General features: G+C 41.4%; 55 protein-coding genes, 6 tRNA genes, 1 other RNA gene, 1 pseudogene and 1 riboswitch (1 of these 64 running past the window's edge). Of the genes and pseudogenes, 39 read left to right on the top strand and 24 right to left on the bottom strand.

What is annotated here, in order from left to right:
- A protein-coding gene (gltA, locus tag HLH14_RS06165) for a citrate synthase (protein ID WP_067724016.1) crosses the window boundary here: on the top strand, positions 1–760 show its 3' portion. The gene continues 518 nt to the left of window position 1, outside the view; the window shows 760 of its 1,278 coding nt (coding positions 519–1,278); its start codon lies off the left edge, out of view; its stop codon occupies positions 758–760.
- Positions 761–882: 122 nt separating this feature from the next.
- Here gltA and HLH14_RS06160 read toward each other — a convergent pair whose 3' ends face one another.
- On the bottom strand, positions 883–1,368 hold the full coding sequence (locus HLH14_RS06160; RefSeq protein ID WP_067724015.1) for a type IV secretion protein Rhs: 486 nt from the start codon (positions 1,366–1,368) through the stop codon (positions 883–885).
- Between the two features lie 246 nt (positions 1,369–1,614).
- Between HLH14_RS06160 and HLH14_RS06155 the strand changes: the two genes are divergently transcribed.
- Complete coding sequence (locus tag HLH14_RS06155) at positions 1,615–3,240, top strand: NAD+ synthase (RefSeq protein ID WP_067724014.1); 1,626 nt, start codon at positions 1,615–1,617, stop codon at positions 3,238–3,240.
- On the top strand, positions 3,233–4,258 hold the full coding sequence (locus HLH14_RS06150) for a hypothetical protein (protein WP_228139725.1): 1,026 nt from the start codon (positions 3,233–3,235) through the stop codon (positions 4,256–4,258). The genes HLH14_RS06155 and HLH14_RS06150 overlap by 8 nt, the downstream gene beginning before the upstream one ends.
- An 84-nt stretch (positions 4,259–4,342) precedes the next feature.
- Here the strand turns inward: HLH14_RS06150 and HLH14_RS06145 are convergent.
- Positions 4,343–4,419, bottom strand: a tRNA-Met gene (locus tag HLH14_RS06145).
- A gap of 180 nt (positions 4,420–4,599) precedes the next feature.
- On the opposite strand from HLH14_RS06145, the gene HLH14_RS06140 reads away from it, so the two are divergent.
- Positions 4,600–5,007 (top strand): hypothetical protein, encoded by a 408-nt coding sequence (locus HLH14_RS06140; RefSeq protein ID WP_067724012.1) that lies wholly within the window; start codon positions 4,600–4,602, stop codon positions 5,005–5,007.
- A 68-nt stretch (positions 5,008–5,075) separates the two neighbouring features.
- Here HLH14_RS06140 and HLH14_RS06135 read toward each other — a convergent pair.
- From HLH14_RS06135 to coaD, 4 genes are all read right to left on the bottom strand, one after another.
- Positions 5,076–5,152 (bottom strand) — tRNA-Met (locus tag HLH14_RS06135).
- 72 nt (positions 5,153–5,224) lie between these two features.
- Positions 5,225–5,607: RNase P RNA component class A (gene rnpB, locus HLH14_RS06130), an RNA gene on the bottom strand.
- A gap of 26 nt (positions 5,608–5,633) precedes the next feature.
- On the bottom strand, positions 5,634–5,897 hold the full coding sequence (locus HLH14_RS06125; protein WP_067724011.1) for a YfhL family 4Fe-4S dicluster ferredoxin: 264 nt from the start codon (positions 5,895–5,897) through the stop codon (positions 5,634–5,636).
- 1 nt (position 5,898) lies between these two features.
- Positions 5,899–6,390: a pantetheine-phosphate adenylyltransferase gene (gene coaD, locus HLH14_RS06120; RefSeq protein WP_067724010.1), complete on the bottom strand. Its 492-nt coding sequence runs from the start codon at positions 6,388–6,390 to the stop codon at positions 5,899–5,901.
- 140 nt (positions 6,391–6,530) lie between these two features.
- On the opposite strand from coaD, the gene smpB reads away from it, so the two are divergent.
- Positions 6,531–7,010, top strand: a complete 480-nt coding sequence (gene smpB, locus HLH14_RS06115; RefSeq protein WP_067724009.1) for an SsrA-binding protein SmpB — start codon at positions 6,531–6,533, stop codon at positions 7,008–7,010.
- A gap of 64 nt (positions 7,011–7,074) precedes the next feature.
- On the opposite strand, the gene HLH14_RS06110 is transcribed toward smpB, so the two are convergent.
- The 3 genes from HLH14_RS06110 to rluD are packed head-to-tail and all read right to left on the bottom strand — an operon-like array spanning position 7,075 to position 9,498.
- The gene (locus HLH14_RS06110) at positions 7,075–7,626 is read right to left on the bottom strand and encodes a flavodoxin family protein (protein WP_067724008.1); all 552 of its coding nucleotides are present in this window, start codon (positions 7,624–7,626) and stop codon (positions 7,075–7,077) included.
- A 39-nt stretch (positions 7,627–7,665) separates the two neighbouring features.
- Entirely contained in the window at positions 7,666–8,406 is a 741-nt protein-coding gene (gene pgeF, locus HLH14_RS06105; RefSeq protein ID WP_067724007.1) for a peptidoglycan editing factor PgeF, read from the bottom strand.
- 39 nt (positions 8,407–8,445) lie between these two features.
- The gene (gene rluD, locus HLH14_RS06100) at positions 8,446–9,498 is read right to left on the bottom strand and encodes a 23S rRNA pseudouridine(1911/1915/1917) synthase RluD (RefSeq protein ID WP_067724006.1); all 1,053 of its coding nucleotides are present in this window, start codon (positions 9,496–9,498) and stop codon (positions 8,446–8,448) included.
- A 71-nt stretch (positions 9,499–9,569) separates the two neighbouring features.
- On the opposite strand from rluD, the gene HLH14_RS06095 reads away from it, so the two are divergent.
- Both HLH14_RS06095 and HLH14_RS06090 read left to right on the top strand, forming a co-directional pair.
- Positions 9,570–10,601, top strand: coding sequence for an outer membrane protein assembly factor BamD (locus HLH14_RS06095; protein WP_067724005.1), 1,032 nt, complete (start codon positions 9,570–9,572; stop codon positions 10,599–10,601).
- 203 nt (positions 10,602–10,804) lie between these two features.
- Positions 10,805–12,739, top strand: coding sequence for a DNA primase (locus HLH14_RS06090; RefSeq protein ID WP_067724004.1), 1,935 nt, complete (start codon positions 10,805–10,807; stop codon positions 12,737–12,739).
- A 33-nt stretch (positions 12,740–12,772) separates the two neighbouring features.
- On the opposite strand, the gene hemA is transcribed toward HLH14_RS06090, so the two are convergent.
- Entirely contained in the window at positions 12,773–14,056 is a 1,284-nt protein-coding gene (gene hemA / locus HLH14_RS06085; protein ID WP_067724003.1) for a glutamyl-tRNA reductase, read from the bottom strand.
- Positions 14,057–14,134: 78 nt separating this feature from the next.
- On the opposite strand from hemA, the gene HLH14_RS06080 reads away from it, so the two are divergent.
- The 12 genes from HLH14_RS06080 (at position 14,135) to ribB (ending at position 21,329) form a co-directional block, all read left to right on the top strand.
- Positions 14,135–15,847 carry a tetratricopeptide repeat protein gene (locus HLH14_RS06080; RefSeq protein WP_081406221.1) on the top strand — a complete coding sequence of 571 codons (1,713 nt, stop codon included), beginning with the start codon at positions 14,135–14,137 and terminating at the stop codon, positions 15,845–15,847.
- Between the two features lie 8 nt (positions 15,848–15,855).
- The gene (gene lolB / locus HLH14_RS06075; protein WP_067724199.1) at positions 15,856–16,437 is read left to right on the top strand and encodes a lipoprotein insertase outer membrane protein LolB; all 582 of its coding nucleotides are present in this window, start codon (positions 15,856–15,858) and stop codon (positions 16,435–16,437) included.
- Positions 16,438–16,459: 22 nt separating this feature from the next.
- Positions 16,460–17,290 (top strand): 4-(cytidine 5'-diphospho)-2-C-methyl-D-erythritol kinase, encoded by an 831-nt coding sequence (gene ispE / locus HLH14_RS06070; protein ID WP_171532778.1) that lies wholly within the window; start codon positions 16,460–16,462, stop codon positions 17,288–17,290.
- Position 17,291: 1 nt separating this feature from the next.
- A tRNA-Gln gene (locus HLH14_RS06065) sits at positions 17,292–17,366 on the top strand.
- 27 nt (positions 17,367–17,393) lie between these two features.
- Positions 17,394–17,468, top strand: a tRNA-Gln gene (locus HLH14_RS06060).
- 42 nt (positions 17,469–17,510) lie between these two features.
- Positions 17,511–17,585 (top strand) — tRNA-Gln (locus HLH14_RS06055).
- Positions 17,586–17,676: 91 nt separating this feature from the next.
- Positions 17,677–17,751, top strand: a tRNA-Gln gene (locus HLH14_RS06050).
- 36 nt (positions 17,752–17,787) lie between these two features.
- On the top strand, positions 17,788–18,741 hold the full coding sequence (locus HLH14_RS06045; RefSeq protein WP_067724000.1) for a ribose-phosphate pyrophosphokinase: 954 nt from the start codon (positions 17,788–17,790) through the stop codon (positions 18,739–18,741).
- A 99-nt stretch (positions 18,742–18,840) separates the two neighbouring features.
- Positions 18,841–19,137 carry a 50S ribosomal protein L25 gene (gene rplY, locus HLH14_RS06040; RefSeq protein WP_067723999.1) on the top strand — a complete coding sequence of 99 codons (297 nt, stop codon included), beginning with the start codon at positions 18,841–18,843 and terminating at the stop codon, positions 19,135–19,137.
- Between the two features lie 18 nt (positions 19,138–19,155).
- Positions 19,156–19,737, top strand: a complete 582-nt coding sequence (gene pth, locus HLH14_RS06035) for an aminoacyl-tRNA hydrolase (RefSeq protein WP_067723998.1) — start codon at positions 19,156–19,158, stop codon at positions 19,735–19,737.
- Positions 19,738–19,882: 145 nt separating this feature from the next.
- Positions 19,883–20,263 (top strand): aspartate 1-decarboxylase, encoded by a 381-nt coding sequence (panD, locus tag HLH14_RS06030; RefSeq protein WP_067723997.1) that lies wholly within the window; start codon positions 19,883–19,885, stop codon positions 20,261–20,263.
- Positions 20,264–20,411: 148 nt separating this feature from the next.
- A riboswitch (FMN riboswitch) is annotated at positions 20,412–20,575 on the top strand.
- A 94-nt stretch (positions 20,576–20,669) separates the two neighbouring features.
- On the top strand, positions 20,670–21,329 hold the full coding sequence (ribB, locus tag HLH14_RS06025) for a 3,4-dihydroxy-2-butanone-4-phosphate synthase (protein ID WP_067723996.1): 660 nt from the start codon (positions 20,670–20,672) through the stop codon (positions 21,327–21,329).
- 54 nt (positions 21,330–21,383) lie between these two features.
- Here ribB and HLH14_RS06020 read toward each other — a convergent pair.
- Both HLH14_RS06020 and HLH14_RS06015 read right to left on the bottom strand, forming a co-directional pair.
- A pseudogene (locus HLH14_RS06020) lies at positions 21,384–21,994 on the bottom strand (LysE family translocator).
- A gap of 59 nt (positions 21,995–22,053) precedes the next feature.
- Entirely contained in the window at positions 22,054–22,539 is a 486-nt protein-coding gene (locus tag HLH14_RS06015) for a DUF1289 domain-containing protein (RefSeq protein WP_067723995.1), read from the bottom strand.
- 204 nt (positions 22,540–22,743) lie between these two features.
- Between HLH14_RS06015 and trhO the strand changes: the two genes are divergently transcribed.
- The 4 genes from trhO (at position 22,744) to HLH14_RS05995 (ending at position 25,326) form a co-directional block, all read left to right on the top strand.
- Positions 22,744–23,676 (top strand): oxygen-dependent tRNA uridine(34) hydroxylase TrhO, encoded by a 933-nt coding sequence (trhO, locus tag HLH14_RS06010; RefSeq protein WP_067723994.1) that lies wholly within the window; start codon positions 22,744–22,746, stop codon positions 23,674–23,676.
- Between the two features lie 219 nt (positions 23,677–23,895).
- Complete coding sequence (locus HLH14_RS06005) at positions 23,896–24,180, top strand: hypothetical protein (protein ID WP_067723993.1); 285 nt, start codon at positions 23,896–23,898, stop codon at positions 24,178–24,180.
- Between the two features lie 85 nt (positions 24,181–24,265).
- Positions 24,266–24,883 (top strand): DedA family protein, encoded by a 618-nt coding sequence (locus HLH14_RS06000; RefSeq protein WP_067723992.1) that lies wholly within the window; start codon positions 24,266–24,268, stop codon positions 24,881–24,883.
- Between the two features lie 29 nt (positions 24,884–24,912).
- The gene (locus tag HLH14_RS05995) at positions 24,913–25,326 is read left to right on the top strand and encodes an ABZJ_00895 family protein (protein WP_067723991.1); all 414 of its coding nucleotides are present in this window, start codon (positions 24,913–24,915) and stop codon (positions 25,324–25,326) included.
- Between the two features lie 86 nt (positions 25,327–25,412).
- On the opposite strand, the gene HLH14_RS05990 is transcribed toward HLH14_RS05995, so the two are convergent.
- Together HLH14_RS05990 and HLH14_RS05985 are read right to left on the bottom strand one after the other, a co-directional pair.
- Entirely contained in the window at positions 25,413–25,937 is a 525-nt protein-coding gene (locus tag HLH14_RS05990) for a YecA/YgfB family protein (RefSeq protein ID WP_067723990.1), read from the bottom strand.
- A gap of 69 nt (positions 25,938–26,006) precedes the next feature.
- Positions 26,007–26,216: a PA3496 family putative envelope integrity protein gene (locus tag HLH14_RS05985; RefSeq protein ID WP_067723989.1), complete on the bottom strand. Its 210-nt coding sequence runs from the start codon at positions 26,214–26,216 to the stop codon at positions 26,007–26,009.
- A 373-nt stretch (positions 26,217–26,589) separates the two neighbouring features.
- Here HLH14_RS05985 and rpoD point away from each other — a divergent pair, with 373 nt between their 5' ends.
- From rpoD to HLH14_RS05955, 6 genes are all read left to right on the top strand, one after another.
- A complete protein-coding gene (rpoD, locus tag HLH14_RS05980; protein WP_067723988.1) occupies positions 26,590–28,473 on the top strand; it encodes an RNA polymerase sigma factor RpoD in 1,884 nt (627 codons plus the stop codon).
- Between the two features lie 116 nt (positions 28,474–28,589).
- On the top strand, positions 28,590–28,877 hold the full coding sequence (locus tag HLH14_RS05975; RefSeq protein WP_067724198.1) for a YbeD family protein: 288 nt from the start codon (positions 28,590–28,592) through the stop codon (positions 28,875–28,877).
- Between the two features lie 166 nt (positions 28,878–29,043).
- The gene (gene lipB / locus HLH14_RS05970) at positions 29,044–29,703 is read left to right on the top strand and encodes a lipoyl(octanoyl) transferase LipB (protein ID WP_067723987.1); all 660 of its coding nucleotides are present in this window, start codon (positions 29,044–29,046) and stop codon (positions 29,701–29,703) included.
- A gap of 77 nt (positions 29,704–29,780) precedes the next feature.
- Positions 29,781–30,314 (top strand): hypothetical protein, encoded by a 534-nt coding sequence (locus HLH14_RS05965; RefSeq protein ID WP_067723986.1) that lies wholly within the window; start codon positions 29,781–29,783, stop codon positions 30,312–30,314.
- A 1-nt stretch (position 30,315) separates the two neighbouring features.
- On the top strand, positions 30,316–31,500 hold the full coding sequence (locus tag HLH14_RS05960) for an iron-containing alcohol dehydrogenase (RefSeq protein ID WP_067723985.1): 1,185 nt from the start codon (positions 30,316–30,318) through the stop codon (positions 31,498–31,500).
- Positions 31,501–31,765: 265 nt separating this feature from the next.
- Entirely contained in the window at positions 31,766–33,163 is a 1,398-nt protein-coding gene (locus HLH14_RS05955; protein WP_067723984.1) for an APC family permease, read from the top strand.
- Positions 33,164–33,403: 240 nt separating this feature from the next.
- Here HLH14_RS05955 and HLH14_RS05950 read toward each other — a convergent pair whose 3' ends face one another.
- The 8 genes from HLH14_RS05950 to rplU all read right to left on the bottom strand — a co-directional run bounded on the left by HLH14_RS05950 (position 33,404) and on the right by rplU (position 40,989).
- Positions 33,404–33,883 carry a tRNA (cytidine(34)-2'-O)-methyltransferase gene (locus tag HLH14_RS05950; RefSeq protein WP_067723983.1) on the bottom strand — a complete coding sequence of 160 codons (480 nt, stop codon included), beginning with the start codon at positions 33,881–33,883 and terminating at the stop codon, positions 33,404–33,406.
- 36 nt (positions 33,884–33,919) lie between these two features.
- On the bottom strand, positions 33,920–35,296 hold the full coding sequence (cysG, locus tag HLH14_RS05945; RefSeq protein ID WP_067723982.1) for a siroheme synthase CysG: 1,377 nt from the start codon (positions 35,294–35,296) through the stop codon (positions 33,920–33,922).
- 90 nt (positions 35,297–35,386) lie between these two features.
- On the bottom strand, positions 35,387–36,658 hold the full coding sequence (gene serS, locus HLH14_RS05940; RefSeq protein WP_067723981.1) for a serine--tRNA ligase: 1,272 nt from the start codon (positions 36,656–36,658) through the stop codon (positions 35,387–35,389).
- Between the two features lie 119 nt (positions 36,659–36,777).
- The gene (locus HLH14_RS05935) at positions 36,778–37,566 is read right to left on the bottom strand and encodes a DUF3298 domain-containing protein (RefSeq protein WP_171532777.1); all 789 of its coding nucleotides are present in this window, start codon (positions 37,564–37,566) and stop codon (positions 36,778–36,780) included.
- Between the two features lie 130 nt (positions 37,567–37,696).
- Positions 37,697–38,989 carry a carotenoid oxygenase family protein gene (locus HLH14_RS05930; RefSeq protein WP_265733069.1) on the bottom strand — a complete coding sequence of 431 codons (1,293 nt, stop codon included), beginning with the start codon at positions 38,987–38,989 and terminating at the stop codon, positions 37,697–37,699.
- Between the two features lie 501 nt (positions 38,990–39,490).
- Positions 39,491–40,189, bottom strand: a complete 699-nt coding sequence (gene lolA / locus HLH14_RS05925) for an outer membrane lipoprotein chaperone LolA (protein WP_067723978.1) — start codon at positions 40,187–40,189, stop codon at positions 39,491–39,493.
- Between the two features lie 215 nt (positions 40,190–40,404).
- On the bottom strand, positions 40,405–40,659 hold the full coding sequence (gene rpmA, locus HLH14_RS05920) for a 50S ribosomal protein L27 (RefSeq protein WP_067723977.1): 255 nt from the start codon (positions 40,657–40,659) through the stop codon (positions 40,405–40,407).
- 18 nt (positions 40,660–40,677) lie between these two features.
- Positions 40,678–40,989, bottom strand: coding sequence for a 50S ribosomal protein L21 (gene rplU / locus HLH14_RS05915; RefSeq protein ID WP_067723976.1), 312 nt, complete (start codon positions 40,987–40,989; stop codon positions 40,678–40,680).
- A gap of 431 nt (positions 40,990–41,420) precedes the next feature.
- On the opposite strand from rplU, the gene sdsA reads away from it, so the two are divergent.
- The 8 genes from sdsA (at position 41,421) to HLH14_RS05875 (ending at position 52,124) form a co-directional block, all read left to right on the top strand.
- On the top strand, positions 41,421–42,398 hold the full coding sequence (sdsA, locus tag HLH14_RS05910; protein ID WP_067723975.1) for an All-trans-nonaprenyl-diphosphate synthase: 978 nt from the start codon (positions 41,421–41,423) through the stop codon (positions 42,396–42,398).
- A 32-nt stretch (positions 42,399–42,430) separates the two neighbouring features.
- The gene (locus HLH14_RS05905) at positions 42,431–44,485 is read left to right on the top strand and encodes a site-specific recombinase (protein ID WP_067723974.1); all 2,055 of its coding nucleotides are present in this window, start codon (positions 42,431–42,433) and stop codon (positions 44,483–44,485) included.
- Between the two features lie 151 nt (positions 44,486–44,636).
- Positions 44,637–45,242, top strand: coding sequence for a phosphatase PAP2 family protein (locus HLH14_RS05900; RefSeq protein WP_067723973.1), 606 nt, complete (start codon positions 44,637–44,639; stop codon positions 45,240–45,242).
- Between the two features lie 32 nt (positions 45,243–45,274).
- Positions 45,275–46,543 (top strand): efflux RND transporter periplasmic adaptor subunit, encoded by a 1,269-nt coding sequence (locus tag HLH14_RS05895; protein ID WP_067723972.1) that lies wholly within the window; start codon positions 45,275–45,277, stop codon positions 46,541–46,543.
- A gap of 12 nt (positions 46,544–46,555) precedes the next feature.
- Positions 46,556–49,738: an efflux RND transporter permease subunit gene (locus HLH14_RS05890; RefSeq protein WP_067723971.1), complete on the top strand. Its 3,183-nt coding sequence runs from the start codon at positions 46,556–46,558 to the stop codon at positions 49,736–49,738.
- Entirely contained in the window at positions 49,738–51,195 is a 1,458-nt protein-coding gene (adeK, locus tag HLH14_RS05885; RefSeq protein ID WP_067723970.1) for a multidrug efflux RND transporter AdeIJK outer membrane channel subunit AdeK, read from the top strand. Before HLH14_RS05890 ends, adeK begins: the two co-directional genes overlap by 1 nt.
- Positions 51,196–51,299: 104 nt before the next feature.
- A complete protein-coding gene (locus HLH14_RS05880) occupies positions 51,300–51,656 on the top strand; it encodes a YbjQ family protein (protein ID WP_067723969.1) in 357 nt (118 codons plus the stop codon).
- Positions 51,657–51,659: 3 nt separating this feature from the next.
- Complete coding sequence (locus HLH14_RS05875; protein ID WP_067723968.1) at positions 51,660–52,124, top strand: YbjQ family protein; 465 nt, start codon at positions 51,660–51,662, stop codon at positions 52,122–52,124.
- A gap of 360 nt (positions 52,125–52,484) precedes the next feature.
- Here the strand turns inward: HLH14_RS05875 and HLH14_RS05870 are convergent, their stop codons facing one another.
- Positions 52,485–53,291, bottom strand: coding sequence for an SDR family oxidoreductase (locus tag HLH14_RS05870; RefSeq protein WP_067723967.1), 807 nt, complete (start codon positions 53,289–53,291; stop codon positions 52,485–52,487).
- A 61-nt stretch (positions 53,292–53,352) separates the two neighbouring features.
- Positions 53,353–54,018, bottom strand: coding sequence for a hypothetical protein (locus HLH14_RS05865; RefSeq protein WP_067723966.1), 666 nt, complete (start codon positions 54,016–54,018; stop codon positions 53,353–53,355).
- Positions 54,019–54,201: 183 nt separating this feature from the next.
- Between HLH14_RS05865 and HLH14_RS05860 the strand changes: the two genes are divergently transcribed.
- Positions 54,202–57,093: a valine--tRNA ligase gene (locus HLH14_RS05860; RefSeq protein ID WP_067723965.1), complete on the top strand. Its 2,892-nt coding sequence runs from the start codon at positions 54,202–54,204 to the stop codon at positions 57,091–57,093.
- A 57-nt stretch (positions 57,094–57,150) separates the two neighbouring features.
- Entirely contained in the window at positions 57,151–57,567 is a 417-nt protein-coding gene (locus tag HLH14_RS05855; protein ID WP_171532776.1) for an ATP-binding protein, read from the top strand.
- Positions 57,568–57,671: the final 104 nt, after the last annotated feature.

Raw genomic sequence — 57,671 nt, 5'->3', positions numbered from 1 at the left:
GCTTGCAGCTTGGAGCTACAAATACACCATCGGTCAACCGTTCGTTTACCCACGTAACGACTTGAACTACGCTGAAAACTTCCTTCACATGATGTTCGCTACTCCTGCGGATCGTGATTACAAAGTTGACCCAATTCTTGCTAAAGCAATGGATCGTATTTTCACGCTTCATGCTGACCACGAACAAAATGCGTCTACTTCTACAGTACGTCTAGCTGGTTCTACAGGTGCTAACCCTTACGCATGTATCGCTGCGGGTATTTCTGCACTTTGGGGTCCTGCTCACGGCGGCGCGAACGAAGCTGTTCTTAAGATGCTTGATGAAATCGGCTCTGTAGAAAACGTTGCTGGCTTCATGGAAAAAGTGAAAACTAAAGAAGTTAAACTTATGGGCTTCGGTCACCGAGTTTATAAAAACTTCGATCCACGTGCGAAAGTAATGAAAGAAACTTGTGATGAAGTTCTTGCTGCTCTAGGCATCAACGATCCACAACTTGCTCTTGCTATGGAACTTGAACGTATTGCGTTGTCTGACGAATACTTCATCAAACGTAACTTATACCCTAACGTAGACTTCTACTCAGGTATCATCCTTAAAGCGATTGGTATCCCGACTGAAATGTTTACTGTAATTTTCGCTCTTGCACGTACTGTTGGCTGGATCAGCCACTGGTTAGAAATGCACAGCGGTCCTTACAAAATTGGTCGTCCACGTCAACTTTACACTGGTGAAGTTCAACGTGACATCCAAGGTCGTTAATTCGAAAGAATTCTACGATTTAAAAAACCACCCTTTCGGGTGGTTTTTTTATGACTCAAAAATACTTTAATTTTTTCTTAATACCCAATAAACTACTTTATTATTTTAAGCTCAGCACAAGATCACGCTTTTTGAGACAGGAACGGAATACAGTCCTCATAGGCCTGACACTCTTGACCACGTGATTTTTTAATAAAATAATCCTGCACCATCTGTGCCTGCTGTTCAATGCCATACTGCAAAAACAACTTACCCTGCTCCAAGACATAACGATATTTGCGGTCAAATATTGCCTTACGCACCACAGCCAAACCTTGCTGAATTTGCCAAACGTGAGTCAGCTCATGAATTAACCATGACTGTTTAGCTAACGACAGTTTTGAAAAGTCTTCGCACCAGTTTTGCGGATGGAAATAAATATGTCCATTCGGGCTAATCGCATAATTTTTCAAAACAGCCCGATGCGCCACAATTCGAATAGAATCCAGCTGCAAATGTGTACCAAAAACAGACTGTGCAAGCTGCCTTTCACCTTGGGTTAATTTACGATTCTTAACCTCAAATAACTGATTCAAAGTATGCAATATAGATTTCATAAATAATGTCATCTGATCGGGCAATAACCATGCATTTTAGCGTTCTTATTCTCCCACTAACGCTGTAGTTTTTTTGTCTAAATTCGGATTTTTTTTTGTTTTTTTCTCAACAAATGCCGCAATTCGTATATAGTATCGAATTGCTAATTATTGATTAAACATCTATTTGTTTGTCGTCACGTACACAGCGTTGAACCAATAGCCATAATAAATCATAAGTCTGTGTATATATCCCTATAGGTATAGGATTAAGTTGTAATGAAAAGTTTTAAAATTGCCCTTGCACAATTCTCTCCGCATATTGGCAATATCGAAGCAAATGCTCAAAAAATGCTTGAACAGGTAAATGAAGCCAAAAAACAAAAAGCTGATTTAATTATCTTCCCAGAGCTTTCAACCCTTGGCTATCCTGCGGAAGATTTATTACTCCGCCCCAGCCTTGCTAAACGTACTCAAAAAGCATTTGAGCAACTTAGCCAAGTGAAAGACATTGTAATGGTCTTTGGTTTTGTCAATCAAACAGAAGATGGTCACCGCTACAACGCTGCAGCCGTAATGAAAGATGGTCAAGTGCTTGGCATTTATAACAAGCAGAACTTGCCAAACTATAGCGTATTTGATGAAAAGCGCTATTTTAGCGAAGGACATCAACACCTTGTTTTTGAATATTTAGGTCATAAATTTGGCGTTTTGATTTGTGAAGATATCTGGTCACTCAGTACCGTGCATCAATTATCACAACTAAATGTTGAAACCGCTTTAGTCTTAAATGCTTCACCTTATGAAGTGGGTAAACCGCAACATCGTCTTACCACCATGAGCGAGCTTGCTAAACAATTGAACATTAATTTGGTTTATACCAACCAAGTCGGTGGTCAAGACGACCTTATTTTTGATGGCACCAGTTTTGTTATCAATAAAGATGGCGGCATTGCCTTACAGGCACCAAGCTTTAAAGAAGATATTTATTACGCCGAATATGCAGCTGAACAACAAGCTTATAAAGTTGGAACAGTAACTCCTGCTTTAGATACCATGGCTGAAATTTATCAAGGTCTGGTTTTAGCGACTCGTGATTATATTCAACGCTCTGGCTTCCCAGGTGTGATTCTAGGTTTGTCTGGCGGGATTGACTCAGCACTAACACTTGCAATTGCAGTTGATGCAATTGGTGCAGACAAAGTTCAAGCCGTGATGATGCCGTATACCTACACTGCTCAAATCAGTGTTGAAGATGCTGCCGCACAAGCGAAGAATATGGGTGTGACTTTCGGTATTGCCGAAATCAATCCAATTGTTCACAGCTTCATGCAAACCCTGTATCCATTCTTTGGCAACAGCCCTGCGGATGCGACTGAAGAGAATTTACAGGCTCGTTCACGTGGCACACTGTTGATGGCATTATCGAATAAATTCGGTAATCTGGTATTGGCTACTGGTAACAAATCAGAACTTTCTGTAGGTTACTGCACGCTGTATGGCGATATGGCCGGTGGTTATGCCGTTCTGAAAGACGTGTATAAAACGATTGTGTTTGAACTGGCTAAATACCGTAACAGCATTTCAGAAACCCCAGTGATTCCTGAACGTGTGATTACTCGTCCACCTTCTGCTGAACTTCGTCCTGACCAAAAAGACCAAGATTCTTTACCTGCTTATGACGTACTTGATGCAATTCTTTATGCCTATATTGAAGAAGATATGAGCCAAGATGACATCATTGCCAAAGGCTTTAAAAAAGAAGTGGTTGAAAAAATCATTCGTCTGGTCGACCGTAACGAATACAAACGTCGTCAGGCTGCGATTGGCCCGCGTATTAGCTCACGCTCATTTAGCCGTGAACGTCGCTATCCAATCATGAATGGATGGGCACCGGGTGCCTAAGCAGGACTTTGCTCCACAGTTTGCTCAAGCGCTTATGCTTGAGCAAACTCGCTTTATTAAAAAACAATTATTAGCAGAACAAAATAACCCATACATAGAAAAATTTATTCATCACATTTATACCCATTCAGATCAAATACTATTAAAACAATGTATTCAACTTGAAGCATTACAAGATGTGGTTCAAAAATATGCTTTTGAACTAAATTTAGGCGCGGAAATTTTAGAGTTTATCGGCCTTATCGCACAAAGAATTCATCATCTTGCCATTAATAGCCACACTCAAATCAATGAGCTATTTTCTGATGAATCGTTTGAATTATGGCTGTACAAGATTCTTGAATTAGACCAGTTGCGTCATTACATTCAAGCCAACCTGCAGCACAATCCACAAGTAAACCACGTGAGTTTACAGCTGGCTAATCAAATCCTCGAAAGCAATACACCTTGGCTGGATCACCTACGCAAGTTAAATACGCATGAATATGGTTTGGGTTCCAAAATACTGAGTTTTATTCAAGACCAACAACAAAATATTGAACTCAAATTGGAACAGCAACTTGCTCAGGCACTGCTCAAACAACTGGGTAATATCATTTTATTACCCAATGAAGAACTTGCCGATATCAGCCTGCATTTATGGGATGATGTTAAACAAAGAACTTTAAAAGAAACTTTCTCTCAATTCCAGGCCATCGACTTTGAAGAGTTTTTCATATTGGTTTATGAAACATGGCGACAGTTGAGACAAGGCGAATACTTACAACAGGTGATTTTGGATGTTGTAGCCGTTTTTTATGATTATTTTGCCGATTACAACCTACAAGAATTATTGCAGTCTGTTGGCTTAAATGAAGCTGATTTGCATCAGGAAGCACTGCGTTTCTTGCCGCATGCAATTCAGGCTCTAGAACAACAAGGTTTATTAGACGAGATTCTACAGCAACTGATCTCGCCTTTTTATTTAAGCGAAACAACACATCAATTTATTGAGCAGTATATCCAAGACAAATTGTAATTCTTTTCTCGTATTTTTTATACAAGCCAATACTTTCTTGACCCACAAAAAAAGAGACCACGCTGAGAGCGTGGTCTATAAAAATGGTGGCTATGACGGGACTTGAACCTGTGACCCCCGCATTATGAGTGCGGTGCTCTAACCAACTGAGCTACATAGCCATAAACTGTGTGCGCATTATCTAAATTTCAGCGAGTAGCGTCAAGCCCTTTATTTTACAAGTGTTCAGACTTTAATCGATTTAAAATTTTTAAGTTAATATTTAAACAAAACCCGCTTTTATTCATGATATTTTTCCCATTATTCCCCCCAAATAAAAACCTCAATAGACCGAGAAGCATATGAATCAATTCAAATTAATCTGTATAAGCTTAGTCGCTATTGTGGGTACAGGCTGTCAAGTGATCTCTCCCCTCTTTGTGAACTACAATGGCGTACGTATGGATGTAGCACGCTGGATCAACAATCAACAACTGCTGAGCATGCAACAAAAGCGTAGCCTTGCCCAGCTCAGTAAAGCACAACAAAAACTCTATCGAATTGAACAAATTCCAGAAGATCAAAAATTAGCGATTGCCAAACAAAACCAGATCGCACTGCATTGCGCATATCAGTATTTGACTGAACATAAAATTAGTCAATTACAATTAATGGTGTTCGGTGCAGATAAGAAAGACACTATTCTAGAAAAATACGATCAAGAATTTCCAAAAATTAAACTGGCAACAAGCGCCATTCAGTGCGAATAAATTATTTTTTAAATATAAATTTTAAGCATAAAAAAAGGTCACGCTTATAGAAGCGTGACCTATGAAAATGGTGGCTATGACGGGACTTGAACCTGTGACCCCCGCATTATGAGTGCGGTGCTCTAACCAACTGAGCTACATAGCCAAAACTGTGCGCGTATTATCTATTTCAACATGCTGCATGTCAAGAAATATCACACAATAATTGTAAAAAAATTAGTGAAGTGAGCCGATAAGCCGGGTTCTGTCGTGAACGATCATTCCTCTAGGCGCACAATCACTCGTACGCTCAAGCGACCTACCCGAATCCAGCACGGGCCGTGCCTCAGGATTCCTATTTGGTCTTGCTTCTGGTGGGGTTTACCTTGCCGTGAACTGTTACCAGACACGCGGTGCGCTCTTACCGCACCCTTTCACCCTTACCATCTCTCTTGGTCTCCCTGAAGGGAAATTGCAAAGATGGCGGTCTACTCTCTGCTGCACTTGCCGTCGGCTTTCACCGCCCAGGCGTTACCTGGCACCCTGCCCTATGAAGCCCGGACTTTCCTCCCCTGTTTCAATCACGAAGATCTACACAGCAGCGATCGTCTAGCTCACTTCGGGGCGCATCTTATCAAACTTCAGCACTAATTGCTTGTGCTTTTTTGAGCAATCAGTTTTTTATATTTATCCATCAATTGATCTTGTGACTCCACATGCTCTGGGTCATTCGGAATACAATCGACTGGACAGAATAATTGACACTGGGGTTCATCAAAATGCCCGACACATTCGGTACATAAGTTTGGGTGAATTTCATAAATGATTTCACCCATAAAAATGGCCTCATTCGGGCACACCGGCTCACAAACATCACAATTGATGCATTCATCGGTAATATATAAAGACACGCTACCAACCTTGTTGCTGTTTCCGTTTAAAGGCTTCAACCACAGCTTGCGGTACAAACTGGGTCACATCACCATTTAAACGTGCTATTTCACGTACCAACGTAGATGAAATAAAAGAATATTGCTCTGAAGGGGTTAAAAACACCGCTTCAAAATTCGAATCAAGGCGACGATTCATATTGGCCAATTGAAATTCGTATTCAAAGTCAGATACTGCACGCAAACCACGAAGCACTGCTGTAGCTTTTTGTTCACGGAAAAAATTCACCAACAAACCATCAAAGCCCACAAATTCTACATTGGGCAAGTGACTTAACGAACTCTGCGCCAAATCCACTCGCTCTTCTAAACTAAAGACTGGATTCTTATGATGACCAATGGCAATGGCAACCACAACTTCATCAAACATTTTCGCTGCACGTGACACTAAATCGATATGACCATTGGTGATTGGATCGAATGTGCCCGGATAAATAACGCGAGTTTTAGACATCCATTTGTACTCTAGTTTATTGTGTAGATACTTATTTTAACAAAAACTTGTTTTTTTAGTGAATAATCCTCATAAATTTAAAAAACTTCATCTTGGTTCGAGTTGCGGTACAATAGCAGTAAGATTGGAAGTATCAGATTATGGCGAAAGCAAGTATTGTAGTTAAAAAAAATAACGGCGGAACTATTGCACTTAACAAACGTGCCCGCCACGATTATTTTATTGAAGAGAAATTTGAAGCTGGTCTTTCATTACAAGGCTGGGAAGTAAAATCAATGCGTGCAGGTCGTATGACCATCGTAGAAAGCTATATTACCTTTAAAAATGGTGAAGCCTTCTTGTTTGGCGCACAGGTTCAGCCTTTGCTGAGCGCATCATCACATGTTGTGCCTGAAGCAACACGTACGCGTAAGTTGTTATTGAACCGTCGTGAAATTGAAAAGTTAATGGGTGCGATTAACCAGAAAGGTTATTCATGTGTTCCATTGGCGTGTTATTTCAAAGGTCCAAAAGCGAAACTTGAAATTGCCTTAGTAAAAGGTAAACAGCTGCATGACAAACGTGCGACTGAAAAAGACCGCGATTGGCAGCGTGATAAAGCACGTATTTTCCATAAATAAGTTTTTATCGATAAAACAAAAAACCTCCATCTGGAGGTTTTTTAATATTCACATCAATCTGCTTTTATTTTAGTTTAGCCAGCAATAAGCCGATATATTCACCAAACCAGATGGCTGTATCTAAATCACCTTGTGGCGGTGTTGTTTCAACAGGTGCATTATCAGACTGGGTCATTAAACCTAAAAAGCTCGACATCCGGTTCAAATCCTGCGTGCTACGCCCGGTGGGCATCATCGGCAAGCCTGTCCACAACATACCATGTTGCATAGCAAACAAATTAATCTGTTGCAATACTGCTAACTTGTCACCGCTCAATCCACCACCATTGGTAAAGCCAGCTGCGATTTTGCCTTGCCATGTGCGTGCCAACCAGCGTTTGGAAGACTGCTCCATAAATAACTTCAAAGCAGCAGTTAAACTTCCCATATAGGTTGGGCAGCCGAAAACAATCGCATCAGCTTGATCTAGTACATCCCAATCGACATGTTCAATGTTCATGCAATGCACATGAATACCTGTTTGCTTGGCACCTTGAGCAATAAAAGAGGCAACTTTTGCAGTATGTCCATAGGGGCTATGATAAACGATGGCAATAGATTTCGAAGATAAAGACATATCAATAAAAGCAGTAAATTTTAAGCAAGTTTAACAGTTTCAAGCCATAAACACGAATGTGGCCATGCGTCCTGTCTTTGTTTCACGGCGATAGGAAAAGTATTCTTCCGCTTGTTGATAAGAACATTGGTCACCACCAAGCACAACCTCAACACCGTGTTGCTGCAGAATAAATCGTGCGATGGCATACAAGTCGGCATAAAACTTAGCGGATTTTCCACTGTCTTTAAAAGCACTCTCCAGTTCAGGATATTTTGAACAAAAAGCGAATTTGACTTCTTCACCAATTTCAAAACATGACTGGCTGATTGCAGCGCCTAACCATGCCCAAGCTGGCTGACTTTGCATGCTCGCAATGGTATTTTCAACAATACCATTGGCCAAGCCTCGCCAACCGGCATGGAGATTCGCGATTTCCGTGCCATCTGCATTGCCAAGCACGACAGGCAAACAATCCGCAGTCATCATCATTAAAGCATGCGCTTTACGCTGGGTGACCAGACCATCGCCTTCTAGGGCTTCAAAATAAATTTCTTCATTGATGGTATGACAAATGGTGCTGTGAGTTTGTGTCATCCAGGTCACTTTATCGACGCCGAATTCGGCAAACTCCTGTAGTAACGCCATACGATGCTGCTGTACACGCTTTGCATCATCATGGACATGCAATGCCAAGTTAAATCCTGCAAGTTCAGGTTGCGCAGAGGGTTGAGCTTTTTGATGATGCACTCGTGTCTGCCCAACAAATACGCCTTGTGGAAGCCCTTGAACAAATTGCATGTCTCTTTCCTTATGATTCATAGCAAGCGATAAAATAGCTTAGTAGGCTTGGTTTTCGCTACGTAACACTTCAACCAATTGAGCAAAGTCATCTGCCCACGGTGCTTCAAACATCATATCTTCACCTGAACGTGGATGAACCAGGCCAAGTTTTGATGCATGTAATGCCTGGCGTTTAAAGCCACGCAAAGTTTCACCCAGTAACTCAGAAGCACCGGCAGGAACGCGGACACGACTCATATACACCGGATCACCGACCAGACCAAAGCCCAGATAACTAAAATGAACACGAATTTGATGGGTACGACCCGTTTCCAAACGCGCTTGTACACGGGTGAAATGCTGGAAGCGCTCTTTCACGTTGTAATGTGTTACCGCATCCTTACCACCCGGCAAGATGGCCATTTTAATACGATCAACCGGATGACGTTTAATCGGCTCATCAATGGTGCCACCGGCAATAATTTTGCCGTAAACCACCAGATCATAAACACGGTAGACGGTTTTCTTCGCCAACTGCTTACTCAATGCAAATTGAGATTCCAGATTTTTCGCAACCACCAGCAAACCGCTGGTGTCTTTATCAATACGGTGTACCAGACCGGCACGTGTCAACTCAGCCGATTTAGGATAATGATGCAACAAGGCATTCACCAAGGTACCCGAGCTGTTGCCCGCGCCTGGATGAACCACCATGCCGACCGGTTTATTAATGACAATAATGTCGTCATCTTCATAAACAATATTCAATGGAATATCTTCAGGCAAGCTTTTGGTTTGAACTTCCAGCTCAACATTGAGTGTTAAAAGCTCATTGCCTTCACATTTATACTTGGGCTTGACAGTGTTACCATTTACCAACAAATGGCCATCTTTCAGCCACTGCTTCAATTTTTCACGGGAAAAATCGTTCCAGACCAGAGCTGCAACCTGGTCGATACGTTGCCCTAAATAACTTTCATCCAATTGAAATTGCAACGATAAACGTGTTGCAGTTGAGTCTGAAGTATGGTTATCTGCATCCTCAGAATCTTCAAGTAAATTGAAATCAGTTTCAGGGAAATTAGAATTAGAAGATTGTGCTTGACTCATTTGCTCATTCAGACAAAAGTGGTTTAATAGTGCAATTGTAGCTCATTGCCCGTATTAACAGAGGAATTTTTATGTCGTTACCACGTTATAAAATGACAATGCTTGCTTTATCTTTAGGCGTTGCGTCGGCAATAGCGGGCTGTAGCAGTAATCCAAAGAAAGATGTTGTGGATACAGGACCACAATCTAGCGAGCAAGTTTATATTCAAAAAGCTGAAAAAGCCCTTGAACGTGGTCAATATACCGACGCGGCTAAGCATCTTGAAGCGCTAGATACTTATTACCCTACAGGTGATTATGCGCAACAAGCACAATTAGAATTGTTGTACGTTAAATTTCAACAAAAAGATTATGAAGGTGCCATTGCACTTGCTGAACGTTTTATTCGCTTAAATCCACAACATCCAAATGTGGACTATGCTTACTATGTTCGTGGCGTGGCGAATATGGAACAAAACTATAATGGTCTATTACGCTATACCTCATTAAAGCAGGCACACCGTGATGTCAGCTATTTAAAAGTGGCTTATCAGAACTTTGTAGATTTCATCCGCCGCTTCCCATCGAGCACTTATGCAGTCGATGCAGCACAGCGCATGAAGTTTATTGGTACTGAATTGGCTGAATCCGAGATGAATGCTGCGCGTTTTAATATCAAACGCAAGGCATGGCTAGCTGCAGTTGAACGCTCACTATGGGTGGTAGAACACTATCCACAAACGCCTCAAGTGCCTGAAGCCTTAGCCACGATTGCCTATGGTTATGACAAATTAGGTGATACGCAAACTTCGAAGCAATATATTGAAGTGTTAAAGCTCAATTATCCAAACCTGGTTAAAGCGGATGGTAGCGTGAATCTTCGTGCTGCACGCAGTGAAGGCAGCTGGATTAACCGCGCAACTTTAGGTGTGTTTGGACGTGAAGCGCAGACTTCAACAGAGGCAGAGCAACAACAAAGCTCTGAAGATGGGGAGAAACGCAGCATCACCAATCGTTTAAGTTTCGGCTTGTTAGATCGACCACAAACTGAAAGTAGTATTACTGCACCGAAACAGGAAACGATTGAAGAACCGACCACAGAAGAAGCTCCAGCAACTAAATAAGCCGAGCTTACTGGTCGCATTTTCATGAAGGGCAAGTTATCATACTTGCCCTTTTGTTATTTTAACCGATCATATTGATCATTTTGTGCAAAAGGTATACAAATTAACTTTTAACAGCTGATGCACTTTTAACATAGCTAACTTCTGACAGCCCATTTGTCAGCCATTTTTTAATAGATAGATCACAACCCGATTGCATACGTATGGCTATTCCTCAACACACGATTGATCAAATATTAGATCGAACAGATATTGTCGATCTGATTGGTCAGCGCGTGAAACTTAAGAAAACCGGTCGCACCTATTCAGGTTGCTGCCCTTTTCATCAGGAAAAATCGCCCTCGTTCCATGTGTATCGAGATAAACAGTACTTCCATTGCTTTGGTTGTCAGGCTAACGGTAATGCCATCCGCTTTTTAATGGATATCGACGGTCGTAATTTTGTCGATGTGATGAAAGATCTGTCGAGCCAAACCGGCATTGAACTTCCTAAAGATAATCAAGATTCAACTAAACTCAAATACAAACGTGAAGCAGCAAAGCCTCAGCCTGTTGCGAAAAAAATTAAACCCAACACTCAAAATGCTGCAGCGAATTTACAACAAAATTCTAATGCCCCATCACCGATAACAATGGATCACGACCCTTTTGCAGAATTCCAAATGCAAGAGGGTGCGTTCTATGGCAATGATCCATTTACGGCGTTTGATCAAGCGACAGCACCCTTTGAAGATATTCCTCAAGACGGTAACTTATACGATTTATTGGAAAATATTGCGCTCTATTATGAGCAGCAATTACCGCATAGTCAGACCGCACAGCAATATTTCAAACAGCGTGGTTTAAGTGCTGAAACTATTGCTTATTGGCGTTTAGGTTATGCACCTGAAGACTGGCAACACCTTGAAAAAGCCTTCCCTCAAGATATAGAAGGCTTAAAGTTGCTGGGGCTGATTCGTACCAGTGACAGCGGTCGTGGCTTCGACTTGTTACGTGACCGTGTGATTTTCCCGATTCGAGATTCTAAAGGTCGTGTAGTTGGCTTTGGTGGTCGCGCTTTAAATGACGAAATCAAACCCAAATACATCAACTCGCCAGATTCTGATGTCTTTCATAAAAACCGACTGCTGTATGGTTTATATGAAGGACGCAAGCAAAAAGCTCAAGACTGGTTGATGGTTGAGGGTTATATGGATGTCATTGCCCTGCAGCAATATGGCATCTATGGGGCTGTAGCGACACTAGGGACAGCCAGCAACACCGAACACCTGGATATTTTATTTAAGCAGAATCAACGTATTACCATTGCTTTTGATGGTGATGCTGCGGGACAAAAAGCGGCGCGTCGTACTTTAGAAATTGCTCTACCATTATTAAATGATGGTCGTGAACTCAAGTTTTTCGTACTCCCAAATGATCACGATCCGGATTCTCTGATTCGTCGTGAAGGTTTGGAAAGCTTCCAACGCATGTTGCAAGCTGCACCGCTTTTATCTGAGTTTATTTTTGCCTATTTAACTCAGAACCATAACAGCACATCGCCTGAAGGTAAAAGTCAGGTCATGGGCGAACTCAAACAGCTCACTGAACTGTTGCCGAAACATGGTTCTTACCGGTATTTGTTGCAGCAATATTTCCGTGAAAAGCTCGGTTATAGCCGTAAATGGCAGCCGCAAGTCAACAATGACGCGTCTTTAAGCTTTAGCACCAAAATTGATGCTGAAGAATATGTGATTGCAATTTTGATGAATCACCCTTATTTGTATATTCATTTTGAACCGCTGAGTGCTTTAATTTCACAAGATCAATTGCTGTTTAAAATTTTAAATATCTTTAATGTGATTTTTGATGATTTACCGGATGACACCGAATTATCGCAATATTATGTCTTGGGTGCATGTGCAGCGTACCATCATGAATTACAGCATATTTTACAGAATGCGAATGTCAGCGATTACACTTCATCACCAGAGCAAGCAGATAAGCTTGCAGCGGATTTATCTACAAAATTACAGTATGAATTTCTAACGAAAAAGATGAAATCGAAAAAATTTAGCAGCATTGCAGAAATGAAGAATCTGAAACTGCGCATTTCCGAGATTGCAAAAAAAAGGGCACTTACGCTTATAGACGAATAAGTGGCCATACGCTAAAACTAAAAAATTAATAAATTATTTTTTAGTTTTACGACGCTTTGCAAAGATATCTTCCAAATCATCACGCATCCATTCAAAACAACTTGGATCTTCAGCTTTCGCCGCTTGACGTAATAGAATAGAGGTTGGGTGGAGTAATTTTTGGGTTAAGCGATGCGAAAATTCCTGTAGAACCTGCTCGGCATTTTCACCGGCTGTAATTCGAGACATCGCTAGAGCTAACTCTTCCTGTCTTAGAACTTCGCCTTGTTCACGATAAGCATGAATGGTACTGCCCGCTTTATTGATTTTTTGCTGGGTCAGCAATTCTGTGGCTAACTGATTGACCATCACTTCGGCTTCAACAGCCGCTTGGCGACGTTGTGCAAGATTGTCATCAATTACACTTTGCAAATCATCAACGCCATATAAATACACGCCATCTAATGATTCTACTTTGGGATCAATATCACGTGGAACTGCCAAGTCCACCAACAGCATTTGTTGATAGCGACGTTTTTTTAATGCGGTTTTAACGTCCTTGTAAGCGATGACTTGATGCAGACTTCCGGTACAACTTGAAATCACATCTGCACGATATAAGTTTGCCGCCAACTCGGAAAAATCGATAATTTCCACATCAACACGATGGGCAATTTCCTGCGCCAGTGTTTCAGCACGAGTACGCGTTCGATTACAAATCAGCACTTTTCCCACGCCCATCTCAGCCAAATGTTTCGCCACCAAGCTATTCATTTCACCAGCTGCAACCACCATCACGGTCAGTTTTTCAGGCTTACTAAAAACTTGAAGCGCTAACTGAGCAACGGCATAACCCATGGAAACCGCATGACTACCGACCGCAGTTTCCGAGCGAACACGCTTGGCTGCGTAAAAAGCATATTCAAAAATTCGGTTTAAATTTGGAGAAACGGTATGGGCATCTTTAGCCAGAGAAAGTGCAGACTTCACTTGTCCTAAAATTTGCGGCTCACCCAGCATTAAGGAATCAAGACCACTGGCAACCCGCATCAAATGTGTTACAGCCTGCGCATTTTCATAGCGATATACATGATTTAACAATTGTTTAGCATCTAGGCCATTTGCCTGGGCGAGCCAATTCATTACCATGTCTGCATCTTCAGACATCGCATAAACTTCTGTTCGATTACATGTAGAAACCACGACCATATCATTCAAGTCATGGTTTTGGCTTTGCTCGGCAAGCAGTTGCGTTAACTTTTCAGGGTTAAAAGCAATCTGTTCACGTAGTTCTACAGAAGCGGTTTGATGGTTGACACCTAATGCAAAGAAAGACATATCAGATCATCATTTCGCTAAATTTATGCTATTGTGCAATATTGGTGTCATAAAAAGCATTACTTGGATCAAGAAAAATTGCGTCAAACAAATAGCCGAATAAGCGGCGCGACAATTAAGCAATATTCTACCACATTCTTACTTGTGGGTAGCATGGCTTCGAGTGCTCATATTAGAGCATCCGGAGAAATTTATCATGTCAATTCAAACTATAATGCCATAAAACAAAGCATGATTGCCGAGTTTGCACTGACCTATCACGACGTTCCAACAGCATTGCATAACTACACCGTGCTTGCAATTAAAAGCAGCTCAACCACGGTTAAACAGCGTGCTTTAAATGTTGCACTGGAACAAAATGACTTGAAAGCTGCGCTCGATATTGCAACACATTGGGTAGTTCAGGAACCTACAGATGTTCCGGCTTTATTTTATCTTTCACATATTGCCCTGAAATCGCATGAGTATGAACTGGCATCCGAAACACTCGATAAAATTTTAAATATTGACCCCAATGCAGACTTGGAAAAGATCCTGGTCGGAATTGCGCCGGAACAACCTGAAGATCGAGAAGTTCTACTGGATGCTTTAAGCAAGAGTAAAGAACGAGACAATCCATCTGTCTTAATACTGATTTCAGGCTTGGAAGCGCAAAATGGACAGTTAGAGCAAGCGCTTCTCACGGTTAATCGTGCGCTTAAAAAACGCCCAAAAGTCACTGGCTTTATCTTAATGAAAGCCAATTTACTCAGTGCTTTAGGTGATGAAGAAGCCACCCTAAAATGGTATGACAAATCTAGTCGTAAACATAAATCCAATCTAGAAGTTCGCTTGGCTGAAATTAAATATCTGATTAAAATTAATAAATCCAAAGAAGCCTTGGATAAACTCGAAAATATCCTCAAGAAATGGCCACATGAGGAAGAAGCCCTGTTCATTGCAGGCTTAACCAGTATCGATTTGGAAGAATATGAAAAGGCGGAAAAGTTCTTGGTTGAGCTTCGATATTCTAATCAATATCAAAATGAAGCCTATTATTACTTAGCCGTGAATGCCGAAAGAAAACAACATTTTGAAACTGCAAAAGCCTATTACCGCCTGGTGGATGGCAGCCTCTACACTGTTTCACGCCGAAACATGATTAATATTTTTTCAGAGCAAAAACAGCTTAGCGATGCGCTACGGTTTTTAACCCAAGAACGGGTGAACTACCCGCAACATGCCAGTTTCCTATATCAAGCTCAGGCCGATATTCTAAAACGTATGGGCAATAAAAAAGCAGCCATGCGCCTGTTAGATGAAGCCATCAAAAACGTACCGGATGACCCTGAACTGATCTATTCAGAAGTGTTACTGCTTGACCCTTATCAAGACCAAGATAAGCTTGATAAATTATTGAAAAAATTACTGGAAATTGAGCCAAACAGCCCAACTTATCTAAATGCTTACGCCTATACACTGGCGTTACAAAACAGACGATTGGATGAAGCCCGACAGTATGTTGAACATGCCTTGGATTTTGCACCAGAACAAGCTTCTATTTTGGATACGCTCGGCTATATCACCTTTTTACAAAACGACTTTAAGACCTCCGCGCTGGTTTTAGAAAAAGCGTATGAGATTAGTCAAAGTGTTAAAATTGGTGTGCGCTATGCAAAAGCGCTATACATGCAAGGCGATCTGACAAAATTTAATCATGTGTTACAACAATTACAAAAAAAACACCCCAATGATCCTCAATTAGAGCAACTGAAATCGTTATTGTTACCGCCACAGATGAAAAAGAGTTAATGATCTTTATGCGTATTTTTTCAAAATTCAGCTTAACCCTGATCGCCACAAGCACACTGGTTCTGACAGGTTGCCAACAATATACGCAACCTCAAGCTCCAAGCGTTTCCCAAATACCTGAAGCAGCAAACAATTTTAACCTGCAGGGTAAAATTGGGGTAAAAACACTGGGACAATCTGGCAGTGCATTTTTCACGTGGGTACAACAACAGGATGAATTTGACATCGAGTTAAGCGGAATTTTAGGTGTGGGTAAAACGCAAATTTCAGGCACTCCAGGTCAGGTCACCTTAAACAGTGCCAAAACTGGACTCATCCAAGCTGAAACCCCAGAAGAATTACTGGAACGTGCCACTGGCTGGCAAGCACCGATCACCCATCTGGTGGATTGGGTTCAAGCCAAGCCTGCAACCACACAAGCAAAAATCAGCAAGGATGACAGCAATCGTCCAATCCAGTTTTTGGAAGATGGCTGGACTGTTGACCTCAGCTATAACGCTCAAGCGCAATTACCGAATAAATTGATTTTGAAGCAGACTCTTGAATCCGGTCAGGAAAACCGTATTACAATGGTCATTCAAAATCGCTAAATCTTAAAAAGTTCAAAATTCTATGATTCGTGTTCCCTCTCCTGCCAAGCTCAATCTTTTTTTGCATATCACAGGTCGTCGTGACAATGGCTATCATGAATTGCAAAGTATTTTCCAACTGATTGATTTAACTGATTGGTTGAAATTCATCCAAACGGATAACTTGACGATTTCAATTGATGGCTTGAGTAGTGTGGATTTAGAACAAAACTTAATCTACAAAGCCACACAAATTTTAAAACCCTTTGCAACAAAGCCAACTGGTTTAAAAATTGCCATCGAAAAGAACATTCCGATGGGTGCAGGACTCGGAGGTGGCTCTTCAAATGCTGCCACCACCCTGATTGTGGTGAATCAATTGTGGCAGTGCGGTCTAAATATTGAACAATTGGCAGAGTTAGGTCTAAAACTCGGTGCCGATGTTCCTATTTTTGTACATGGTCGTAATGCATGGGCAGAAGGCATTGGTGAACACTTAACATTCATAGACTTAGATCAAAAACAATACATTGTGTTAAAACCTGACTGTTTTATCAGCACTCAACTGCTTTTTTCACAAAAAACGTTGACAAGAGACACGAAGCCTACTAAATTTTGCGCCTATCAGTTAACGCCATTTAATTTTGGAAATAACTTTGAGCCTTTGGCAAGAAGTCTATATCCTAAAGTGAATGAAGCGATGCAGTATTTAGACCAGTTCGGTATTGCAAAACTTACAGGTACAGGTGCTTGTGTTTTTACTGAAGTAACTTCTGATATGAATATTGATGAGATTTTAGCTCATTCACCTTGTAAAGCTTACTTGGTCAATAGTTTAAATGAATCACCATTACGTCATTTCAAGGTTATATGATAGGGGCGTCGCCAAGTGGTAAGGCACCGGGTTTTGATCTCGGCATCCGTTGGTTCGAATCCAGCCGCCCCTGCCATCATTTTCATCTGTAGATTACTGTATTAGGGGCGTCGCCAAGTGGTAAGGCACCGGGTTTTGATCTCGGCATCCGTTGGTTCGAATCCAGCCGCCCCTGCCATTTAAACCAGTGGTTTAAATAAACATTACAGTGGTCAAATTTAGGGGTATCGCCAAGTGGTAAGGCACCGGGTTTTGATCTCGGCATCCGTTGGTTCGAATCCAGCTACCCCTGCCATTTTCTCAAAAAAGACAGAACAGAGTTTGCATGTTCATTTGTTAATTTACCTTGACATAGAACAGTAAAAATATTAAAGTTCTGCCGCATTAGGGGCGTCGCCAAGTGGTAAGGCACCGGGTTTTGATCTCGGCATCCGTTGGTTCGAATCCAGCCGCCCCTGCCATCTATTTTCAAACATTCCAACCGCCAAGGGTGCTTCATGCCCAATCTTGTCGTTTTTAGTGGAACTGCACATCCACAATTCGCCCAAAAAGTCGTAAGCCACCTGCACATTCCTTTAGGTGCAGCATCTGTAGGTCATTTTTCTGACGGTGAAATTGCTGTCGAAATTACTGAAAATGTTCGTGGTAAAGACGTATTTCTCGTACAGCCTACTTGTGCCCCAACGAATGACAACCTTATGGAAGTCCTCGTTATGGCCGATGCTTTACGTCGTGCAAGCGCAGGTCGTATTACTGCTGTCATTCCTTACTTCGGATATGCTCGTCAAGATCGTCGTCCTCGTTCAAGCCGTGTGCCAATTACTGCAAAAGTTGTAGCAGATATGCTGACAACTGTAGGTATTGACCGCGTTGTAATGATCGACCTTCATGCTGACCAGATTCAAGGTTTCTTCGACATCCCTGTAGACAATATCTACGGTACTCCTGCGTTACTTGCTGATCTTCGTCAACAGCAACACCATAATCTTATGGTTGTTTCTCCAGACGTTGGCGGTGTAGTTCGTGCACGTGCTGTAGCTAAGCAAATGGGTGATATCGATCTCGCAATCATTGATAAACGTCGTCAAAAAGCAAATGAATCACAAGTGATGCATTTGATTGGTGATGTGAAAGATCGTGACTGCGTAATCGTGGATGACATGGTGGATACTGCCGGTACTTTGTGTAAAGCTGCTGATGCACTGAAACAATTTGGTGCTCGCCGTGTTGTTGCTTATGCAACCCACCCTGTACTTTCTGGTAAAGCCCTTGAGAATTTGAAAAATTCTGTACTCGACGAACTTGTCGTAACAGATACTATTCCTCTTTCTCAAGAAGCATTAGAACTTGGTAAGATTCGCCAAGTTTCAGTAGCTGGTATGGTTGCTGAGACAATTCGTCGTATTAACAACGAAGAATCTATTAGCGCAATGTTCGATAGTTATCTATAATACAGCGCTAAATTTTAAAAGCCCTGCCCTCTGGTGGGGCTTTCTATCACTGAACTGGTCGAAGGTTCAGTCAATTAAACTCAATGAGGAAATGTCATCATGGCAAACTTCGTATTAAATGCAGTAGCTCGTGACGAATCAGTACAAGGGAAAGGTTCGAGCCGCCGCCTTCGTCTAGAAAACAAAGTTCCAGCAATCATTTACGGTGGCGAAGCTGCTCCTGTAACTGTTACTTTAGAACTTCGTCAACTTGTTAAATTTCTTGAAGACAATTCTTTCTTTGAAGAAGTGATTGAAATTCAAGTGGGCGATAAAGTTGAAAGCGTTAAAATCCAAGCTTTACAACGTCACCCAGCTAAAAACACTCCTATGCACGCTGACTTTAAACGCGCATAAGTGTTAACGGTATAATTAGTGTCAAAACTTTCGCTAATTGTCGGTTTGGGCAATCCTGGTAAGGAATACGCCCAAACCCGCCATAATGCAGGCTTCTGGTTCGTGGAACGCCTTGCAGAACAATATGGCATTTCCCTCAAAGCCGATCCTAAATTCTACGGAATCAGCGGTCGCGGTAATATTGAAGGTAAAGACGTTCGTCTGCTTTTACCCACAACCTTTATGAATGCCTCTGGCAAAAGTGTTGTGCCCTTCGCAAAATTCTATCAAGTTGCCCCAGAAACGATGCTGATTGCGCATGATGAACTGGATATGAATCCCGGTGTAATTCGCCTAAAAACAGGTGGTGGTCACGGTGGTCATAACGGTTTACGCGATATCGTTCCGCATCTAGGTTCTAATTTCCATCGTTTACGTATTGGTATTGGTCATCCTGGTGCAAAAGAACGTGTATCCGGACATGTACTCAGCAAAGCGCCTAGCAGCGAACAAGATTTAATGGATGATGCCATTGCGCACGCTTTATCTCGCATTAAATTGCTGGTAAACGGTGACATACAGCAAGCCATGAATCAAATCAATGCTTATAAACCGAACTGATCATTCCATAAATTGTTGAACAATCCTTCTTGCCATGTTGCTTATTTCGGAGCAAAATGCGTTTTCTGCGGATTACTGATCCAGTAAGAAGTGATTTGATTTAACCATAAGATAAAATCTTAGGCCCACTAAGGAGACGCTAGCCATGCTATCTCGTTTATTAAAAGCTAAAATTCACCGTTGTGTCGTTACACAAGCAGAATTACATTATGAAGGTTCTTGTGCAATTGACGGCGTGCTATTGGATTTAGCCGGTATCCGCGAATATGAAGAAATTCATATGTGGAACGTGACTAATGGTAAGCGTTTTACCACTTATGCAATTCGTGGTGAAGAAAACTCAGGCATTATTTCAGTCAATGGTGGTGCTGCACTTCAAGCTGACGTTGGCGATTTGATGATTATCGCAACATTTGGTGATTTCACTGAAGCTGAAGCGAATGCACATAAACCACGTCTTGTTTACGCTAACCCAAACAATACTGTAAATCACACTGCGAACTGTATTCCTGTTCAAGTGGCTTAAAATTTAAAGATATTAAAAGCTCGCCATATGCGGGCTTTTTTATTATCTGCTGATTTTCACTTTATTATTCACACAATTACTATCGATATGACTGATTGATCTATAGAAAGCTGCGCCATTGTTTAAAAACAGGAATATAATAATTGCACATCGCTTCAGGGCGGGGCGAAATTCCCCACCGGTGGTAAATTCAGCTTACATGCGCAATGACTGAATCAGCCCACGAGCCTGTCAATTTTTATTAAAAGATTGACTCGCAGATTTGGTGAGAAACCAAAGCCGACGGTATAGTCCGGATGAAAGAAGACGACGTAACGGATATTTATATTTGATATATCGCTGCGACCCCATTTCTGCATCAGTCCTGAAATGTTCAACCGTATTTTTATTTTACGAGAGCGTTTCAATGTCTAGTTTGATTCAACCCGAAATTTTCTTTTCAGCTCTTCCTCCAGCTGAACAACGTATCCAAAAAGCATTAGAAGATATCCGCCAAGGCAAACCGGTTTTGGTCATGGATGATTTTGATCGTGAAAATGAAGCCGATCTCATTGTTGCTGCAGAAACACTAACTGTTGAAACCATGGCACGTATGATTCGTGATGGTTCAGGTATTGTGTGCCTATGCTTAACCGATGAATTGGCCAATCATTTGGAACTTCCCCCAATGGTGGCTGATAACTCAAGCCAGTTTAAAACAGCATTTACCGTAACCATCGAAGCGGCAGAAGGTGTAACCACTGGCGTTTCAGCAAAAGACCGAACCACCACTGTGAAAGCAGCCATTAAAGATGGTGCGATCGCAAGTGACTTGAACCGTCCAGGTCATGTCTTCCCTTTACGTGCCCGTGATGGTGGTGTACTCACCCGTCGTGGACATACTGAAGGGACGATTGATTTAGCACGTTTAGCTGGCTTAAAACCCGCAGGTGTTTTGTGTGAATTGACCAATCCTGATGGCACCATGGCTTCGGGTATTCAAGTTTTAGCTTATGCACAAAGCCATCACTTAACCGTGATTACCATCGAAGAAATTGTGCAGTATCGCTTAGCACATAATCTCTAAGATCAAATAATAAAAAGCCCCGACTTTAGGGGCTTTTTATTATTTACGATATTTTTATAACAAGCTGGAATACAGACCATATCCAGCTATTAAAATTAGTATTGCCCCACATGCCCGCAGTAATTGACTGTAAATCTTGGACTGAGATAACCGATTAAAACTCAAATAAACCAATGATAAAGTGGCAAAATCTAGAATAATCCAACTCAAAGTTAGAATCCCCAGACTAATACCTAAATCAGGGGTGATCTATACAAATTGAGGGAAAAATGCAGCAAAGAAAATAATATCTTTAGGATTAGAAATACCGACCAAAAATCCCTGTTTAAAACCACCATCCAATGATTTTGATTGCGACGACAATTCACCTGCTTTAGAAAACAACACTTCCTTTAAAATTTGAAAGCCCAAATAAGCAATATACAAACAACCTAAAATTTTAATGCTGTTAAACCACTGCTCATTAATATCCAGAAAACCTTTCAGAACCAAAATGGAAACAGTGATTAAAATTAGCGAGGCAAAGTTGGTTCCAAATATCGTTTGCAAGGCTTTGCAATAGCCGCCTTTGAGTCCCGCACTTGCAACCAGCATCATGACTGGCCAGAGGTCGCAATCATGATAACGACAGCCATACAATACAACAGGTATTCTGTGATATTCATTTTTTAGACTCTTTAACAATCACTTTTATTTTTTGAAAATTCAAATAAAAATGATGTGTTTAATCTTCTTCCATCATCTGTAATAAATTATGGCTAATACCATCAGCACGTAAAAAAGCAAAATCATAACTTGCTGTAGCCAAAGCCAGCACCCGACGTTCAAATTCCTGCCAAAGAAGTTTCACCTGTTTACCCTGAATACCCAAACCGCTTTCTTCAGCTAAATTTTTATTCTTCTCACAAATTTTAAGTGCGTGATAAAGCTTGCGACCTTTAGAGGCATCATCACGTAAACGGATCCGTTTAGATAAGACAAAGCCCTCCACATGACGTAAATCGGCATGCGGTAACATCGGTACCAAAATTTGATCCAGTTGTGCATCCAGACGCTTCCACACCGCAGTGTGCTGTTCAGGCGTGTATGTATTCCACTGAATCACTTCATGGTTAAAGCGACGGCAACCACGGCATACTGAATCACCAAATACCGTAGAACAACGCCCTGCACATGGGGTCAAAGAAGCAATTCGACGGTCAGTACTCAAAACACACTCCTACACAATTTAAAAATCAATAAAATCATCTAACAAACGCTTTTAACTAAAGATCGATTTGATCAATAACAGCCTATATCGGCATCTTTCGCTTAATAACCATATTTTAGTTATGGTTTTCTCGCTTATTCATACAATTCACGTTAAAATACGCGCCTTGAATTTTGTCCTATCATAATACATTTGGAGTATTCCATGAACGCTACTGTAGAACAGCTTGCACCTGTAGAACAGCAAGCGACCACAAGTTGGGTTGTTGCAGCACTATATCAATTTAAAGAAGTTCAAGATCCTGCCGATCTTCAACAACGTCTTTTAGACTTGGTCAACAGCATTAACTTGTGTGGAACTCTAATTGTAGCCAGTGAAGGTATTAACGGTACTGTGGCTGGGGACCGTCAAGCGGTTGATCAAATTCACGCCTTTCTTTTGAATGAAGGCTTTAATGCTATGGAGTATAAAGAATCTCATAGCGATGAAAAACCTTTCCGTAAAATGAAAATCAAGCTCAAAAAAGAGATTGTGACTTTAGGTGTGGAAGTTAAACCACGCGACTTAGTCGGTCACTACCTAGATCCTAAAGAGTGGAACGAACTGATTGCACGTGATGACGTGATTCTGGTGGATACGCGTAATGACTACGAATATAAGGCAGGCACATTCAAAGGTGCTCTTGACCCTAAAACAGAAACTTTCCGTGAATTCCCAGAATATGTAAAACAAAACCTTGCACAACATAAAGACAAGAAAATTGCGATGTTCTGTACCGGTGGTATTCGCTGTGAAAAATCAACTTCGTTATTGCTTCAAGAAGGCTTTGATGAGGTCTATCACCTGAAAGGCGGTATTTTAAAATACCTGGAAGAAACACCTGTTGAAGAAAGTATGTGGGAAGGCGAATGTTTCGTATTTGATGGTCGTACTGCGGTTACCCATGGGGTAGAAGAAGGTCAGAACATTAAGTGTCATGCATGTGGATGGCCTTTACTTCCTGAAGAAGCTGAACTTCCAAGTTACGAACATGGTGTATCGTGCAAATACTGCATCGAAAAAACCACAGAGCAACAAAAAGCCGGTTTCCGTATGCGTCAGTCTCAAATTGCAGCGGCTAAACGCAAACGTCTGTAATCTCTGATTTGTAAAGTTATATATAAAAAGCCCTCATTTGAGGGCTTTTTATTTACCCAAAATAAACAATAGATAAGAAAAGATCACCAAGTTTCACCATTAATGCATGCTAAGTCTCAAATAATTTGATAATCTGGTAGTTAAAATTAGAATAAAACCATAACCCATTAATTTTTAACGTGAAAAAGTTAATTTATAACGTGAAAAAGGAGTTAAATTATGCCAAGATCAATTAGCCGTTCAGTTAATTATGCGAAACGTGTTCACCTTATTCGTGAAAAAAACCATCAAAAAATAGAAGAAATAAAAATGCTTTTAGATAAACAATCACATCTTTTTATTGTGATCTTAGGGGCTGTCATTGGCACTATTTTATCTATATTTATTGCCTATCACTTAAAACCCAATCTGTTTGAATATGCAGTGCTCAGCGTGATTCCTTTTGCACTGTCGTATAGCTTAAGAAAAGTCTACATTCACACACTGGTACATAGCCAAGAATAAGCCAATTTAATTACTTGGCTTTACTTTACCCTATAATAAATAAACTTTAGGATAGTTCAGATATCATTATTATTTTTATAAACTTATGAATCTGACTGAATGGATTATTTCCATTATGGAACAATTGGGCTACCTTGGTATTGCCCTTCTCATGTTCCTCGACAATATTTTTCCTCCCATCCCCTCTGAAATCATTATGCCATCCGCTGGCTATTCTGCATCACAAGGGGAGCTACTTTTAGTTGGCGTGATTATCGCGGGTTGTATAGGCTCTCTGATTGCTGCCGCTATACTGTACTGGATTGGCTATAAGTTTAATCACGACAGTATTTTTCGTTTTGTAGATCGTTACGGCAAATATCTTTTTATCAAATCTAACGATGTCAAAAAATCTTTGGACTGGTTTGAGCAGTATGGTCACCGGATTGTCTTCTTTGGCCGCATGATTCCTGCGGTGCGTTCATTGATTAGCATCCCTGCAGGCATGAGCCACATGCCCTTTTGGAAATTCATGTTCTTCAGTAGTCTAGGTACGATTATCTGGACGACATTCTTAGCTTGTGTGGGTTTTTATTTTGGCGAAAACCAAGCCTTGATGCAGAATATTTTTAACCAAGTCAGCCATTTTATTATTATCGTTGTCATCGCCATTATTATCTGGATTCTATACCGTAGACATCAAGGTAAAAATCGTCCATCCTGATTACAAGTTCTCATCAGGAGACTAAGACGATGTCGCATTATCTTAAATATTTTGCAGTCGTTTATAGTATTGCCTTGATCGTGCTGGTCAGTATATTGATTTATGGTCTAAAGCTCGGAGCCATCACCCTGCTGCCTGGCCTGATTGCTTCTGCTTTTCTGAGCGCCAGACATTTTGTCACAAAAGAACAGCGCTTACCGAATGACAAAGAAAAAAGCAAACTGATTTGGGGATCAACAATAGTCGCAATGATCATTGGCTTTATCATGATGTTTGCCCTCATTTTTATGCATCCACGTGCTGAGGAAATTCTGATAACTTTAGGTCATGCCGGGAGAGCCAGCTATTCATTCCTGATGGCTGGCGCTATTGCGCTACATGGGCTGATCTTTCATATCGCCTATAATGGCTATGCCCGATATTCCCTCAGTAAGCAAAAATAAGTCTTTCACTGAAGTGCCCTACCAATAATGAAAATCCGCGCATAAAAAAAGCACCTTTAAAGGTGCTTTTTTACAACTTATCTGAATTAGTTTGGTGTGTGATACATCAAATAAATTTCATTTAAGTTTTCTGGAATTTCCTCAGCAATTTCGTCCATAAGCTGACCATTGCGACGGAAAGATTCCATTTGTGGGTCTTCGTCATCCACACCACTAAAGACCATCATTGGTAAAGTTAAATCTACCAACTGTTCTTCATGTTCAGGTGTGAACCAGGCATCTTCGTTTAAGAACATTGCATCGACGAAACCAACACTCCAGTCGCCTAAACTTGATTCAACATCAGCTTCTTCAATTTCAAAAGGAAATTCGATTCCTTCTTCATTGGCTAAGTTTTGACGAATTGCTTCTAACCATGCTTTTACTTGTGCAATCATTTCAGCAGGAACTTTCTTTTGATTGTTATCGAAAAGTTCATCGAGCCATTTATCAAAAGTTGGTCCAACAGCAGTTGCACATAAAAAACCATGAGTTGCCGCAAAATCTAGACCATGTTCATTTTGGTCGCCGTCTAGATATTCGCTCAATAAGTCTAAATCTAAAGCACTCATTTAAAATCCAAGTTCAGTAAAATAACTGCGGATAGCATAGCATTTTAGCCGGCTATGCTAAATCACAATTTAGTCTTCTTCATCGTCAAAGTCGTCGTCATCATCCAGATCATAATCAAAATCTTTCAGTTCACGCTCCAAACGACGTTGTGCGAGAAGGTCATCAATGAGACGACGTTTTTCCAAAGACTCTTTAGCACTAATTTTGCTTGAGGCTTCATCAAAGCTAACATCATCATCACTGAAGCTATCGTCTAGTTCAAAATCTGTAGAAGACACTAAAACTACCTCATGGTGAAAAAAAGTGAATGGGTCTAGGCGCTATTTATCTTTGTTAGGAATTCTTGTCAAGTTTTTTTTGATTTTTTTATATAACGAACTCAATTTACTCTTGTTTTTTGACCCTGAAATTGTATATTTATGAGGATGTATAATTTCCATCATGACGCATACAGAAAAGCGATTATATTTCGAATGCAATCCATTCAATGGACTTGAAAAAAAAAAATTCAGCCCAATATTGAAAACAATTGTTAAATCAAAGTCATCTTTCCAAATGATACTTGAGCAATCAATTCAAAACTATTTTAAGCGAATTGTGCTATCATGCACGGTTTTTCACTGCCACAGATTCAATGAAGAGTAAGCAAAGATGAGCGATATAACTTCCCCTACTTCGCAAGTAGCGGCTCTGATTAGCCGAGGCAAAGAGCAAGGTTACTTAACTTACGCTGAAGTTAACGATCATCTCCCAGACTCGATTACGGAAAGCGAACAGATTGAAGACATTATTCAAATGCTTCAAGACGTCGGCATTCCAGTGCATGAACGTGCGCCTGAATCTGATGACACCATGTTCGACGGTAATAATGCGGAAGCAACCGATGAAGTCGCTGAAGAAGAAGCGGCAGCTGTTCTTGCTTCAGTTGAAAGCGAACCTGGTCGTACCACTGATCCAGTACGTATGTACATGCGTGAAATGGGAACGGTTGAACTTTTAACGCGTGAAGGCGAAATTAGCATTGCTAAACGCATTGAAGAAGGTATTCGTGACGTTCTTCACTCTATTGCGTACTGGCCAAATGCAGTTGAAGTTGTATTAAAAGAATATAACGATGTTGCCGAAGGTGAACGTCGTCTTGCTGATATTTTATCTGGTTATTTAGACCCAGAATCTGATGAAGAAATTCCAGAAGTTTTAGAAGAAGCTGAAATTGTTGTTGAAGAAGCTGCAGCTGCGACTAAAACGAAAGATGTAAAACTGGATGATGACGAAGAAGAAGAAGCTGAAACTGATGATGATTCTGAAGCTGAGTCAGGTCCAGATCCAGAAATTGCCCGTGTTCGTTTCACCGAATTGGAAAATGCGTGGAAACTAACCAAAATTGCCATTGAAAAGCATGGTCGCGATAGCAAACAGGCTGAAGAAGCGCAGCAAGCACTTGCAACTGTATTCATGATGTTCAAGTTTACTCCGCGTTTATTCGACATCATTTCAGAAATGATCCGTGGTACGCATGAACAAATTCGTACTTCTGAACGTGAAGTGATGCGTTATGCAGTACGTCGCGGTCGTATGGATCGTAACCATTTCCGTACTTCGTTCCCGGGTCAAGAATCAAATCCAGCCTGGTTAGATGAACAAATTGCAAAAGCACCTGCTGAGCAAAAAGTTTATTTAGAAAAAGTACGTCCAGATGTGCTTGCATTCCAACAAAAGATTGCAGACATCGAAAAAGAACTTGGTCTTGATGTTAAAGGCATTAAAGACATTTCTAAACGCATGTCGATTGGTGAAGCCAAAGCACGCCGCGCGAAAAAAGAAATGGTTGAAGCAAACTTGCGTCTGGTTATTTCGATTGCGAAGAAATATACCAACCGCGGCTTGCAATTCCTTGACTTGATTCAAGAAGGTAACATCGGTTTGATGAAAGCCGTAGACAAGTTTGAATACCGTCGTGGTTATAAATTCTCGACCTATGCAACTTGGTGGATTCGTCAGGCGATTACCCGTTCGATTGCCGACCAAGCGCGTACCATTCGTATTCCAGTACACATGATCGAAACTATTAACAAGATCAACCGTGTATCGCGTCAGCTTCTTCAAGAAATGGGTCGTGAACCGACTCCTGAAGAATTGGGCGAACGTCTGGAAATGGACGAAGTTAAAGTGCGTAAAGTACTCAAAATTGCCAAAGAGCCAATTTCTATGGAAACGCCGATTGGTGATGATGAAGATTCGCATCTTGGTGACTTCATTGAAGATGGCAACATCACTTCTCCAATTGATGCTGCAACTTCAGAAGGCTTAAAAGAAGCGACTCGTGAAGTGCTTGAAAACTTGACTGAACGTGAAGCGAAAGTCTTGAAAATGCGTTTTGGTATTGATATGCCAACCGACCATACTTTGGAAGAAGTAGGTAAGCAATTTGATGTAACACGTGAGCGTATTCGTCAGATTGAAGCCAAAGCATTACGTAAATTACGCCATCCTTCTCGTTCTGAACACTTGCGTTCATTCCTAGAAAATGACTAATTCTTGATGATACCGATGGGGGCTTGAAAACCAATCGAGCATCCCCATCTAGTATTCTTAAGACATACAACGCCTGCATTCATGCAGGCGTTTGATATAAGGGGACTACTATGACCATGTTAGACCGTACGCCATCTCGCGAACTTCGAGAAGATCTTTGGGTTTTCCCTATGGATTATCCAATCAAACTGATTGGTGAAGCAAGTGATGACTTACATGTCGCTGTTGTAGAAATTTTAGTGAAACACTTCCCTGACTTTGATAGCACGAGTATTAAGATTCAAGCTTCTCGCACAGGTAAATATCACTCTTTAACTGCACAACTGCTTTTCTTGGAGCTTGAACAAGTTCATGCGCTGTATGCCGATTTAGCCGCATGTCCATTGATTAAAACAGCACTTTAAGAAAAATTAAAAAAACACGCCAAGAAGCGTGTTTTTTTATATCTACAAAAAACTGTTGAGTCCCTTCCAATAAAAATGGCAAATCACGTGGGGATCGTCCCCTATCCCACCTTGATTTCATTATAATCATTCACAATATTTAAACTTTTTAAAGGACGCACTTTACGTGACTGATGCTGTTCTAAAACCAACGCTTATTATTCGTCAATTTAACCAGCTCACGCCCTATCTCGATCGTTTTCAGGACATGAAAAGCCTGACTGAAAACCGTGATGAAAACACCCCAGATGAACTGTGGATTTTGCAACATCATGAGGTTTTAACTCAAGGTCAAGCAGGAAAGCCTGAACATATTCTGATGCCCAGTAACATTCCTGTGGTACAAACCGATCGCGGCGGTCAAGTGACTTGGCATGGTCCAGGTCAACTGGTTGCCTACTTCATGTTTGACCTAAACCGTTTAGGTTGGAATGTCCGCACTTTAGTGTCTTATGCCGAAAACTTAATGATTGAACTGCTGAAGAAATACGGGATTGAAGGCTATGCCAAACCGGATGCACCCGGAGTATATGTTGCAGAACGCAAAATTGGATCTTTAGGCTTTAAAATTCGGAAGGGACGCAGCTATCACGGATTGGCTCTAAATATTGATTGCGACCTATCTGGCTTCCATACCATTAACCCATGTGGTTATGCAGGAATGGAAATGGTTCGTGTCATGGACTTGGTTCCAAACTATCCGCACTTTAATGATTTATGTGCAGATATCATTGAAACTTTTAACAACAGCGGTTACTTTAATCAAGTCCAAGTCATGCAACAATAACTTTGCTTTTGACATAAAAATAAATTAGAGTATTTACTCTAAACTAATAAAATATTTTTTAGATAAGGGATGCGCGAGTGATTTCAACCAAATCCGTAAAGCCCGCTTTACAACTAACCTATGTCAAACTCATGATGGATGTGATTGGCAGAGGTCTGGTAATGGCGAGTCAAGTCGATGATGAAGTAAAACAGGAAGTCTCCAACTTCCCTGTCGGTTTTGTTCTATCGATGAAAGTATTTCCCAATGGCCCGGCTTTTATTGCGAAAGTCACGGAAGACCATCAATTAAAATTACTCCAATCTGTAGATATCAAGCCTGATTTAACCATTACTTTTAAGCACTTAACCCATGCTTTTTTAGTGTTTTCTTTTCAGGAAAGTACTGCACAAGCCTTTGCTCATGACCGCATGATTGCCGATGGCGATATTTCTTTCGCCATTCGTCTGGTCCGTTGCTTAAATAAAATGGAATCGCTGATTTTACCTAAACTCCTGGCGGAGCTTGCTGTAAAACAATATCCAACTGAATTGAGCCTAAAACAAAAACTCACTGGAGCTGCAAATATTTATTTGAAACTAGCTCAATCCTATTTTAAACGGAGTGCATAACATGGCTAAGCCTTATTACGAATTTTTCTGTCCAGTAAAAGTCATCGCAGGTCATGCCGCGTTAGAACACATTCCATTTGAACTTGCGACTTTGGGTGCAAAACGCCCTCTGATTATTACCGACAAAGGCGTACGCGCAAATAATTTACTGACTCCGATCGAAGCTGCATTTGAATCGACTGATGCCGTGATTGGTTATATTTTTGACGATGTCCCACCCGATTCAAGCGTACAAACTGTTCGAAATGCAGCAAAAGCTTATCGTGATAATAATTGTGATGCGATTATTGCGGTTGGTGGCGGCTCGGTGATTGATACTTCCAAAGCGACCAATATCTTGGTGACTGAAGGTGGTGATGACTTACTGAAATATTCAGGTGCGCATAATCTTCCAAAACCGTTAAAACCATTTTTCGTTATTCCAACAACTTCGGGCACTGGTTCAGAAGTGACGATGGTTGCTGTGGTTTCTGACCTTGAAAAAAATGTCAAAATGCCATTTGCATCTTATTACCTGATGCCACATGCAGCGATTCTTGACCCGCGCATGACGCAAACCTTGCCACCACACTTAACTGCAATGACTGCAATGGATGCATTGACTCATGCGGTTGAAGCCTACACCTGTATGGCTGCAAATCCAATTAGTGATGCCTATGCCACTGCTGCAATCAAAAAAGTCAGCAACAGTTTGTTCAATGTACTGGATAACCCAACTGATGAGTTTGGTCGTCTAGAATTGGCTCAAGCCTCCACTATGGCAGGTATCGCCTTCTCTAACTCAATGGTGGGCCTAGTGCATTCATTAGGACATGCCTTAGGTGCAGTTGCGCATCTGCCGCATGGCTTATGCATGAACTTATTCCTGCCTTATGTGCTCGAATACAATAAAGAAGTGAATGGCGACAAGATTGCAGAATTATTGCTTCCTTTAGCGGGTCCCGATATTTACGCTCAAACGCCTGCCCACTTACGTGCAGATAAAGCGATTGCAACCATTTTGACCATGCGAGATCGCTTAAATACCCTAACCAAGTTACCACGTACTTTACGTGAAACAGGTAAGGTATCTGAAGCACAGTTAGATGAAGTGGCAGAAAAAGCTTTAAATGATGGTTCTATTATTTACAACCCTAAAGAGGCCACCTTAAGCGATTTAAAAGCGATCTTAAAAAAAGCTTGGTAAATATTGAAAAATAAGCGAATATAGCAAAAAATTGGCCTGGTGTTTTTTTAAGCATCGGGCTTTTGCTTTGTGGAAAGATAAAGTTAAGCTTTTATATCAAATGGCATATTTTCTGCATTAATAATTCATAAAGATACTGGCAAAAGACACCAAACTAGAGTAGATTGGCGCACTTTTGTTTTATTCGTATAGGGGGGATCGTTCGTCTCAAACGATCCTTATAAACATGACTGATCCTTGATCAACGATTAAGAGGATAACGCCGTTGACAAATATCTCTGGGACTCCATCGGCAGCTAAACTGCAAAAAACGCTGGGACTCTGGCACATCATTATTATCGGTTTAGCTTATATACAGCCCATGACGTTATTTGACACTTTCGGCCTAGTATCGGAAGAAAGTCATTTTCACGTACCGACATCCTACATATTTGCACTCGTTGCAATTTTATTAACATCCCTGAGTTATGGTCATATGATTCGTCGCTACCCTTCTTCGGGTTCGGCGTATACCTATGCTCAAAAATCGATTCATCCCAATGTCGGCTTTATGGTGGGTTGGTCATCTTGGCTAGACTATTTACTGTCTCCAATGGTCAACATCATTCTTGCGGGGATTTACCTTGAAGCCCTGTTCCCGGATGTAAACCACTGGGTTTGGGTAATTGTACTCACGGCATTCATGACCGGTGTTAACTTACGTGGTGCGCGCTTTGTTGCGAACTTCAACAGTATGATTGTGTTAGTACAGTTGGTTGTAATTGCTGTATTTACCTATTTGGTTTACACCAAGCTACAAGCTGGCTTTAATGCAGATGGTCCAATCCCTGCAGAACAGCGCTATCAGCTTTGGAGCCTTGAACCGTTTTGGAACGAGCTGACTTCAGTCGGTGCACTGATTACCGGTGCAACTTTACTGTGCTTCTCATTCACTGGTTTTGACTCGCTAAGTTCGCTTGCTGAAGAAACCAAAGATACTGAAAAGACATTGCCTAAAGCAATTTTCTTAACTGCTTTGATTGCCGGTGTGATCTTTATTATCAGCACCTACTTCATGCAAATTTACTTCCCGAACGATCCGAAAACATATTTTGAGGATATTGCAGCGACTCAGCCAGATATCTTGATGCTTGTTGGTGGTTCACTATTCCAATCCTATGTTCTTGCTTTTGCGATTGTGACGGTGTTGGCATCAGGTATTTCAGCACATGCTGGCGTATCACGCTTGATGTTTGCCATGGGTCGTGATGGTGTTATTAACAAGAAAATCTTTGGTCATATCAGTCCTAGAAGCCTAACACCTTCATACAATATTTTAATTGTTGGTGCTGTGGCTTTAACTGCTGGCTTTATGAATCTTGATACAGTGATTTCACTCATCAGTTTCGGTGCCTTAACTGCATTCACCTTTGTAAATCTGTCAGTAATTTCACGTTATGCATTACGTGATGGACGCACTAAAAATTTCAAAGATATTTTAAACTTTGTGATTGTGCCATTACTCGGTTTCATTAGTGTGTTTGCACTCTGGCTTGAAATTGAAGAAACATCATTGAAATATGGCTTATGGTGGGCAATGTTCGGTATTTTATATCTTGGTTATAAAACCAAAGGTTTTAAACAGCCTGCTCCACAACATAACGAGTTTGATGATTCTTATTAATGCGTTAATTCACTCGATAAAAAAGACGCTTTATGCGTCTTTTTTATTGGTTTAATGATTGATTTAATCGAGCAATTAAAGTCTATTGAGGCTGATTTTTTTCATTATTCTTTGAATACACAGAATGATTTATGAAAGAAATTGAAGCTACTTTCTACTCTAGAACATCTTATTATTGCCGTATTTTTTAAATTTTAGGCATAAAAGCTGCTCTTAAGCAGCTTTCATGAGCAATAGATTTTACACCAAAATTTTAAAACCTTGCTGACGCCATGCTTCATACAAGATTACAGCAGTCGCATTGGACAAGTTTAAACTACGTGAGTTTTCTGCCATCGGCAAGCGAATCCAGTGTTCTTTAGGAAACATCATGCGAACATTTTCAGGCAAGCCACGAGTTTCTGGTCCCATCAATAATGCTACCGGACGGTTTAAATTTGAGGTATGCGGTGTTTCAACACCTTTGGTGGTTAAGGGATAAATCGCATCATTTCCAATGCCCTGCTCTTTTAAATGTGCCAGACATTCTTCAAAGCTTTCCCAAACTTTCATATGTGCCCATTCATGATAATCCAAACCTGCACGTCTGAGCTTTTTATCATCCAGCTCAAAACCAAGCGGTTTTACCAAATGAAGTTGCGCACCGGTATTGGCACATAAACGAATAATATTCCCGGTATTTGCAGGAATTTCTGGCTCGTACAATACGACATGAATCACGGGAGTTCTCTACTTTAAATAAAATGGCAAGCTTGATTAAGCTTGCCACTGCAATTGTTCGCGCAACTTTACCACTTCACCAATAATGGTCAGTGTTGGCGCTTGAATTTGATGTTCTGTCACTTTAGAGGCGATATCTGCCAACGTTCCTACTACCACTTTCTGGTCTGGTGTCGTCCCTTTAGAAATAAGCGCTACAGGCATATTAGGTCGTTGACCATGGGCAATAAGTTGGGCGCAGATTTTTTCTAATCCCACCAACCCCATATACAACACCAAGGTTTGGTTTTCATAGACCAGTTCATGCCAAGGCAACTCAGGTGAACCTTCTTTCAAATGTCCTGTCAGGAAGCGGACACTCTGCGCATAGTCACGATGCGTTAAAGGAATACCGGCATAAGCTGAACAGCCAGAAGCCGCCGTAATCCCTGGCACCACCTGAAACGCCACACCTGCAGCAAACAGCTCTTGAATCTCTTCACCACCACGACCAAAGATAAACGGATCACCGCCTTTTAAACGGCAGACACGCTTACCTTGCGCTGCGTATTCCACCAATAAGGCATTAATACCGTCTTGTGGAACACTATGATTAGACCGTGCTTTGCCGACATAGATTTTTTCTGCATCACGGCGGCACAAATCCAAAATCGGTGGAGATACCAAACGGTCATAAATAACCACATCGGCTTGTTGCATCAAACGTAAAGCTTTTAAGGTCAAGAGCTCAGGATCACCTGGTCCCGCACCCACCAAATAGACTTCGCCTTTAGGCGCTTTCCACTCAATTAGGGCTTGTTCAATCAAACGATCCGCTTCAGTAATATTGTCATTAAACACCTGTTCTTTGAGTGGACTGGCATACAAGTCTTCCCAAAAAATACGGCGCTCATCAGGATTCTCAATTTTAGCTTTTACTGCAGCACGCCATTTTCCAGAAAATTCAGCCAGCTTACCCATTCCATGGGGAATAGATGCCTCAAGCTGAGTTCGGATTTGACGTGATAAAACCGGTGATGTGCCATTAGTAGCAATTGAAACCACCAAGGGTGAACGGTCAATAATTGCTGGAACCATAAAACGACAATGCGGTGGATCATCCACACTATTCACCAATATTTTTTCAGCTTCGCAGGCTTCAAAAACTTGAACATTGGTTGTTTTATCATTGGTTGCGGCAATCACCAAACGGTAATTGCGTAATGGAATATCTGGACTAAAAGGTGCTTGGACATATTGCCCTTGGCTAGTTTCAACAATTTCAAGTAAATTACTTTCAATTTCAGGTGCAATCACGTGAATGACTGCGCCTGCTTTTGCCAAAAGGACTGCCTTACGGTATGCAATACGCCCACCACCGACAATCAGACAAGGTTGCTGTTGCAACTTTAAAGAGATTGGAAAGATATCCACGAATTACCTCAGTATTTTAAATCTGACTGTCTTAAGCAATTTTCATGCACAAAACTGTGCCCTTTAACGATTTATTGAGCAATCCGAAGATTAATCAATAAATTCTGCACCACCCATGTATGGACGAAGCACTTCTGGAACTTCAATAGAACCGTCTGCACGTTGGTAATTTTCCATCACTGCAAGCAAAGTACGACCGACCGCCAAACCAGAACCATTTAAGGTATGGACAAATTCTGTTTTCTTTTGGTCGACACGGTAACGCGCTTTCATACGGCGCGCCTGAAAGTCACCCATGCATGAACAGCTTGAAATTTCACGATAGGTATTTTGGCTCGGCACCCAAACTTCCAAATCATAAGTTTTGATTGCACCAAAGCCCATATCACCACCACAAAGGATGATTTTACGATATGGAAGACCCAATGCCTGCAAAATACCTTCCGCATGACCAGTAAGCTCTTCTAGAGCCTGCATAGAATCTTCAGGTTTTACAATTTGCACCATTTCAACTTTGTCGAATTGGTGTTGACGGATTAAACCACGGGTATCACGACCATATGAACCGGCTTCACTACGGAAACATGGCGTATGTGCTGCATATTTGAGTGGTAAACGGTCAGGATCCACAATTTCATCACGCACGAAATTGGTGACTGGCACTTCCGCAGTCGGAATTAAATAAAGTTCTTTTTCGCCTTGAAGCTTGAACAAGTCTTCTTCAAATTTAGGCAATTGACCTGTACCACGTAAAGAATCAGCATTGACCAAATACGGTACATAGGCTTCTGTATAACCATTTTTTAGGGTATGGGTATCCAGCATGAATTGGGTAAGCGCACGTTGTAAACGCGCCAATGGACCTTTTAATACGCTGAAACGCGTACCAGTTAATTTGGTCGCAGTTTCAAATTCTAAACCGCCCATCCATTCACCCAAGTCAGTATGATCTTTGATTTCAAAATCAAATTGACGCGGTGTGCCCCATTTTAAAATTTCAACATTATCATCTTCATCTTTACCCTCAGGTACAGATTCGTGCGGCATGTTTGGAATAGTGAGAGATTTGGTTTCAATTTCATTTTGCAATTCAGCAAGCGTAACTTCCGCTGCTTTAATTTCATCACCAATCGCAGCCATACGCGTCATGATTTCAGATGCATCGCCACCAGATTTTTTAATTTGGCCAACTTGTTTAGCACCCGAATTACGCTCTGCTTGTAAAGCTTCAGTTTTTGATTGAAGCTCTTTACGGCGAGCTTCAAGTGAAGCCCACTCTTCTACATTAAGCTGTACACCACGTTTTGCTAAGGCTAAATTTACAGCCTCAATATTATTTCTGATTAATTTCGGGTCGATCATAGCCAATCTTTTGTAAAGAAAAAAACTGGCTATAGTGTAAGCGCTAAACGCTAAAAAAGACAGTGACCGAGCCTACAGCTGTGCCTTATTAGAGCAAATTTAACCGAATTAACCTGAAATTATGGGCTTGGATACTTTGGTAAACTTGGCAGATATTCCGCTTTAACCAGTTTGGTGAGCGCAACATACGGCAATGTCAGTTCGGTCATCCCTTCTGCATAAGAAGCCAGTTCATATAAGGGATAAACAAACACAATGCCATTGGCACCATAGTAGAAATTATCACTCAACTGCAACTTGGTTCGCTCAATACTATGTTGATCCAGCCACATGCTATTTGAGTCATACAAGGTATCTAATACCTGCTGTTCTGCACCCTTCACCAGAATATCTTGTAGTGCCAAGCGTTTTTTGGTTTTCAAATCAAAATTCACAAATTCCTGGTGATGCATGCCATGTGCTGCACCCGATGAATAGGTGTAGGTTTGGATGGCAAAAGTTGCCCGATCATATTGCTGATTCACAAAGCGCACATAGGTCGAACTTTGACTTAAGTTAGGATCAGCACCTTCAGCAGTATTGATTTTTTGATTGGGTGCGGTTGAAAAAGCAATCGGATCTGCTTTTTTAATTCGATCAATAAAATAATCATCAATCCATTTAACATTGGTCTTTACGGTCTGAATGTCATATTGCATACAGCCATCTGCATCGCAAGCTTCTGGCTTGGTCAATTTGACCGGAACAACTTTGGCTTGAATTAATGCAATGGATTCAGACTTTTCCGGCTTTGTGGTACTCGCCTGTTCGCTTTTCGGTACAGTCCGCTCCTGACAACCCGCCATGACAAGTGCCGCGAAAGAAACAGGAAGTGCCCAGAGCCATTGTTTATTCTTGCGTATTTCCATTTTATTTTTACAACCTAATACCTTTTATAATGCCCCTGCACTATACAAAGCTCGGTAAATGAATGAAATTTAAAATATGTATCTTTAAAAATATATAGCCTGATAGCTATAAATAAGAAATCTCATAATTTTAAGATAAATCCACCCAATTGCCGTGAAAGCCCAATGGCACATGTACGCCAAGTACAATTTCTGCCTGAGGCTGAATGTTTAAACCATGAGCTTTTAAAATCAGCACTTTAGAGGATTCTTTATGGATTTGATGCACATAGCATAACAAGTAACCCTCTCCCTCAGCTGCATCCAATGACTCAGGGATAAAGACGACTTCTCCCGTCACCCATTGATCACCAAATTCATATGTGATTTTTTCACGAGTTTGCAGATCGTGACAAATCAAATGATTGGCTTTGGTCATGATTACAGGATCGAAACTGACGCTATAGATATAACGATGCTGCTCACCAGTATATCGCTCATCGATTCTTGGGAATTCTTGCGCCTGCGAATCTATCACCTGTCGATCAACAGTATTTTGTTTCGAATCAATCACCCAGCGTTCCAATTGAGTTTTTTGCTGCTCAAATGGACCTTGATGGGATTTTTTAAACATGTAGCGATGCACCACTACATCTAGAATAATGTGCTGTTGATCATTTCGATAAGCATTTGCGGCATGAAAAATAAAACAAGGGTTTATAGGAATCCACCGTACTTCATCGGCATGACCATATTTAGGTAAAATCCCAATTCGTGCCACATGCTTTTCATTCCATTCATAAGGTAATGGATTGCCTTTGATGAGTTGCTTGAAAGAAAACGTCACCGGTAAATCAAAAATTAAAACCTCCTGCTCGGTAATGGCACAGTCATGAATCATAGGACCATGTTGCACAGGAATTTTAGCCCAATGCAGTAAAAGCCCCTGCTCATCAATCACTTCATAATAGGCGTGTTTGATATCCAGCGCATCATAGCAAACAGCATGTAAGTGCCCTGTTTTATTGTCTTTATGTGGATGTGCGGTAAAAGGCAGGTCGGCATCTGTATTAAAAAAACGGTGTTCTTCCGTATTCAGATTTAAGTCTAAACGTACCGGCAAAGTTCCCGCTTCCACACTCGCCCAAATTTTATTGGCATGATAAAAAGCATTGGTATTCACCACATCACCGGGACCACGGCGAAACCCTGCTTTAACAGCTTTATTCTTTTGTTTTTGCACAGAATCCGTTTCGATATAATGACTTTTAAACCACACTGCTTGACCCTGTTCTATTTTTAAAGCATGTAACATTCCCTCACCTGTAAACCAGTGATAGCAATCTGGATTTTCAACATGAATCGGATTTGGGCCTATTCTCAACAATAGTCCCGTCAATTGCCGTGGAATTTCCCCCATGACCTTAAATTCGCGCTTTTCCACCTCATCTACGGGACCAAATATCCCATCGAGATACGGATTTTTTGCCTTAGCTTTAGATGAGTTTTTAGCTGATTTTTTTGATCTTCTTTGTAGCCAACTTACCCCTAGCCCCATAGCTCTTTGACGATAAGTATTAAATTTTGATTTTAATTTTGTGAACCGCGGATAATCCACGGATGGAGTCACTATATTGTTATTTTCCACTTTTTTAATTCTCCTGAGCTTTTTTCTTTGTTGCTTTAGTCTTTGTTACTTTTTCTATGTCTTAGGGGGCATGGATCTTGGTTATTTTGCCACTCACTTCTGATCACTGAATTCTTATCTTTATGTATTATGAGTTGTAACACTTATTCTGCAGCTTAGCGCTATTTTTGCATAGTGGTACTTTGCCTCTCAAAGCATCGCTATATTTTTAGCAAAATATAAACTAAAAAAAGCAGTCATGAATGACTGCTTTTAAATAACCATTAAAGAATTAATTAAACAATATAAATCAATTGATTATTGATCAATAATATCGGTGCCTTTAGGCGGTGCAAAATTAAAGGTTGATGCTGGAATTGAAGGATTCAATTTCACGTTATTAAATCGAACATAAGTGGTTTGACCGAGTGAATCTTCCAAAATCATCAAACTTGGCGCTTTATTGACACCAAAACTAATAGTTAAACTTTGGAATGCACCATCACGGTCTTTAGGAAGCAAGGTGTAATAAGTCTTGCCTTTATCTGGTTGCGTCACACGATATGACTTCATAATCTGACTGGTATTGCCCGACAATAACAAAGCTGGCGTATTGGCTACCTGATCATCCAAACTTTGACGGACTGCCTGTTGTAAGTCAGGGTCATAAATCCAGACAGTTTTACCTGAAGTCACAATGGTTTGTTTTGACGGACTCGTGGTTTCCCAGAAAAACTTACCAGGACGGGCAACTTTCATCACACCTTTAAAGGTTTGATTCATGTGTTGTCCCGTTAAGCCTTTTTTCTGTGGCGCTTTATTTCCTGCTGTTGCTTTTGTAGTTTGTTCAAAATTTGCTGACAAACTACGCATATTACTTAACTGTTTTACCAAATTGTTCGTTGCTTGTTGCTCCGATGCTGCAACAGGCGCAGCAAAAACAGTAGTACTTACTACCGGTGCAAGCGTTGCTGCACCTAATGTCATAGCACATAGGGTTTTACGAAGCATTTTCATCTCATCACCTTTTTATTTGCTGTATCGCAATTTCTTCAATGTCCCCATCTTAAACCAATTTTTATTGCTAATAATTGAGAAAATAAGAAGTTTTGTATTGTTATTAATGCTCAATGTAGATTTTTCTACATCATGATGAAGAACCCAAATTGTTTTTGACTAATTTACAGGCATAAAAAAACCCACATCAAATGTGGGTTTTTTTCTATTTAAGCTTACGCTTCAACAGATACGTAGCGACGACCGAATTGGCCTTTCACTTCGAATTTGATCACGCCGTCAGCGGTAGCAAATAAAGTATGGTCACGGCCCATACCTACGTTTGTACCAGCGTGGAATTCTGTACCACGTTGACGAACGATAATGTTACCAGCAGTCACAGATTGACCACCGTACATTTTAACACCTAACATTTTAGGGTTCGAGTCACGACCGTTACGTGTCGATCCACCAGCTTTTTTAGTAGCCATGTTTCATAATCCTCGTAATTAGCCTGAAATAGCAGTAATTTTCAACTCGGTAAACCATTGACGGTGACCTTGTTGTTTACGGTAATGTTTACGACGACGCATTTTAACAATACGGATTTTGTCGTGACGACCGTGGCTAACTACTTCAGCAGTTACTGTAGCACCAGCAACAACTGGAGCACCAATTTGAATGCTTTCGCCGTTTACAAGCATTAATACGTCATCAAACGTAATAGTTGTACCAGTTTCAGCTTTCAACAATTCTACTTTAAGGGTTTCACCCTCAATAACACGGTGCTGTTTACCACCGCTTTGGATTACTGCGTACATAATGTACTCCAAACATGCCCGTGTCGTCGTGCCGATAAAGGAATATACCGATCTTAATACGAGCGCCACTGGGGTATATACAAGGGCAAACATATTAAGTGATAATAAATCAAACGACAAGCCATTTTAGCGTTTTTTTGCGCTGATCGAATGTTTATTTTATAAACGATCAAAATCTAAAAAATTAATTACTTTTTACATCGGAATCTTACATTTTATAAAATGAAATAGATTTTTAAAATCAATTCGCTACTATAGACTACGAAATGGCAGATCAGTCACATATATGGTGAGTTGCTAGAATTAACACTCATTTAAAACCATTTGCTTAGTCAGGTTTTAAGCAACTATATTAAGATCTTAGCTATAACATGAGATATAGTTGTTACACTATATAATAAGCAATTCAATTTTTAGAGGTTTCTCTTCATATGGCCATCGACTTTAAGCAAGACATTCTCGCTCCTGTTGCTTCAGACTTTGCTGAGATGGACACTTTTATTAATGAAGGGATTACTTCGAAAGTTGCCTTAGTCATGGCAGTGAGTAAACACGTAGTTGAAGCAGGCGGTAAACGTATGCGCCCGATTATGTGTTTATTGGCGGCAAAAGCCTGTGGCGCGACAGATATAGAACGTCAGCGTAAATTGGCTGCCATTATTGAAATGTTGCATACTGCGACTCTTGTACATGATGATGTAGTCGATGAATCAGGCTTGCGTCGTGGTCGTCCAACGGCGAATGCCACCTGGAATAACCAGACTGCGGTTTTAGTCGGTGACTTTCTGATTTCGCGTGCTTTTGATTTATTGGTCGATTTAAACGATATGACCTTACTCAAAGATTTCTCGACAGGAACCTGTGAAATTGCTGAAGGCGAAGTGCTACAACTGCAAGCGCAGCATCAGCCTGAAACCTCAGAACAGACTTACCTCGATATTATTCACGGTAAAACTTCGCGTTTATTTGAACTTGCAACTGAAGGTGCTGCCATTTTATCGGGTACACCGCAATACCGTGAACCACTGCGAATCTTTGCCGGTCACTTTGGCAATGCGTTCCAGATTATTGACGATATTTTAGACTACACTTCAGATGCTGAAACATTAGGTAAAAATATTGGTGATGATTTAATGGAAGGGAAACCCACTTTGCCATTAATCTCTGCACTGCAAAAAACCACCGATGAAGAACATGAAATTGTTCGCCGCAGTATTGCAACCGGTGGTACAGCCCAATTAGAACGTGTCATTGACATTGTGCAAAATTGTGGCGCGCTAGATTACTGTCGCCAACGTGCCACTGAAGAAACTGAATCTGCGCTTCAGGCTTTAGATGCGCTTCCTCATAGCGAATATCGCCAAGCACTGATTAACCTGACCCAACTTGCCTTAAACCGAATTCAATGATGGATGTTGAAAAATAGACTTAACCCTCGCCTATGCATATAAATTTTAATGATCTATTTTTAAAAATGCAGGAGCAGCTTGAATCTCATCAGGCTGCTCTTGATGACTCACTGTTAATTGAACTGGTTAACCGGATTCGACCAAGCGACTCAACCAATACTGAAGAAATTAACTGCAAATTTCGTGCACTCATACAAGCGCTGCTGATTACCCCTGATGCAGTTTCTACCTTACAAAATTTTGTCTTAAAGCTGATTAGCCAATACAAACAGACCAGTTTGTATGCCGATACCGGCATTTTATCTCTCGATGGTTTTTGGAATCAGCTCGCACAACGCGTAGGCGCTCATTTTTTACCCCTGATTAATGATGAAAGCCAACTGCAAGATTTAGTCCGCCGTGTCTTTTATCAACGTAGCGATAAATACTGGCTGGACAGCATTTCTAATGAGGATTGGCAAAAGTTATTTGCCTTACTCAATCAAGGTCACGGCAATCAAGCTGAAAAGCTTAAAATTAACAATGAGCTGATCAAAGCCATCACGGTTCTGTCTTACCGGATTAGTGGTATTGGACTGTATCCAGAATTTATTAATGCACAACCCGACTTAACTGAATACGAATCGCCTTTTCTGGTGCAGAATCGTGAAATTATCGAATTCATTCAGCATTATAAAAAGCTGCATCAAAATACCGATCCTGTGGCAGTCATTGCCCCACCGGATGCCTCACAAGCCTTGGTGATGATTGAGCAATGTCATGATGTGGTTTTAAAAATCCGTCGTGCCATCAAACGCATTGGCGTGAGTATCAGTCTGACGTATTTATTATCCCTTCTGGAACAATGTCTGGACCGGATCGAACTGTTAATCAACTTAATTGTTGAGGAAGATAAAGTTCGTTATGAATCACTCAGTGCTTTACTGGTCGATATTACTTCCGCCATTTATAGTGAACGGAGTGTTCGTTCTTTACTTGCAAATAACAGTGAATTAATTGCCTTACAAGTTACCGAAAATGCCAGTAAAACCGGTGAGCATTATGTAAGTACCGACAAAAAAGGTTTTTGGTCGATGTACAAGGCGGCGGCTGGGGCTGGCGTCATTATTGCTACCATGGCGACCTTCAAGATTCTGGCTGCACGTCTGGTCATGGCTCCCTTGATGCAGGCGTTTATGTTTAGCATGAACTATTCACTCGGCTTCATGTTGATTCACGTGCTCCATTTTACTGTCGCGACCAAACAACCGGCCATGACGGCAGCCGCACTTGCAGCCACGGTACAGCATCAAAAAGGTTCTAAAACTGCACAAATTGCTGAACTTGCAGCACTGATTATTAATATTATCAGAACCCAATTCATTGCCATTCTCGGCAATATCTCCATTGCTATTCCTACTGCTGCAGTGATTACCCTGCTCTGGCAATACGGAATGGATGAACCATTACTGTCTCATGCCAAGGCGACCACAACCTTACATTCATTGAATCCATTTACCTCACTGGCTATTCCCCATGCTGCCATTGCCGGTGTTTGTCTGTTTTTCTCTGGCTTGATTGCTGGTTATTTTGACAATATGGCGGTGTATCGCAAAGTTGGTCCGCGCTTACAGGCTCATGCCCGTTTAAAGCGGTTATTAGGTCAACAACGCTTAAATAGTTTTGCTGCATATATTGAACGGAATTTAGGGGCGTTAGCAGGGAACTTCTTATTCGGGATTATGCTTGGAAGCATGGGAACTATTGGTTTTATTTTGGGTCTTCCACTTGATATTCGACACATTGCATTTGCTTCAGCCAACTTTATTCAAGGCTTGATCAATATTAACGGTACGCCTGAAGTTGGCTTGATTTTTGTATCGTTTTTAGGGGTGTTGTTGATTGGTTTGACCAACTTATTTGTGAGTTTTAGTCTGACCATTATTGTGGCATTACGCGCCCGCCGGGTTCGTTTTGAGCAATGGAAGCCATTAGCCAAACTGGTGCTTACCCATTTCTTAACCCGTCCGAGTGACTTTTTTTGGCCACCGAAAATTCCATTAGAAGTGGATGAATCATTGCCATCACAAAAATCCGCTTATAAGTAATTGGTTAATTTTTGTTTTACTTCATGTTAAAAAATCGGTAAAAAAGAAATCAGCATAATTTACACACACTTGAAATAAAGTGTACTGATGAGTACACTTTAACCATTCATTAGTCATGCTCCAATCGACTAAGATAACAAAGGTTCCTTACATGCCGTACCTATTGCTTGGTGTAGGATTTTTCTTATTTATTTTCAGTGTATTAATGCTTTTTACCCCATCACTTCAGCAGTTCGATTTAGCAATGGTTGAATGGATGAGCCAGCATCGTACAGCGCATTTGAATACGATTTCTATCACACTTTCTGCTATAGGCGGCATGCCATTTGTACTATTTTTAACCGCAATTTGGTATTTACACCAAATATGGTATAAAAAATACACAAATATTATTTTTACAAGTTTAGGGCTTATAGGAAGCATTGCCACGGTTTGGCTGCTCAAATATATAATTTCAAGACCTCGCCCACCCGAAATGTATCACCTGGTTCAAAGCTATGGTGCTTCATTTCCCAGTGCGCATAGTGTTTATGCAGCCACTCTGGGTTGTCTTGCAATTTATCTAAGTCTCAAACATCCAAAGCACCAGCTCATTTGCCTGTGTGCTTTTATATGGTTGTTTGTCATGGGAATTTCAAGGATTTACCTTGGGGTACATTTCCCCTCTGATGTCTTGGCAGGTTGGAGCATAAGTTTTATTTGGATCACACTACTTTATATGCTGTACGCCAAATTCAGTAGAGTGAAAACAAATTAATTTTTAGATAAGAATCTAATCGAGGTGGAACAATGATGTCTGCAAAGCTATGGGCACCCGCCCTTACCGCTTGCGCATTAGCAACAAGTATTGCACTTGTTGGTTGTAGCAAAGATCCAAAGGATGCGCAGCAAGCTGCAGCAGCCCAAAAAATGCCACCGACTGAAGTCGGTGTTATTGTTGCTCAACCACAAAGCGTAGAGCAATCGGTAGAACTTTCAGGTCGTACCACGGCATTTGAAATTTCTGAAGTCCGTCCACAAACCAGTGGTGTGATTCTCAAACGTCTATTTACCGAAGGCAGTTATGTTCGTGAAGGTCAGGCGTTGTATGAAATTGACTCACGCACCAATCGTGCTGGCGTCGATAGCGCACGTGCTGCACTGAATCGTCAACAAGCTAACTTGAACGTATTACGCGTGAAAGAAGGACGTTATCGTCAACTTGTCGGCAGCAATGCTATTTCAAAACAAGAATATGATGATATTGCTGCACAGGTAAAATTGGCTGAAGCTGATGTGGCTGCAACACAAGCTGAACTTAAAAATGCAGAAATCAACCTCGGTTATTCAACTGTTCGTTCGCCTATTTCAGGTCAAACCAACCGTTCAACTGTAACTGTTGGTGCTTTAGTGACTGCAAGCCAAGCAGATCCTTTAGTGACTGTTCAGCGTTTAGACCCAATCTATATCGACATTAACCAGTCTAGTGCTGAATTATTGCGTTTACGTCAGCAATTGAGCCAAGGTAGTTTAGACAGCAGTAACAATACCAAAGTCAAACTTAAGCTTGAAGATGGTAGCGACTACCCTGTTGAAGGTCGTCTTGCATTTTCTGATGCAAGTGTAAATCCGGAAACCGGTACCGTAACTTTACGTGCCGTGTTCCCGAACCCGAATCATTTATTGCTTCCGGGTATGTATGCCACTGCTAAAATTGTACAAGGTGTTATTCCAAATGCCATCTTGATTCCTCAAGCAGCGATTACCCGTACTCCGACTGGTCAAGCGATTGCAATGATCGTGAATGCCAAAGGTGCTGTTGAAACACGCCCTGTTGAAACTGCTGGTGTTCAAGGTAAAGACTGGATTGTGACCAAAGGTTTACAAACTGGTGAGAAAGTGATTGTTGAGGGTGTTGCCAAGGTCAAAGAAGGTGCAACTGTGGTTGCTAAACCTTACCAACCTCAAGCTGCTGCGCCTCAAGGTGCGGGTCAACCTGCAGCAGAAGTAAATAAAGCAGCTCAACCTGCTCAGCAAGCACAACCAAAAACTGAACAAAAAGCTACTTCAAATACATAAGGGGTAGACTAAATGGCTCAATTTTTTATTCATCGCCCGATCTTTGCATGGGTGATTGCATTGGTGATTATGCTGGCGGGTATTTTAACCATCAGCAAAATGCCCATTGCACAATATCCGACCATTGCTCCACCGACGGTTAGCATTTCTGCGACTTATCCAGGTGCATCTGCTGAAACTGTAGAAAATACAGTGACCCAGATCATTGAGCAGCAAATGAATGGTCTAGACGGCTTGCGTTATATCTCGTCAAATAGTGCGGGTAATGGTTCAGCCTCTATTTCATTAAACTTTGAACAAGGCATTGATCCTGATATTGCCCAAGTTCAAGTACAAAACAAATTACAGTCAGCAACTGCGCTACTCCCTGAAGATGTACAACGTCAGGGTTTAAAAGTCACTAAATCAGGTGCGAGCTTCCTGCAAGTACTTGCATTCTATTCGCCAAATGGTGAATTGACCGATGCCGACATTAAAGACTATGTGAACTCAAATATTTCTGAACCGCTCAGCCGTGTCGCGGGTGTGGGTGAAGTACAGGTATTTGGTGGTTCATATGCCATGCGTATCTGGTTAGATCCTGCAAAACTCAGCAGTTATCAGCTTACCCCAAGTGATGTCGTTGCTGCCTTACGTACTCAAAACGCGCAAGTTGCTGTGGGTCAATTGGGCGGTGCGCCAGCTGTTGCAGGTCAAGTGCTGAATGCTACTGTAAATGCACAAAGTCTTTTACAAACCCCTGAACAGTTCCAAAACATTTTCTTGAAAAGTCTCGGTTCTGGTGCAAAAGTCACTATTGGGGATGTTGCCAAAGTTGAATTAGGCTCGGACAACTATCAGTTCACTTCTAAATTCAATGGCAAGCCTGCGGGTGGCGTAGCGATTAAACTCTCAACAGGCGCCAATGCATTAGACACGGCGACTGCTGTAGAAGAACGCTTGGTTCAACTGCGCAAGAACTATCCGACAGGACTAAAAGACCAGCTGGCATTTGATACAACACCGTTTATTAAACTTTCAATTGAAAGTGTGGTTCACACTTTAATTGAGGCAATCATCCTTGTGTTCCTGGTGATGTTCCTGTTCTTGCAGAACTGGCGCGCAACCATTATTCCGACCATGGCCGTGCCTGTGGTGGTATTGGGAACCTTCGCGATTATTAACTTATTCGGCTTCTCGATTAACACGCTCACGATGTTTGCCATGGTTCTTGCCATTGGTCTACTGGTGGATGATGCGATTGTAGTAGTCGAAAACGTTGAACGTATTATGGTGGAAGAACACCTGGATCCTGTCGAAGCGACTGAAAAGTCGATGGGTCAGATCTCTGGTGCATTGATTGGTATTACCACAGTATTGTCTGCTGTATTCGTCCCAATGGCGTTCTTTAGCGGAACCACCGGGGTCATTTACCGTCAGTTCTCGATTACCCTGGTTACGGCAATGATTCTGTCACTAATTGTGGCATTAACATTCACCCCTGCACTATGTGCAACCTTATTAAAGCAGCATGATAAAGACAAAGATCAGAGCAATGGTTTCTTTGCCCGTTTCTTCCGTGGGTTTAATAGTCGTTTCGACCGTATGGCCCAAGGCTACCAAAACTGGGTTGGAAAACTGCTGATTCACAAAATCATTGCCGGTGCAATTTATGCGGTAGTGATTGTCGGTCTATTGTTCTTGTTCAAAAGCCTGCCAAGTTCGTTCTTACCGGATGAAGACCAAGGTGTGGTCATGACGCTGGTTCAGCTTCCACCAAATGCCACCCTTGATCGTACCGAGAAAGTCATTGATCAAATGACCGGCTTCTTTATGGAAGGTGAAAAAGCCAATGTCGACTCTGTCTTTAGTGTCGCCGGCTTCTCCTTCACCGGTGTCGGTCAAAATGCCGGTCTTGCCTTTATTAAGCTGAAAGACTGGGAAGAACGGACCAGCAAAGAATCTGCTGTGGGTGCCATTATCCAACGCGGTATGGCGCTTAACGTGATTGCCAAAGATGCCTCTTATGTGATGCCGTTACAGCTTCCTGCAATGCCTGAACTGGGCGTATCTGCAGGCTTTAACTTAATGTTGAAAGATGCTGCCGGTAATGGTCATGAAAAAATGCTGGCCGCACGTAACATGATTTTGGGGATGGCCGCTCAGGACAAACGTCTGGCTGGTGTCCGTCCGAATGGTCAGGAAGATACGCCACAGTACAAAATCTATGTAGATAACGAAAAAGCCAGCGCGATGGGCGTCAGCATTTCCGAAATCAACAGCACCATGAGTATTGCTTGGGGTGGTTCATACATTAATGACTTTATCGACCGTGGTCGTATTAAGAAGGTTTATGTACAGGCCGTTCCTGATGCACGTATGATGCCGGAAGATCTCAACAAGTGGTATGTACGCAGCAACTCTGGTCAAATGGTTCCATTCTCTGCATTTGCCACAGGTGAATGGACTTATGGTTCGCCACGTCTTGAACGTTACAACGGTATTGCATCGGTCAACATTCAAGGTACGCCTGCTCCGGGTGTCAGCTCGGGTGATGCGATGCTTGCAATGGAAGAAATTATCGCCAAATTGCCTGAAATGGGTATGCAGGGCTTTGACTACGAGTGGACAGGTTTATCTTTAGAAGAACGTGAATCTGGCTCGCAAACGCTTGGCCTGTATGCACTTTCAATGCTGATTGTATTCCTGTGTCTTGCTGCATTGTACGAGAGCTGGTCAATTCCATTTTCAGTCATGTTGGTGATTCCACTGGGTATTGTCGGTGCAGTGGGTTTAACATTCCTTGGCATGGTGCTACTCAAAGATCCAAACCTATCGAATAACATTTACTTCCAGGTGGCAATTATTGCCGTCATTGGTTTGGCTGCAAAAAATGCGATCCTGATTGTAGAATTCGCCAAGGAACTGCAAGAAGATAAAGGCGAGCCTTTACTTGAAGCGACCCTTCATGCAGCAAAAATGCGTTTACGTCCAATCATTATGACCACTTTAGCCTTCGGTTTTGGTGTACTTCCGCTTGCCCTTTCTTCGGGTGCGGGCGCAGGTAGCCAACACTCAGTCGGTTATGGTGTACTGGGTGGCGTAATCAGTTCGACTTTATTGGGTATCTTCTTTATTCCTGTGTTCTATGTCTGGATTCGAAGTATCTTTAAATTTAAACCTAAAAAACCAAATAATCAGGAGCAAGCATCGTGATGCAAAAGGTATGGTCTATTTCAGGTCGTAGCATTGCGGTATCTGCACTTGCGCTTGCTTTGACAGCTTGTCAAAGCATGCGTGGCCCAGAGCCCGTAGCTCAAGCGAATATTCCAGAACAGGGTTATTTAACCCCTGCTTCTGGTCCTTCAATTGCTGAGCAAGGTTATAAAGACTTTTTTGCCGATCAACGCTTATTACAAGTGCTTGATTTGGCATTAGCCAATAACCGAGATTTGCGTACTTCGACATTGAATATTCAACGTGCGCAGCAACAGTATCAAATCACGCAGAACAACCAGCTTCCAACCATTGGTGCCAGTGGTAGTGTGCTTCGTCAGGACACGCTCAATACCGGCACCATGACCAGCTACAATGTGGGTCTAGGCGTGACTGCCTATGAGTTGGACTTTTGGGGTCGTGTTCGTAGCTTGAAAGACAATGCTTTAGATACTTATTTAGCAACGTCAAGTGCGCGTAATGCCACTCAAATTGCGTTGGTTGGTCAGGTTGCTCAAGCATGGTTGAACTACTCGTTTGCCAATGCAAATTTAAAACTTGCAGATCAAACATTAAAAGCTCAACTTGAGTCTTATAACCTCAACAAAAAACGTTTTGATGTCGGTATCGACAGTGAACTTCCTGTCCGTCAGGCACAGATTTCTGTAGAAACGGCGCGTAACGATGTTGCCAATTACAAGACTCAAATTGCTCAAGCACAGAACCTGCTTAACCTGCTTGTAGGTCAAGCGGTTCCTGCTAATTTATTGCCGACTCAACGCGTAACCCGTATTAGCAAAAGCAATGCCTTTAGTGCTGGTTTACCAAGTGACTTGCTGAATAACCGTCCTGATGTACGTGCTGCTGAATACAAACTTTCTGCAGCGGGTGCAAATATTGCTGCGGCTAAAGCACGCTTGTTCCCGACTATTAGTTTGACCGGTAATGCAGGCTATGCTTCAACCAGCTTAAGTGACCTGTTTAAATCAGGCGGATTTGTCTGGTCAATTGGTCCAAGTATTGATCTTCCAATCTTCGATTGGGGTACACGCAAAGCCAACATCAAGATTTCAGAAACAGATCAGCAAATTGCGTTATCTGACTATGAAAAATCGATTCAGTCCGCTTTCCGCGAAGTGAATGATGCCTTGGCAGTACGTCAAAATATTGGTGACCGTTTAGCGGCACAGCGCCGTTTAGTTGATGCAACCAATACCACCTACCGACTTTCTAATGCCCGCTTCCGTGCCGGTATTGACAGTTACTTGACGGTATTGGATGCGCAACGTGCGTCTTATGCTGCTGAGCAAGGTTTATTGTTGCTTGAACAAGCCAACATGAATAACCAGGTTGAAGTTTATAAAACACTCGGTGGCGGTATTAAAGCCAACACTGGTGATGCGGTTCAACAGCCAGCGTCTACTGCTGAACGTAAAGCTGCAAACAGCGCTGAATAATTTTTAGCGTTGTTAAAAAGCCTGCTCTATGCAGGCTTTTTTATTGCTTTTTAAGGCTCGATTTCCTATCTTCAGTACAACCTCTTTTATTTGAATACCAAAAAATGCTTTTAAGTAATCTAGAATCTGTTCCGGGACATACCATTATCCGTCAGATTGATGTGGTGTATGGCAGCACGGTGCGTAGCAAACATGTTGGACGCGACCTGCTTGCCGGCTTAAAAAATATAGTCGGTGGTGAACTGACAGCCTATACCGAATTGCTTGAAGAATCACGTCAGGAAGCCATGAACCGTATGATTGAAAAAGCTAAATCAATAGGTGCAAACGCTGTGGTGGGTATTCGTTTTTCAACCTCAAATATTGCGCAGGGTGCTTCTGAACTGTTTGTTTATGGAACTGCGGTGGTGGTTGAAGCAAATGCACAAAAATTGCCTGATCCCTTCCCGACTCAAGGCTAAGCCATGGATGCCTTGATATTAAAAATTGTCATCTTTGTGATTTTATTTGCGATTGGCTGGGGCTTTGGTCGCCATACTGAAAAAAAGCATTTAAATGAACTGGATGAACAAGAACATCGCTTAGCTTATATCACGCTGGATAATAGCCGCTTTAAGACCTCTGCTCATAACGGGCAATTGGTGAGTAGCAATGTGGTGATTTCACATGATTATTTTAAATATGTGATTGCCAATATTGAGAATTTTTTTGGTGGGCGTTTAACCAGTTATGAAAGTGTAGTTGAACGTGCGCGACGCGAAGCCATTGTGCGTTTAAAACTGGAAGCTGAAAAAATGGGCGCGACCCATATTATGGGCTTGCGCTTAAGTACCACTGAACTGGGCATGCAAGGCGGGATGGTGGAAGTGTTTGCTTATGGAACGGCGATTAAAAATCAAGTAAATTGGAGAAAGTTTGAATCCTCCTAAATCCTCCTTTTGCAAAGGAGGACTTGCATGAATTTAATTTACTTTCAAGAAGCACTGCTCCTCCCTTTATTAAAGGTGAGCATTCTCGAAATATATTTCGAGTGCGCAAGGGAGGGATTCAATCTTACTAAAAGTATACCCTAACCCTCTTTTGTACTTCACTTTAAAGCAATGCTTAAAGCTCGTTCAGGGAGAGGAAATATTCTTTGTGAGTTCAACTTCCATTCAATACGCAATATTCCCTCTCCTTCTAAAAGATGAGCGTCCTCAAAATATATTCTGAGTGCGCAAGGGAGGGATTAATGAAATAATCTCCCCTAACCCCTCTTTAATAAAGAGGGAAACTCATGCTAAGGGATATCATTTCACCTTCATCTTGCGAATCATTTTATACAGTGTGCTTGGAGATAAACGCGACACCCATACCCCCAATTTTTCTTTACGACCACCAACCACAATATATTCTTCATCATTCAACAGAGACTTGACTACAGTTTTAGCGAATTCATCAGGTTGTAAACCATTTTCAATTGCTTCATCTTGATGGCCCTGTGGTTTACCTTCGCCATTTAACGCATTAAATGAAACATTGGTTTTAACAAAACCCGGGAAAATGACAGAAACACCGACCCCTTCGTCAGCTACTTCTGCACGTAAACTGTTTGCCCACATGTGAATCGCTGCTTTCGCTGCCGAATAGGATGCGCGATATTGCGTACCCAATAAACCTGCAACACTGGAAACAAATACAATTCGACCTGTTTTTTGTTTTAAAAAAGTTGGTAATACTGTTTTTGTTAGAAATACTTGTGAGAAGTAATCCACTTCCATAATCGCGCGTTCAGTTTGCATGGTGGTATCTGCAATTAAGGCACGCTGACTGAGTCCAGCATTATTGATCAGCCAATCAATACGCCCTTTTTGATTCAATACTTGTTCATAAGCATGGCGAACTTGATTTTCATCAGTAATATCGGCACTGATACAAATATGCTGATCTGGATTAACTAAACTTTGACGAACATTTTCCAGTTCATCCATACGACGAGCAGTGAGTACAATCTGTGCCTCTTGCAAGGCACACTCTTGTGCGAGCGCCTTACCCAAACCTGAAGATGCACCGGTAATCCATACCACTTTATTGTTCAAACTGTCCTGCTTCGCCATGTTGCTGTTCCTGTTTACACTTACGATTAATAATGCGTTGATACTTTAATACGTTGATACTTTATTGATTTTTTTGCTCATGATTCAAAAACATCAAAAAATGATCAAAATAACGATGGGTCAGTTGCGAATCATACTGTGTACCCAGTTTTTCTAAACGCTTATAGCCCATCTGGGTGGTCAAATGAATCACGCCATTTAAGGTTTTATCCACCACTAAATTGAATTTCAACATGTTTTTAGGTTCACGAACCAGACTCGTCACCCCTTGATCGACCAACTGGGTAAATGCTTTTAAGCCTGGCGAAACATAATGCGTATTTCCCTCTTTCATTTGCTCTACACATTCCAGCAATTCCACCACCAAGACATGATCGACACTATAAGAAATATAATTTTGACCGTTTTTCTCATAGGCCCTATCTTTGAGATAATTCACCATCGGAATCAAGCGATCATTGCCAAAGAATGAAACCGACCAGGGCATATATTTACGTACGGTCTCTAAAATTTGTTGGACCATTTTTTCAGATTCTCGATCAGCCGAAGTCGATAACCGCGCAATTTCACCAAACACCTGATCGACAATTTCACAGGAAATATCAGCCAGAACCTCACCTAAAGGTTTGGCTAAACTTTGAGTTTCACCCTGATTCAATTGCTGATGAATCTGCTGAAACCGCTGATGGGTTTCTCGGGTTAATTTTAAAGAAATGAAATAGCTCATATCGATAATGTCCTTTTAGAATTATTCTGCGACCATTCGCGCTGTTTTTATTCAACTCTTATCATAATATCTTATGCAGTGTATGCCAATTGCATAAAGTTTGCATTTGGTGAAGCTGCCTAATTCCGTAATTTTTTTGCTACAATAGTCCTAATTTTTATTCACTTTTGATCTGTTCTGACTATGACTGATTCTGCGCAAAATATTGCTACGACATACGATCCTACCGAGATCGAGAAAAAATGGTACAAGACTTGGGAAGAGAACGGCTACTTTAAGCCGTCTGGAAAAGGCGATTCATTCTGTATCATGATTCCGCCACCAAACGTCACTGGTAACTTGCACATGGGTCATGGTTTTAACAATGCCATTATGGATGCCTTGACCCGTTACAACCGTATGTCGGGTAAAAACACCTTATGGCAACCGGGGACTGACCATGCGGGTATCGCAACCCAAATGGTGGTTGAACGTCAATTGGCAGCCCAAGATATCAGCCGTCATGACTTGGGTCGTGAAAAGTTCATTGAAAAAGTGTGGGAATGGAAAGAACAGTCTGGCGGTAACATTACCCGTCAAATCCGTCGCCTCGGTTCTTCTGTAGACTGGTCACGTGAACGGTTCACTATGGATGACGGTCTTTCAAACGCCGTAAAAGAAGTATTCGTACGTCTACATAAAGAAGGTCTGATTTACCGCGGTAAACGCCTGGTCAACTGGGATCCAAAATTACAAACTGCCCTGTCTGACCTTGAAGTTGAATCAGTAGAAGAAAAAGGTTCACTTTGGCATTTTAAATATTTCTTTGAAGATAAAGGCCTTCGCACCAAAGATGGCAACAACTTCCTTGTTGTAGCGACAACGCGTCCTGAAACTTTGCTTGGTGACTCTGCTGTTGCGGTTCACCCTGAAGATGAACGTTACGCACACCTTGTCGGTAAAAACATCGTTCTGCCAATTTCAGGTCGTTTGGTTCCTGTTGTTGCTGACGAATATGTCGAAAAAGACTTCGGTACAGGCTGTGTAAAAATCACGCCTGCGCATGACTTCAATGACTATGAAGTGGGTAAACGTTGCAACTTGCCGATTATTAATATCTTCAACAAAAATGCTGAAGTGTTGGCTGAGTTTGAATATATTGCCAAAGCGGGCGAACAGATTTCCAAAACCATTCCTGCACCTGCGGACTATATTGGTTTAGAACGTTTTGCTGCACGTAAAAAACTGGTAGAACAAGCTGAAGCTGAAGGCTGGCTAGATCAAATCCAGCCTTATGACTTGAAAGCACCTCGCGGTGACCGTTCAGGCGTAATCGTTGAGCCGTTATTGACAGATCAATGGTACGTAAAAATTGCTCCGCTTGCTGAGCCTGCCATTAAAGCGGTTAAAGATGGCGACATCAAATTCGTTCCAGAACAATACAGCAATATGTACATGGCTTGGATGAACAATATTCAAGACTGGTGTATCTCACGTCAATTGTGGTGGGGTCACCGTATTCCGGCTTGGTACGATGTAGATGGCAACATTTACGTGGGTCGTTCTGAAGCTGAAGTTCGTGAAGAAAATGGCATTTCCGCTGATGTTGAACTGAAACAAGATGAAGATGTTTTGGATACCTGGTTCTCGTCTGGTCTTTGGACATTCTCAACTTTAGGCTGGACTGGCGATGCCAAGAAAGATGCGGAAAACTATTTCCTCAATACCTTCCATCCAACTGATGTGTTGGTGACTGGTTTTGACATCATCTTCTTCTGGGTTGCCCGCATGATCATGATGACCATGCACTTCATGAAAAATGAAGACGGCACGCCACAAGTTCCGTTCAAAACTGTGTATGTACATGGTTTGGTACGTGATGGCGAAGGTCAGAAAATGTCTAAATCTAAAGGTAACGTGCTTGATCCTTTAGACTTGATTGACGGTGTAGATTTAGAAACTTTAGTACAAAAACGTACCACTGGTTTGATGAACCCGAAACAAGCGGCGAAGATTGAAAAATCAACGCGTAAAGAATTCCCGGAAGGCATTCAATCTTACGGTACAGATGCGGTTCGTTTCACTTTCTGTGCGCTTGCCAATACCGGTCGTGACATCAAATTCGACATGAAACGTGTTGAAGGCTACCGTAACTTCTGTAACAAAATCTGGAACGGTACACGTTTCGTTCTGATGAACGTTGAAGGTCAAACTGTGGGTCAAACTGCACGTCCTGATCTTTGGGAATTACCTGAACAATGGATCGTGAGCCGTTTGCAAAAAGCGGAACTTGCAGTTCAACAAGCCTTTGCAACCTATCGTTTAGACCTGGCTGCGCAAGCGATTTACGAATTCATCTGGAATGAATACTGTGACTGGTATGTCGAGCTGACCAAGCCTGTTCTGAATGATGAAAATGTCTCTGAAGAGCGTAAAGCGGAAGTTCGTCGTGTACTTCTTGCGGTAATGGAAGCATCTTTACGTCTTGCACATCCAATTATGCCGTACTTGACTGAAGAAATTTGGCAAACCCTTGCCCCAATGATTGGTTTGGGCGGCGAAACCATTATGACTGCGGCTTACCCTGTTGCGGATCAAGCGTTAATTAACGACCAAGCTGAAGCAGATATGCATTGGCTACAAGGTTTGATTGGTGCGGTGCGTAACATTCGTGGTGAAATGGGCTTAGGTAATGCTCGTTTACTTCCAGTGTTGATGCAAAACATCACTGATGCTGAAGTGGCGCAAATTTCACGTATCGAGCCGTTGTTTAAAGCATTGGCGAAAGTGGAAAGCATCACTTACTTGGCTGATGGCGAACAACCACCATTGTCGTCTTCATCTGTTGTGGGTCATGCGTCTGTATTTGTTCCAATGAAGGGTTTAATTGACCCTAAAGCGGAATTGGGTCGTCTACAAAAAGACTTAGACAAGGTTCAAAAACAGCATGACCAAATTGCAGGAAAACTTGCTAATGAAGGTTTTGTGGCTAAAGCACCTGCTGCGGTAGTTGAAGGCGAGAAAGTTAAACTTGCTGAGTTTGCAGATCAGTTAGTGAAAATTCAAGCGAATATGGATCAGATTGCAGCGCTTTAATTCTTTCAAATATTTAATATTTAAATTAAAATCCCTTCTAATTAGAGGGGATTTTTTATGTCAGTTTTAAAAAGGTTAGAACAAAATAGAAGAATTCTAGAGTTTATTGACTCTTCACATTTAAATTCGAAAAATAATAATACATCAACTTTTTTGATAGGAAAAAATGGATCAGGAAAAAGTAGATTACTCAGAAGTATTATAATACATACATTAAGAAATCCTGACTTTCAAAAAATTTTAGCGATTTCTAATACACAGTATCACAAGTACCCTTATATATGGGAACTAGCTAAAGAAGATTATTTAAATATAGAAAAATATACTTGCACAGCTTTTGAAAATCATAGCAGTTGGATCAAGTATCAGAATGAAAGATTCAGGGAAGATGAAGAAATAGATATAAATAAATACCACAATACCAGAATTAATCAGGATTCAAGTATACTAGATCCTAAAATATTTGATAAATAGACCTCTTGCGAAAGTAAAAACCACCTCAATATAAATTTCATGAGATATCAGAAATTAAATCGTTTTTCAGATTCTGAATTCAAACGCTTGGTTGGCGTACCTCG

The organism is Acinetobacter terrae (assembly GCF_013004375.1).
GTDB classification, from domain to species: Bacteria; Pseudomonadota; Gammaproteobacteria; order Pseudomonadales; family Moraxellaceae; genus Acinetobacter; species Acinetobacter terrae.
The sequence above is the reverse complement of the archived record's forward strand: the minus strand, read 5'-3'. Positions and strand labels throughout refer to the sequence as shown.

Coding starts and splice junctions, on each gene's coding strand:
- HLH14_RS06160 (WP_067724015.1), bottom strand. CDS start 1,368: ATGACATTATTTATGAAATCTATATTGCATACTTTGAATCAGTTATTT.
- HLH14_RS06155 (WP_067724014.1), top strand. CDS start 1,615: ATGAAAAGTTTTAAAATTGCCCTTGCACAATTCTCTCCGCATATTGGC.
- HLH14_RS06140 (WP_067724012.1), top strand. CDS start 4,600: ATGAATCAATTCAAATTAATCTGTATAAGCTTAGTCGCTATTGTGGGT.
- coaD (WP_067724010.1), bottom strand. CDS start 6,390: ATGTCTAAAACTCGCGTTATTTATCCGGGCACATTCGATCCAATCACC.
- smpB (WP_067724009.1), top strand. CDS start 6,531: ATGGCGAAAGCAAGTATTGTAGTTAAAAAAAATAACGGCGGAACTATT.
- HLH14_RS06110 (WP_067724008.1), bottom strand. CDS start 7,626: ATGTCTTTATCTTCGAAATCTATTGCCATCGTTTATCATAGCCCCTAT.
- pgeF (WP_067724007.1), bottom strand. CDS start 8,406: ATGCAATTTGTTCAAGGGCTTCCACAAGGCGTATTTGTTGGGCAGACA.
- rluD (WP_067724006.1), bottom strand. CDS start 9,498: ATGAGTCAAGCACAATCTTCTAATTCTAATTTCCCTGAAACTGATTTC.
- HLH14_RS06095 (WP_067724005.1), top strand. CDS start 9,570: ATGTCGTTACCACGTTATAAAATGACAATGCTTGCTTTATCTTTAGGC.
- HLH14_RS06090 (WP_067724004.1), top strand. CDS start 10,805: ATGGCTATTCCTCAACACACGATTGATCAAATATTAGATCGAACAGAT.
- hemA (WP_067724003.1), bottom strand. CDS start 14,056: ATGTCTTTCTTTGCATTAGGTGTCAACCATCAAACCGCTTCTGTAGAA.
- lolB (WP_067724199.1), top strand. CDS start 15,856: ATGCGTATTTTTTCAAAATTCAGCTTAACCCTGATCGCCACAAGCACA.
- ispE (WP_171532778.1), top strand. CDS start 16,460: ATGATTCGTGTTCCCTCTCCTGCCAAGCTCAATCTTTTTTTGCATATC.
- HLH14_RS06045 (WP_067724000.1), top strand. CDS start 17,788: ATGCCCAATCTTGTCGTTTTTAGTGGAACTGCACATCCACAATTCGCC.
- rplY (WP_067723999.1), top strand. CDS start 18,841: ATGGCAAACTTCGTATTAAATGCAGTAGCTCGTGACGAATCAGTACAA.
- panD (WP_067723997.1), top strand. CDS start 19,883: ATGCTATCTCGTTTATTAAAAGCTAAAATTCACCGTTGTGTCGTTACA.
- ribB (WP_067723996.1), top strand. CDS start 20,670: ATGTCTAGTTTGATTCAACCCGAAATTTTCTTTTCAGCTCTTCCTCCA.
- trhO (WP_067723994.1), top strand. CDS start 22,744: ATGAACGCTACTGTAGAACAGCTTGCACCTGTAGAACAGCAAGCGACC.
- HLH14_RS06005 (WP_067723993.1), top strand. CDS start 23,896: ATGCCAAGATCAATTAGCCGTTCAGTTAATTATGCGAAACGTGTTCAC.
- HLH14_RS06000 (WP_067723992.1), top strand. CDS start 24,266: ATGAATCTGACTGAATGGATTATTTCCATTATGGAACAATTGGGCTAC.
- HLH14_RS05995 (WP_067723991.1), top strand. CDS start 24,913: ATGTCGCATTATCTTAAATATTTTGCAGTCGTTTATAGTATTGCCTTG.
- HLH14_RS05990 (WP_067723990.1), bottom strand. CDS start 25,937: ATGAGTGCTTTAGATTTAGACTTATTGAGCGAATATCTAGACGGCGAC.
- rpoD (WP_067723988.1), top strand. CDS start 26,590: ATGAGCGATATAACTTCCCCTACTTCGCAAGTAGCGGCTCTGATTAGC.
- HLH14_RS05975 (WP_067724198.1), top strand. CDS start 28,590: ATGTTAGACCGTACGCCATCTCGCGAACTTCGAGAAGATCTTTGGGTT.
- HLH14_RS05960 (WP_067723985.1), top strand. CDS start 30,316: ATGGCTAAGCCTTATTACGAATTTTTCTGTCCAGTAAAAGTCATCGCA.
- serS (WP_067723981.1), bottom strand. CDS start 36,658: ATGATCGACCCGAAATTAATCAGAAATAATATTGAGGCTGTAAATTTA.
- HLH14_RS05935 (WP_171532777.1), bottom strand. CDS start 37,566: ATGGAAATACGCAAGAATAAACAATGGCTCTGGGCACTTCCTGTTTCT.
- lolA (WP_067723978.1), bottom strand. CDS start 40,189: ATGAAAATGCTTCGTAAAACCCTATGTGCTATGACATTAGGTGCAGCA.
- rpmA (WP_067723977.1), bottom strand. CDS start 40,659: ATGGCTACTAAAAAAGCTGGTGGATCGACACGTAACGGTCGTGACTCG.
- rplU (WP_067723976.1), bottom strand. CDS start 40,989: ATGTACGCAGTAATCCAAAGCGGTGGTAAACAGCACCGTGTTATTGAG.
- sdsA (WP_067723975.1), top strand. CDS start 41,421: ATGGCCATCGACTTTAAGCAAGACATTCTCGCTCCTGTTGCTTCAGAC.
- HLH14_RS05905 (WP_067723974.1), top strand. CDS start 42,431: ATGCATATAAATTTTAATGATCTATTTTTAAAAATGCAGGAGCAGCTT.
- HLH14_RS05900 (WP_067723973.1), top strand. CDS start 44,637: ATGCCGTACCTATTGCTTGGTGTAGGATTTTTCTTATTTATTTTCAGT.
- HLH14_RS05895 (WP_067723972.1), top strand. CDS start 45,275: ATGATGTCTGCAAAGCTATGGGCACCCGCCCTTACCGCTTGCGCATTA.
- HLH14_RS05890 (WP_067723971.1), top strand. CDS start 46,556: ATGGCTCAATTTTTTATTCATCGCCCGATCTTTGCATGGGTGATTGCA.
- adeK (WP_067723970.1), top strand. CDS start 49,738: ATGCAAAAGGTATGGTCTATTTCAGGTCGTAGCATTGCGGTATCTGCA.
- HLH14_RS05880 (WP_067723969.1), top strand. CDS start 51,300: ATGCTTTTAAGTAATCTAGAATCTGTTCCGGGACATACCATTATCCGT.
- HLH14_RS05875 (WP_067723968.1), top strand. CDS start 51,660: ATGGATGCCTTGATATTAAAAATTGTCATCTTTGTGATTTTATTTGCG.
- HLH14_RS05870 (WP_067723967.1), bottom strand. CDS start 53,291: ATGGCGAAGCAGGACAGTTTGAACAATAAAGTGGTATGGATTACCGGT.
- HLH14_RS05865 (WP_067723966.1), bottom strand. CDS start 54,018: ATGAGCTATTTCATTTCTTTAAAATTAACCCGAGAAACCCATCAGCGG.
- HLH14_RS05860 (WP_067723965.1), top strand. CDS start 54,202: ATGACTGATTCTGCGCAAAATATTGCTACGACATACGATCCTACCGAG.
- HLH14_RS05855 (WP_171532776.1), top strand. CDS start 57,151: ATGTCAGTTTTAAAAAGGTTAGAACAAAATAGAAGAATTCTAGAGTTT.